This is a genomic window from Streptomyces dysideae (assembly GCF_001514305.1).
GTDB classification, from domain to species: Bacteria; Actinomycetota; Actinomycetes; order Streptomycetales; family Streptomycetaceae; genus Streptomyces; species Streptomyces dysideae.
Window position 1 is genome coordinate 115,344 of record NZ_KQ949097.1, and the last position, 50,604, is coordinate 165,947.

Sequence of the window (50,604 nt, forward strand, 5' to 3'; positions counted from 1 at the left end):
AGCTTTGCATCATCTATCTGAGGTTCGCCCGCACCAGCAGATAGACAAGGAAGGGGCCGCCGATCGCGGCGGTCACCACACCGACCGGAAGACTGATCGGCAGTGCCGTGCGCGCGACCAGGTCAGCGCCGATCAGCAGCAGGGCTCCCACCACGCCGGAGGCCACCAACGGCGGCGTCGGGCACCTCGCCAGACGCATCGCCACCTGCGGCGCCACCAGCGCGACGAACGGGACCGGACCCGCCGCGCTCACCGCCACCCCGGCCAGCAGGACCGCGCACAGCAGCAGCACCGCCCGCACCCTGGAGTACCGGACGCCCAGGCCCGCGGCGACCTCGTCGCCGAGGTGCATCGGCTTGAACTGGAAGGCGGTACCTGCCACGACGACCATCAGGGCGAGCGTGCCCCAGAGCGCGATCCGGACCTCGTCCCACGACCGGTTGTCCAGCGACCCGACCAGCCACGCCTGGGCCCGGGCCACGTCCCTGATGTCGGCCGTGACCAGCAGCCAGGTCGTGATCGCCTCCATCACGGCGCTCACCGAGATGCCGATGAGGATGAGCCGGAAGCCGTCGATGCCGCGCCGCCACGCCAGGAAGTACACCAGCAGACCCGTGCCGAGACCGCCCGCGAGCGCCGCCGCGGACAGGCCCACGGAGTCGACGACCGCCGCGGCGGTCCCACCCGACACCGTCACCCCGAACACCGCGACCGCGCTGGCGCCGCTGGTGATGCCCAGAATGTCCGGGCTGGCCAGCGGATTGCGCGCGATGGACTGTGTGATCGCCCCGGACACCCCCAGCGCGATCCCCACGACGAGCCCGGCCAGGGCCCGCGGCATCCGCAGGTCCATGATCACGAACTCGTCGACCTGCTCGCCCCGGCCGAGGATCGTGGCGATCACCTGGGGCAAGCTGACGGGGAAGTCCCCGACACCGATGGACAGGCAGAACACCAGGAAGGTGGCCGCCGCCAGCAGGAGCGTGACGCACACGAGCCAGGGTCGCCAGACGAACGACACATGCCCGAGCCGCACACCCGGCGCCACCGATGACTTCGTGTCCGTCCCGTTCATGCTTTCTTGAACTTTCCGCGCCACACCAGACCCGCGAAGAACGGGGCGCCGAGGAGAGCGACAAGGACACCCGCGTCCAACTCCCCCGGCCGCACCACCAGACGGCCCACGATGTCGCAGACCAGCAGGATGACGGCACCGAGCAGACCCGCGTACGGCACCAGCCAGCGATAGTCCGGCCCGGTCAGATACCGGGCCACATGGGCCACCATGAGCCCGAGAAACGCGATGGGGCCGCACGCCGCCGTCGCCGAGCCCGCCAGCAGGGTGATGGCGGCGATGCCGACGGTCCGGCTCAGCGCGATGTTCACGCCCAGCCCGCGCGCCACGTCGTCTCCCAGGTTGAGCAGGTTGATGGCGGGCAGCGTGATCAGTGCCGGCACCAGCCCGGCCGCGATGAACGCGGTCACCGGCCAGATGACGTCGAATCCGACACCGGCGACGGAGCCCGCGTTCCAGAACCGCAGCACGTTCAGCGACGCCTGGTCCGTCAGCGCGATGGCCGTGGTCATCGCCGCGAGGAACACCGTGACCCCCTGCCCGGCCAGGGCGAGCGTCAAGGGGTTGCCGGCTCCCCGGCCGATGCTGGCCAGTCCGAACACGACGACGCCGGCGACGGCCGCCCCCAGGAAGGCGAACCAGACGTACTGGAACGGGTCGGTGAACCCGAACACGGCGATCGCCGTCACCACGGCGAACGAGGCGCCGGAGTTCACGCCCAGCAGGCCGGTGTCGGCGATCGGGTTGCGCGTGTAGCCCTGGATCAACGCGCCGCCGACCCCCAGCGCGATGCCCGCCACGATGGCGAGCACCGTCCGGGGCACCCGCACGGTCTGCACGATGAGCCGGATCTCGGTGAGCCGCTGATCGGAGTCCGGCGCCGCGAACAGCCCGTGCCACACCTCGGCAGGACTCAACGCGCGCGCACCGACGGCCAACGACACCGCCCCAGCGGCCACAAGGATCGCCACCAGCATGCCCAAACCCACAACCCGCCGCCGCCGGGCCTCTGTTGTGCCCCTGGGCGCGGGGCGCTCCACTGCAGTCGTGCCCATGTCGACGTACGTCATCCCTTTGATTTCACGGGGTTGCACGGGCGGACTAGCGGGCGGTGCTGCCCGTTCCGTCGGCGACCGGACGGGCCTCGTCGGAAGCGGACTTGCGGCCCCGGTCGAGGAGCGAGTCCAGGATCTCGCCGACCCTGATGGCGGTGTTGGACAGCAGCGCCGACGTGATGCCGTGCGTGTGTTCCGTACCGCCCTGCAGATAGATGCCGCAGCGCAGGCCGGGATCCGTCGCGATGCGGTAGTCGCGCTCGACGCGCACGCGGCCCTCGTCGTCGCGGAGGCAGCGGTCGGCGACCTCGCCGAGGAGGCCCAGGGGGTCGGCGGGGCTGTAGCCGGTGGCGAAGACCACGACGTCCGCGTCCAGGAGCGTCTCCTCGCCGGTGACGAGCGACTGCACGGTGGCACGCACCGAGCCCTGCGTCTCCTTGACGTCGGTGAGCCGGGACACGTTGAGGAAGCGGAGCCGCTCGGTGCCGAGGACCTTCTCCTGGTACACCTGCCGGTACAGGTCGTCGATCAGGTCGATGTCCACCACGGAGTAGTTGGTGTTGCCGTGGTAGTCCATCAGCCGGCGTTTGACGGGGTCGGGCGCGGCGAAGTACTCGTCGACCGCCTCGGGATCGAAGATCCGGTTGGCGAAGCTGCTGTCGTCGGCGGGGCTGTAGCCGTATCGGGAGAAGACCGCGCAGACCTCGGCCTCGGGGAAACGGCGGTGCAGGTAGGCGACGTTCTCGGCAGCGCTCTGCCCGGCGCCCACGACGATGAACCGGGAGGGTGAGGTGCCCTCAAGTCCGTCGACTTTCGCGAGCAGTTCGGAGTTGTGCCAGACGCGGTCGCCGCGCTCCACGCCCTGGGGCATGAGGGGACGAAGCCCCGTACCGATGACGAGGTTGCGGGCCCGGTGGACCATCAGCCCCTCCCCCGAACGGACCGTCACTTCCAGGTACTCCACGGCCCCTTCGCGGACGACCGGCGCGACGCCGACGACCTCATGGCCGTAGGAGACCATGTCGTCGACCTTGGCCGCGGCCCACTCGAAGTAGTCGTGGAACTCCACCCGCAGCGGAAAGAGGTTCTTGTGGTTGATGAAGTCGATCAGCCGTCCCTTGCTCTTCAGGTAGCAGAGGAAGCTGAACTCGCTGGCCGGGTTCCGGAGCGTCACCAGGTCCTTCAGGAAGGACACCTGCATGGTCGCGTCGTCGATCAGCATGCCGCGGTGCCAACCGAAGAGGGGCTGCTGCTCGAAGAACAGCGCGGTGACCGCCTTCTGCCTGCCGACCCGTGCGTTGTGCTCGCTCAGCGCGATCGCCATGGCCACATTGGACGGTCCGAAGCCGATGCCAATGAGGTCGTGGACCGGTGTTGCGTCACCAGGAAGAACCTGTGACATGTCTCTCCCATCGTGCGGGGCAGTCGCCTGTCAGGCGTTGGGGAAAGTACGAAGGGTGGGCATGCCGACAAAGCGACACACCAGGAACTTAGGTGAGCCTAAGCTAATCCCGCGGAGCTGTCGATAGAGCGGAACGGGTAACCGGTACCGGCGCCCACCGCCCCAACTGGTGCACCATACAGGCCCGTTGCACACTAAGGTAAGCCTTGCTTTACTTGCCTCGGACAATCCCTGCTTCGAGGAGGAACCCCATGCGGGTCGTCATGTTCGGCTACCAGACCTGGGGGCACCGCACCCTGCAAGCCCTCCTGGACTCCGAACACGACGTGCTCCTGGTCGTGACGCATCCCAAGAGCGAGCACGCGTACGAGAAGATCTGGAGCGACTCCGTCGCCGACCTCGCCGAGGAGCACGGCGTCCCGGTCCTGATCCGCAACCGCCCTGACGACGACGAGCTGTTCGAGCGCCTCAAGGAGGCCGACCCGGACATCATCGTGGCCAACAACTGGCGTACGTGGATCCCCCCGCGCATCTTCGGCCTGCCACGCCACGGCACACTGAACGTCCACGACTCGCTGCTGCCGAAGTACGCGGGCTTCTCCCCGCTGATCTGGGCCCTGATCAACGGCGAGCCCGAAGTGGGCGTCACCGCGCACATGATGGACGACGAGCTCGACGCCGGCGACATCGTCCGGCAGGAGGCGGTGCCGGTCGGACCGACGGACACCGCCACCGACCTCTTCCACAAGACCGTCGACCTGATCGCCCCGGTCACCATCGGCGCGCTCGGCCTCATCGCCGCCGGCCAGACCGAGTTCACCAGGCAGGACCGGTCCCAGGCCAGCTTCTTCCACAAGCGGTCCCTGGAAGACAGCCGTATCGACTGGACCTGGCCGGCGGCGGACCTCGAACGCCTGGTCCGCGCCCAGTCCGAGCCGTACCCCAGCACCTTCACCTTCCACAAGGGCAAGCGACTCGAGATCCTCGCCGCCGTGGTCTCCGAGGGCCGCTACGGCGGTACGCCCGGCCGCATCTTCTACCGCGAGGGCGACGGCGTGGTGATCGTCGCCGGAGCCGACGCCCGCACCGGCCGCAACCACGGCCTGGCCATCACACGCGTACGGACGGAGGACGGCCGGGAGTTGGGGGCGATGGAGTACTTCACCTCCATGGGCGGCTATCTCACGAGCCGTCCCTGAGCACCGACGAAAGCGCCGCTGCGCGGATCTCGGTCCGCGCGGCGGCGCTCAGCGTCGGCCGTCGATCAGGACCTCGATCGCCGCACGCCCCGTCTCCGTGATCACCACGAACGCGCCGCGCCCGTCTTCAGGGCACTCCTCTCGCACCACCAGTCCCCGTCCGGCCACCGCGCGATGCGATGGGACATCCGGCTCTTCTCTCACTCAAGCGCGCGGGCCAGATCCTGATAGCGCTGCCGGCACGTCCGTCAGATTGACCAGCACGGCGAAGTCCGCAGTGGCCCCGCCGTCTCGTGGAGAGGGCGGAGCCACCGCCGCGGCCAGCAGGTCAGCAGGGCCCGGGACACCGTCGCCGGTACGCGTACGCAACCGGCGGGCCGGGTGGTGTCACTCCCGGTCTCATTCCGCGGTGTCACTCGGCGTCGCGGCGGCCCGGCCGCGGCGGCGGAACAGGAGGAGACGCTGGATCCTGCTGCCGGACGGCGCCGCCAACCGCTTCTACGGCGCCTACGAGCCGCTCCCGGATGCGGCGCCCCTGCGCCGCGCCCGCGGCTGGGCGGTGCTGCGCGCCCTCAGCGGCATCCTCATCGGGGAGGCCGGCATCCAGGGCCGCCCCGGGGGCAAGCCCAGTTGGGGCCCACCGGCACACACCTCACTCAGGTCCTTGTGGCGACGGCCCGCCGCGGGAACCGCCTCCAGCGACATGGTGTTCCTGCCGAAGTCGAGCGCCATCACGAGCCAGACGCTCACCCTGAACCCGAACGGCACCGACTTCCAGGGCCTGCGGCACGGCTCCCGCAACCTCGCGCAGGGCAGGGACCACACCGTCTCCGGCAAGCGGCTCACGCTGACGGCGGCCGCGCTCACCGCGCTGGCCGGCGACCGGGCGTACGGAGTCAACGCCACGCCGGAGGCCAGGTTCTCCCGCGGTGTCCCGTGGCGGATCGATGTGATCACCTACGACGCCCGGTGCTGTCGAACGTCTCCGGCAACACCAACGGCCTGACCATCCCCACCCAGTTCCGAGGCGACATGCCGGCGACGATGGAGGGCAAGTACGACGACGGCAGCAGCAACGCGGGCCCCTCCGCCTGGACCTCGTACCAGCAATGGGACACCGCCTTCTCGGCGTACACCGACGACTCCATCAAGCTGACCTCCGAGTTCGTCAACTCGCTGAAGGACGGCTCCCGGGTGACGCTCACCTTCCACTTCCGGAGCGGCGCCACGGCGACCTACCACGTCACCAGGGCGGGCAGCACGGTGAACGGCACAACCGCCTGACCGACGCGGTGGCACGGCCGGTACGCGGCCGCGCCCCGCAAGCCCCGTGCTCGGACACCACCGGCTGAGGCGGCCCGACCGCCTCGTCCTCGCCCCAGCGGCTCGTCTCACATGTTGATCATGTGGCCGGCCAGGCCGTGCACCGCCTCCTTCACCGCCTCGCCGAGGGTCGGGTGGGCGTGCACATTGCGGGCGACCTCGTGAACCGTCAGGTCCCACTGCTGGGCCAGGGTCAGTTCGGGCAACAGCTCGGTGACGTCCGGGCCGATGAGGTGGCCGCCGATGAGCTCGCCGTACTTCGCGTCGCTGATGAGCTTGACGAAGCCGGTGGTGTCGCCGAGGCCGTGGGACTTGCCGTTCGCGGTGAACGGGAACTTGGCCACCTTCACGTCGTAGCCGCGCTCGCGGGCCTGCGCCTCGGTGTAGCCGAAGCTGGCGACCTGCGGTTGGCAGTACGTGGCGCGCGGGATCATCACGTAGTCGAGTTCCATGGTCTCCGCGTCGGCGAGCGTCTCGGCGGCGATCACGCCCATCGCCTCGGCGGCGTGCGCGAGCATCAGCTTCGCGGTGACGTCGCCGATGGCGTAGATGTGCGGGACGGAGGTGCGGCAACGGCCGTCCACGTCGATCGCGCCGCGCTCGGTGACCGTCACGCCGGTCTTCTCCAGGCCGTAGCCGGTGACGTTCGGCGCGAAGCCGATCGCCTGGAGCACCTTGTCGGCCTCCAGTACCTGCTGGTTGCCGTCCTTGCCGGTGACCGTGACACGGGCCCGCGGACCGGACTCGTCGATGGACTCGACACGGGTGGAGGTGAGCACGTCGATGCCCAGCTTGCGGTACTGGCGGGCGAGTTCGGCGGAGACGTCGGCGTCCTCGAGCGGGGCGACGCGGTCCAGGAACTCGACGATCGTGACCTTGACGCCGTAGTTGTGCAGGACGTAGGCGAACTCGATGCCGATCGCGCCGGCGCCCGCGATGACGATCGACTGCGGGAGGTCCTCGGCGAGGATCTGCTCCTCGTACGTCACCACGCGCGCCGTGCGGCGGGTGCCGGGCAGCAGCTTGGGTGTGGCACCAGTGGCGATGATGCAGTGGTCGAAGCCGATGGTGCGGGTGTTGCCGTCGTAGCCGGCCACCTGGAGCGTGTGCGGGTCGAGGAACGTGCCGCGGCCGTCGATCTCCGTGATCTTGTTCTTCTTCATCAGGTAGTGGACGCCCTTGACGCGGCCGTCCGCCACCTTGCGACTGCGCCGGAACGCCTCGCCGTAGTCGAAGGAGACCTGCCCGTCGACCTTGATGCCGAAGGTCTTCGCCTCGCGGGTGAAGATGTGCGCCAGTTCGGCGTTGCGCAGCAGGGCCTTGGTGGGGATGCAGCCCACGTTCAGGCAGACGCCGCCCCAGTACTTCTCCTCCACCACCGCGACGCGTTTACCGAGCTGGGCGGCGCGGACGGCGGCGACGTAGCCGCCGGGGCCCGCACCGAGTACGACGACGTCGAAGCGCTCGTCCTGCTCGTCCATCGAGAGTCCTTTCTCACGGGGCGACCCGGCATCGGGCGTCAGTGGACCTGACCGGCCTCAACTGGATCATCCGCGCCCCGGGCCAGCTCCCGCAACCCGCCGCTGGCAGGAGTCCCCGCCCCTGCCCGGTCCGTGGACTCGCCCGACAGTCAGCAGACAGGGAGCGTCGAAGACCAGATCCGCGCCGGTGGAACAGTTGTGCGCGTCGAACAGCGCGGCCAGGTCGGCCCAGGCGTCGTCCCAGCGGCCGAGGGCCTGCAGGGCGGACCGGTGGGCCCGCAACGGGCCGGGCTTGTTCTCGATGACGGTGACGGCGTGCGCCACGGACGGGTAGGTGACCCGGACGTGCGCGATGCGGGTCCGTAGGGTCACGGGGAGCGGCGCGAACCAGGTCCGGACGTGTCGGGGGTCGCCCCAGCGGGTCGGGGGCGGTGCGGCTGACGGCCGGTCCAGGTGCCGGGTGACGGTCGGAGCGACCCGGCCCATCACGCCGTCGGGTGTCCAGGAGGCGACGGCCACGATCCCTCCGGGCCGGCAGACCCGGACCAGTTCGGCGGCGACCTGGCGGGCGTCGGGGGCGAACATCACGCCGAAGGTGGACAGGACCGTATCGAAGGAGCCGGGCGGGAACGGCAGTGCCAGCGCGTCCCCGACGACGAAACGCGCCGCAGCGGCGAGTCCTGCCCGCCGGGCGCGTTCCCCGGCCGTCCGCAGCAGTCCGGGCTCGCCGTCCAGGCCCACGGCCGCGGCCCCGGCGCGGGCGGCGGCGAGGGCCGCGGGTCCGGTGCCGGTGCCGGTGGCCACGTCGAGTACGCGCGGTGCGGGCCCGGCCGTGGTGGGGCCGAGTTCGGCCAGGGCCGTGGCGGTCACGTGGTCGGCGGCGTGGGCCCAGGCATCGCTGGCGGCGGCGTAATCGCCGCCGTTCCAGCCGCCGGTCACCGGTCGGGGTCTTCGTGGAGCGGGTGCAGCTCGACGCCGTGTTCGGCGGCCAGGGTCTCCGGCTGTCGGGCCAGGGTCGGCAGCTGTTCGATGTGGTGCACGCCGGTTGGCGGAGTGCCGGTGAGCAGTTCACGGGTGACGTACGCGGCGACCAGGCCGGTGACCCGGCTCTGTCCGTGTCCGGTGAGCGCGTAGGTCGCGTGGCGGTCGCCTTGCCGGGCGTCGGCGCGTATCGCGAAGCCGTCGTCCCCGAGGTGGACCCGGCGGAAGGCGCCGGTCAGCATCCGTCGTACGCCCGGCCGGCGGGCGGCGCGCAGCAGCCCGGTGCGGCGCAGGGCGAAGAGCGTGGCGGTCAGCGGCCGGGAGTCCAGGCACAGCCGGGTGGTCACCTCGGGGGCGCCGAGCGTACGCGGCAGGGTGTGCTGGTCGGAGAAGGGGAAGGGGTGGGCGGTCCGGGTGCCGTACCCGGGCAGTGCGGTCCGCCGCGGGCGGGCCGTGACCGGCTCGGCCAGCCCCTCCACGGTCCAGCGCACCGCGTCACCGCCGTGCCGCTCGCCGGAGCCGAGCAGCACGGTGAGGTCGAGGTGTTCGGCGCCTCCGACGGCCTCGTGGACGCGGCGGGCGAGCAGGCGCCCGAGCCGCCGACGGTGCCCGGCAGGAGCGTACGGCCCCGCGTGAAGTTGCTGCCGCAGAGCCTGCGCCCCAACCCAGGGGCGGGCCCGCGGCTGCGTCTGCGTCTGCGGGAACGCCACGGCGTCAGGGCCGCACACGACGCTCTGGTCCTCCTCGACATGGCCGCGCACGAACCGCCCCTGCCGCCGAAGGCGCTCGCGGAGCGGCCGAACTGACGGACGGCCGTCCTCCACGCACGCTTCAGCCCCTGACCACCGCTGTGTGCTGCTAGTCACAGGGCCATCACCTCCGGCAATTTACTAGGACGTCCTAGTATCTCTCTTGCCAGCGTTGCCCCTGCCCTGCCGGGAAGGCCCCCATGAGCGATCTGCACCGCCCTGTGCACCCCGTCCGTCTGGTCACCGCGTCGGCCCTGTTCGACGGGCATGACGCGTCGATCAACATCATGCGGCGGATCTTCCAGTCCCAGGGCGCCGAAGTGATCCACCTGGGACACAACCGGTCGGTGCAGGAGGTCGTGGACGCGGCGCTGGAGGAGGACGCCCACGGTGTGGCGGTCTCGTCCTACCAGGGCGGGCACGTCGAGTACTTCGAGTACCTGGTCGAGTCGCTGCACGCCCGGGGAGCGGGGCACGTCCGTGTGGTGGGCGGCGGAGGCGGCGTGATCGTGCCCGAGGAGATCGCCCGGCTGCGCACCAGCGGGGTGACCATCTTCTCCCCGGAGGACGGTCAGCGACTGGGCCTCGCCGGGATGGTCAACTCGGTTGTACGGGACTGCGACTTCGACCTCTGGGACGGCAAACCGGCCGACCCGGCCGCCGTGCTCGCCGGCGACCGGTTCGCGATCGCCCGCGCCATCACCGGCGCGGAACTCGGCAAGCTGCCCGCGGATTTCCTGGCGCAGCTCCGCGCCGCCGCGGGGGCGCGGAGCAGGCCGGTGCTCGGCATCACCGGCACCGGCGGGTCGGGGAAGTCGTCGCTGACCGACGAGCTGGTGCGCCGGTTCCGCATGGACCAGCAGGACAAGCTGCGGATCGCGGTGATCGCGGTCGATCCGACCCGCCGCCGCGGTGGCGGTGCGCTGCTGGGTGACCGGATCCGGATGAACTCCCTCGACGGGAACCGGGTGTTCTTCCGCAGCCTGGCCACCCGCGGCAGCCGCGAGCTGCCCGAGCACCTGTCCGACGTGATCGACGTGGTCAAGGCCGCCGGCTTCGACCTGGTGATCGTGGAGACGCCGGGGATCGGCCAGGGCGACGCGGCGATCGTGCCGTTCGTCGACACCTCGCTGTACGTGATGACGCCGGAGTTCGGCGCCGCCTCGCAGCTGGAGAAGATCGACATGCTCGACTTCGCCGACGTCGTGGCGATCAACAAGTTCGAGCGGCGCGGCGCCAAGGACGCGCTGCGCGACGTGGGCCGCCAACTGGTCCGCAACCGTGAGGCGTTCGGCATGCGGCCCGAGGAGATGCCGGTGTTCGGTACCTCGGCGGCCACGTTCAACGACGACGGGGTCACCGCGCTCCACCAGCACCTGAAGGCCGCGCTGACGGAGGAGGGGCTGCCGGTGTCCGAGGGCACGCTGGCGCCGGTCGACGTACGCCACTCCTCCGGCATCCGCCAGGTGGTCCCCGCCGACCGGGTCCGCTACCTCGCCGAGATCACCGGCACGATCCGCACGTACCACTCGGAGACCGAGCGGCTGGCCGAGGCGGCCCGGCGGGCCCAACGCCTGGAGCAGGTCAGGGGCGAGCTCGTGCAGGCCGGCTCCGACGCCGGGAACGTGGAGTCCCTGCTCTCCGACGCCGTCAAGCAGCTCCCGCACGACGTCACGGAGCAGATCGCCAACTGGCCCGCCGTCGTGGCCTCCTACTCCGGCGACGAGCAGGTCGTGAAGGTCCGCGACCGGGAGATCCGCACCAGGCTGACCCGCGAATCCCTCTCGGGCAACAGGATCCCCCGCGTCGCCCTGCCCCGGTTCACCGACCACGGGGAACTGGTGCGGTTCTGGCGCGGGGAGAACCTGCCCGGCTACTTCCCCTTCACCGCCGGGGTGTTCCCCTTCAAACGTGACGGTGAGGACCCGGCGCGGATGTTCGCCGGCGAGGGCGATCCGTTCCGCACCAACCGGCGCTTCAAGCTGCTGTCCGAGGGCCAGCCGGCCACCCGCCTGTCCACCGCCTTCGACTCCGTCACCCTCTACGGCCGTGACCCGGACGAGCGTCCCGACATCTACGGCAAGGTCGGCACCTCCGGCGTGTCGGTGGCCACGCTGGAGGATATGAAGGCCCTCTACGACGGCTTCGACCTGGTCGCGCCGACGACCTCGGTCTCCATGACGATCAACGGACCCGCGCCGACGATCCTGGCGTTCTTCCTCAACGCCGCGATCGACCAGCAGGTGGAGAGGTTCCGCGCCGTCGAGGGTCGCGACCCCTCGCAGGAGGAGGCCGCGGAGCTGCGCGCGCACGCGCTGGCGAGCGTACGCGGCACGGTGCAGGCCGACATCCTGAAGGAGGACCAGGGCCAGAACACGTGCCTGTTCTCCACCGAGTTCTCCCTGCGGATGATGGCGGACATCCAGGAGTGGTTCATCGCGCACAAGGTCCGCAACTTCTACTCGGTGTCCATCTCCGGTTACCACATCGCGGAAGCCGGCGCGAACCCGATCAGCCAGCTCGCCTTCACCCTCGCCAACGGCTTCACCTACGTCGAGGCCTACCTCGCCCGGGGCATGCACATCGACGACTTCGCCCCGAACCTGTCGTTCTTCTTCTCCAACGGCATGGATCCGGAGTACTCGGTGCTGGGCCGGGTCGCGCGCCGCGTCTGGGCGGTGGCGATGAAGGAGAGGTACGGCGCGGGCGAGCGAAGCCAGAAGCTCAAGTACCACGTCCAGACCTCGGGCCGCTCCCTGCACGCCCAGGAGATGGACTTCAACGACATCCGCACCACCCTCCAGGCCCTCATCGCCATCTACGACAACTGCAACAGCCTGCACACCAACGCCTACGACGAGGCGGTCACCACCCCCACCGAGGAATCCGTCCGCCGGGCCCTGGCCATCCAGCTGATCATCAACCGGGAATGGGGCCTGGCCATGAACGAGAACCCCCTCCAGGGATCGTTCGTCATCGACGAACTCACCGACCTGGTCGAGGAAGCGGTCCTCCAGGAGTTCGAGCGGATCAGCGAACGCGGCGGCGTCCTCGGCGCCATGGAGACCGGCTACCAACGCGGCCGTATCCAGGACGAGTCGATGCTCTACGAGCAGCGCAAGCACGACGGCACCCTGCCCCTCATCGGCGTCAACACCTTCCGCAACCCCGACGCTGACACCGCCGAACCCGGCGCCATCGAACTGGCCCGCGCCACGGAAGCGGAGAAGCAGTCCCAGCTGGAGCGGGTACGGGACTTCCAGGCCCGGCACCGCGACCCGGCCCACACCGCGCTGACCGCCCTCAAGGAGGCCGCGGTGAGCGGCGACAACGTCTTCGCCGTCCTCATGGACGCCGCCCGCGCCTGTTCGCTCCAGCAGATCACCGACGCCTTCTTCGAGGTCGGCGGCCAGTACCGACGCAACGTCTGACCAAAGGACCTCGCCCTCGCGCCACGAGAGCCAAAAAAACGGGCGGCGATGTCGAGAACCCGTGGCCTGCTCCGTCCCCGCTGTGAACGCGACCACAATGGGTCGCATCAGCACCGAGGAGTATCACGATGGCCAAGTACCTGCTGCTCAAGTACTACCGCGGCGCCCCGGCTGCAGTGAACGACGTGCCCATGGCCCAGTGGACGCCGGAGGAGATCTCGGCCCACGTGCAGTACATGAACGACTTCGCGGCCCGGCTGGAGAAGACAGGCGAGTTCGTCGACGGTCAGGCGCTCGCCCCCGAGGGAGCGTGGGTCCGCTACGACGGTGAGGGCGCCCGCCGGTCACCGACGGACCGTTCGCCGAGACCAAGGACCTCATCGCCGGCTGGATGATCATCGACGTCGACAGCTACGAGCGTGCCGTCGAGCTGGCCGGGGAGTTGTCGGCCGCCCCGGTGCCGGGCATCAAGCATCTTCGTTTGCGGCCAGGGAGACAGGCGGCGCCCCCTACGACGACGAGCGCACACAGGGGCCGCAACCACACCTCGAGATCCCAGGTCAGCAGGGATGCAGGTCAGGCCCAGGATGTCACCGGCACGAACGAACTGTCCTGCCGGAACAGATCCGTCCCGTCCGCCCGTTCCACCCGCAGCTGATAGCTGTAGTGCCGCAGGTAATAACCGGGGTAGTTGTACGACTCGAAGCGCATCGACCCGCTCGACGTCCCCGCACGGGCGACGTACGTCGCGTCCTTCGCGAACGTCGACGTGCCGTCGTTCGCGTCGAAGCGGGCGCGGAAGCCCCAGTGGCGGAGGTAGTTGCCGGACGCGTCGCGGAAGGAGTAGCCGTTGGCGTCGGCCAGGCCGGGGACCACCGTGAACGTGGCCGCCTGCTTCTCGGCGGTGCTGCTGGAGCCGCTCACCACCGGGAGGTTGAGGAGCGAGGACTGGGTCTGCCAGTAGCGCGTGGTGTAGTTGGCCGACTGGAAGGAGCGGGTGACGTTCTTGGCCAGGGCCGGGCCGCCCGAGACCGTCTCCTTGATGACGGTGAAGTGGCGTGCCGTGCCCGAGATCCCCGGCATGGCCCTCGGCGCGCTCCAGGTGGCGAAGGTGTCGTAGCTGTCGCTGTAGTAGTAGCTGCCGTCGCCGTAGCCGTCGAAGAAGAGACGCCAGGCGCCGTTGTCCAGCTGTACGAGCGCCGGGCCTTCGCGGTAGCTGCCCCAGCCCGCCCAGTTGCCGGTCCTCGAAATCGTGTAGGGGCCCGTGAGGTTCGACGCCGTCGCGTACTCGATGTACTTCGTCGTCTCGTTCTTGGTGAAGGCGTGATAGGTCGAGCCGATCTTCACGATGAACGTGTCGATATGGTTCGCGCCGATGCCGGACAGCGCCACGGGTGAACTCCACGCCGTCAGGCCGGAGTTCGTGGCCTTCAGCAGATACGGCGTGAAGATCCACTGGTCGTTGGTGGTCGAGCAGGACACGATGACGTTCACGCTGCCGTCGCTGTCGACGAACCACTCGGGCGCCCAGGCACGGGAGAGGTTGGCGATCGGGACCGTGTAGTCGTACAGGAACGTCCAGTTGACCCGGTCGGTGCTGCGGGCGAAGCCGATCGTGGTGCTGGTGTCCTGCCAGGTGTGCGTGGTGTAGGTGATGTAGTAGTAGCCGTCGGTGTGCCTGATGATGCTCGCGTCACGGATGCGGTTGCTGGGGGGCGTGTACGCGGAGGACCGCAGCAGTCTGAAGTCCGTGGCGTCGTCGGACTGGTAGACGTTCACCGTGCCGTCGGTGCTGTTGAGGAACGGCACGATGGTGTAGCGGGTGGCGGAGCCGCTCGGCGGGGCTGCGGCCGCGGCCGTGCCGAGCAGTCCCGGCACTTCACCGAGGACGAGCGCGGATGCGGGCAGGGCGGCCATCGCGCGCAGCAGGGTGCGGCGGGACGGCGTACGGGGTCTCGTGGTCACGGGCGGCTCTCCCTCGGACTTTCCTTCAGACTTCGATGTCCGAAATAACGAACTCGGTTCGGCAAATCGATCAGAAGGTAGGGCCGGGTCAGGATCACGTCAATGGTTTGCGCACGGCCCGATGAGTTCTGTGGGAAAGCTGTGCGGTGCACCGGACATCGGCTCCGGCCAGGGCTGTTCCGTCATCGGCCGCACAGACGTTACCGTTCGGTGGGCAACGTGTGACATACGCCCCGGAGGTGTCCCGCATGACGCTCGACCGTGCCACCGGCCTGGCGGAGTCCGCCCGTGCGCTGGCCGACGGAGAGGTGACGTCCCGGGCGCTCGTCGAAGCGGCTCTGGCGCGGATCGAGGCGACGCGGGGCTCGGTCAACGCCTTCCGGGTCGTCCGGGCCGAGGCCGCGCTCGCCGAGGCCGAGGAGGCGGACAAGGAGCTCGGTGCCGGGGTGCGCCGGCCGCTGCTCGGTGTGCCCGTCGCCGTGAAGGACGACATGGACGTGGCCGGTGCACCGACCGCGTTCGGCTGCCGGGGAGAGTTCCCGGCGGTCGCCGAGGACGGCGAGGCCGTACGGCGGCTGCGCGCGGCCGGGGCCTTGATCGTCGGCAAGACCAACACCTGCGAGCTCGGGCAGTGGCCGTTCACCGAGGGGCCCGCCTTCGGGGCGACCCGCAACCCGTGGCACCCGGAGCACACTCCCGGCGGCTCGTCCGGCGGCTCGGCGGCCGCGGTCGCCGCCGGTCTCGTGCCCGCCGCGCTCGGCTCGGACGGCGCCGGGTCGGTGCGGATCCCGGCCTCCTGGACCCATCTCATCGGCATCAAGCCGCAGCGCGGCCGCATCTCCACCTGGCCTCGCGGCGAGTCCTTCCAGGGCATCACGGTCAACGGCACCCTCGCCCGAACGGTGGCCGACGCGGCCCTCCTCCTGGACGCGGCGAGCGGCAACCACGAACTCGACCCGCACCGCCCGCCGGCCGTCGACGCCTCGGAAGCCGCACGCCGCGACCCGGGCCGGCTGCGCATCGCGCTCTCCCTCAAACCGCCGTTCACCGCCCTGCCCGCACGCCTGCATCCGGAAGTGCGCGCCCGGGTCGTCCAACTCGCCGAGAAACTCAGCACGTTGGGACACACCGTCGAGGAGGCCGATCCGCCGTACGGTCAGATCGGGCTGACCTTCGTACCGCGCGCGACCGTCGGTCTCGCGGAGTACGTCAGCGAGATCCCGTTCCCCGCACTCCTCGACCGGCGCACCCGGGACGCCGCCCGGCTGGGCCGGCTGCTCGGCGGGGCCCCGCTGCGGGCGGCGCGGCGTGCGGAGGCGGTTCTGCACCGCCGGCTCGGCCGGTTCCTCGAGTCGTACGACGTGATCCTCGCGCCGACAACGGCCGCTCCCCCACCGCGGATCGGCTCGATGCTGAACCTGAACGGCCTGGCCACCGACCGCGCGATGATCGCCGCCTGCCCCTACGCCTGGCCGTGGAACGTCCTGGGCTGGCCCGGCGTCAACGTCCCCGCCGGCTTCGCCCCGGGCGGCCTGCCCGTCGGCGCCCAGCTCCTCGGACCGGCCGACAGTGAGCCCCTGCTCATCTCACTCGCCGCGCAACTGGAGGCCGACCTGCGCTGGCACGAGGCATGGCCGCCGCTCGCGGTGGCCTCGGATTCCCCGGCGGCGTAAGGGAGTTCGGCAGGCCGCTGTCGGCAACTCGCCGGGAACCGGTCGGAGATCGTCCGGGTCGGCGCCTTCGGGAACGTCGACAACATGATGCACCAGGACGGGCAGAGCCCGAACCGGACCTCACCGCCGCCCGCCAGGAAGGTGCCGGTGGACGGCGACAAGGGGCGGCGTCGGCGGCCCGGCGCGCAGGCTCTAACGTGATCTCCGTGACTGCGATCGCCGATGAGAACGCCCCGGGCCGGCACGGCCCCACCGCCACCGTCGAGGCCGACCCGCGCAAGGTCGGCCGGGTGCGGACCGAGTACTCGCCCGCGCACGACGGGGACCCGGATCCCGGTGAGATCGTGTGGACCTGGGTTCCCTTCGAGGAAAATGACGGGCGTGGCAAGGACCGGCCCGTGCTCGTGGTCGCCCGGGAGGCGGCGGGCACCTTCCTCGCCGTCCAGTTGTCCAGCAAGCGGCACGACGGCGACCGGGAGTGGGTGCCGATCGGGAACGGGCCGTGGGACCGGTCGGGGCGGGACTCGTGGGTGGACGTGGACCGGGTGCTGCGGCTGCACGAGGAGGGCATGCGCCGGGAGGCGTGCGCGCTGGACCGGATGCGGTTCAACTCCGTGCGGCACCGGCTACGGGAGCGCTACGGCTGGAGCTGACGCACGCCGGAAGCGGCTGCTCCGAAGCCGCGCGGCCCCGGCTGCGGACACGGCCGCACGGCCCGCCCGCCCGTCACCGCTGCAACTCACGCTCCGCGAACGCCCGTACGAAGGCCGCACGGACCACCGCTCCCGGCGTACGGTCCAGGACGCCGAACACCACGTGCTCGAAGGTCCCGGCGAACCGTCCGCCGGGGCCCAGCAGCGCGCGGAACGCCGCCGCCACCTGCGCCGGGTCGTTCTGGAAGACCCCGCAGCCCCACGCGCCCAGCACCAGCCGCCGGTGTCCGTGCGCGGCGGCCGTCTCCAGCACCCGCTCGGCCCGGACGGCGAGCGCATGCGGCAGCTCGGCCGCGCGCTCCGGTGCCGTACGCCGGACGACGCCCGCGTTCGGTGCCGCGGCGGTCAGGAAACCGGCCGTGTACGGCTCGTCCAGCAGATGGCCGCGGTCGTCGCGGAAGACGGGCACGCCGGGTGAGTGAATGACACGGTCCGTGTAGAACGGGTCGCGGTGGGCGCGGTGGTGGTCGTAGAAGGCGCGGACCCTGATCTGGCACGTGTACAGCGCGGAGGCTCGGCACAGGGCCTCCTCCTGCGCCTGGGCGCCGTTGAGGTAGCCGCCGCCGGGATTGCGGGCCGAGGCGAAGTTCAGTACGGCGACGGAGCCGCCCAGTCGGCGCGCGGCCTCCAGGCTGCTTTCCCCCGTGACCTCGAAGAACGTGTCCACCGGGGCGGCCGACGGCACCGGGACGGGATCCGGGCCGTGCATCCGCGTGCCGGCCCGGGCCGTCTCGATCGCCGCCGCTATGGACACCTCGCGGCCGTCGGACGCGCGGTAGGTCCCGGCCGCCACGATCTGTTCGGTCTGCTGTGCGATCCCGCGCAGGCGCGCGCTCATGGCGCCACCCCCGTGCGCGCCATGACCGCGCTCCGCGCGATCTCCCCCGTCGTGCTCATGCACGCATCGTGAGCGATGCTGGTGATGCTGTGCAACAGAGTTTTCCGACCCCGCGAACGACCGGGAAAGTCCCTGGAAACGGCCGGAGGGCGAAGGTTACCGACCCGGAACGTGCCGGTACGCACCCTTGTGCGGAGCGGCGCGCTGGTCTTGGGTGGGACGGGTGTGCCGACCCGGGCCATCCGAATTCCGGGTCGGCGACATGGTGGAATCTCAGGAGGATCCCTACATGTCCGAATCGCTGAGTGACTGTACGGAGCCCCGCTCCGCGGTCACCGAAGCCGAGGTGGAGGCCCTGGTCCGGGGCATCTGCTTCAAGACCGGCCCGCCCCGCACGCTCGGGGTCGAAGTGGAATGGCTCGTCCACGAGCTGCGCGGTCCGCAGCTCCCCGTGACACCCGAACGACTCGAAGCGGCCTACGCCGCACTGCGTACCGTGCCCCTGGGGTCGGCGCTCACCGTCGAACCCGGCGGTCAGCTGGAGCTGAGCTCGCCGCCCGCCGCCTCGCTGATGGAGTGCATCGGTACCGTCTCCGCCGACCTCGACGCCGTCCGCGCGGCCCTGCGCGAGCACGATCTCGGCCTCGTCGGCATCGGCAACGATCCCTGGCACCTGCCACGCCGGTTCCTGCGCGAGCCGCGCTACGACGCCATGGAGACGTATCTCGACCGTGCCGGTCCGGCCGGCCGCGCCATGATGTGCACCTCGGCCTCCGTCCAGGTCTGTCTGGACGCCGGACACGAGGAGCCCGGCCCGCTCGGGCACGGGCGGCGCTGGTGGCTGGCGCACCAGTTGGGCGCGGTCCTGGTGGCGGCGTTCGCCAACTCGCCGCTGGCCGGGCAGGAGCCCACCGGCTGGCTCTCCACCCGGCAGCTGCTGTGGATGGAGATCGGCGCGGGCCGGGCGGGCGCTCCCCCGCTCGACGGCGACCCGCGCAGCACCTGGGCCCGGCACGTCCTGGACGCCCCGGTGATGTGCGTACGCCAGGACAGCGGCCCGTGGGACGTCCCGGACGGGCTGTCCTTCCGGGAGTGGACCCGGTCGGGATCGCCCCGGCCGCCGACCCACGCGGACCTCGACTACCACCTCACGACGCTGTTCCCGCCGGTCAGACCGCGGGGTCACCTGGAGCTGCGCATGATCGACGCGCAGCCCGGCGAGGACGGCTGGATCGTGCCGCTCGCCGTGACGGCCGCCCTGTTCGACGACCGCGAGGCCACCGAGACCGCCTACCGCGCCGTGAAGCCGCTGGCCGAGCGCGCCCTGGCGGTGCCGGCGCCGCACAACGCGCTGTGGATCGACGCGGCCAGGTCCGGTCTCGCCGACCCCGAGCTGCGCGAGGTGGCCGTCGCCTGTTTCGCGGCGGCCCTGGAGGCCCTGCCCCGGCTCGGGGCGACCCCACAGGTCACGGACGCAGTGGCGGCGTATCAGGACCGCTATGTCAGCGAGGGCCGCTGCCCGGCCGACGACCTGCTGGACCGGCTGTACGGCACGGACCTCCCCCGGTCTCGGCTTCTCCCCCCACTCTCGGCCTCGCTCGAGCGGGGGGACCCCATGACCGGGGGGACCCCCATCCCGCACGGGAAGGACATCCGCACGTGACCGACCCCGCCCTCGACGCCGAGACGCTCCGCAAGCGGGCGCTGACCACACTCACCACCGCCCGTGACCGTACGACCCTGCTCACCAGCTGCGTCGACGATCCCGACCTGACCGCCCAGCACTCTCCGCTGATGTCCCCGCTGGTGTGGGATCTCGCGCACATCGGCAACCAGGAGGAGATGTGGCTGCTGCGGGCGGTCGCCGGACGGGAGGCGATGCGGCCCGAGATCGACGGCCTCTACGACGCCTTCGAGCATCCGCGTTCCGAACGCCCGTCCCTGCCGCTGCTGCCGCCCGCCGAAGCCCGGACGTACGCGGCGGAGGTACGCGGCCGGGTCCTGGACCTGCTGGAGGGCACCGCGTTCCACGGGACGCGGCTGACGGAGGCGGGCTTCGCCTTCGGGATGATCGCCCAGCACGAACAGCAGCACGACGAGACGATGCTGATCACCCATCAGCTCAGGAAGGGGCCGCAGGCGCTCACCGCCCCGGACCCGGAACCGGCGCCGCTATTCACGGGTCCCTCCGAAGTCCTGCTCCCCGGCGGCCCGTTCACCATGGGCACGTCCACCGAGCCGTGGGCGCTGGACAACGAACGCCCGGCGCACCGGCGCGAGGTGGCGCCCTTCTACATCGACACGACGCCGGTGACGAACGCCGCGTTCCAGGCGTTCATCGAGGACGGCGGCTATGACGATCCCCGCTGGTGGACGCCCGACGGCTGGGAGCACATCCGCCGGCACGCGATCCACGCCCCGCTGTTCTGGCACCGCGACGGCAAGCAGTGGCTGCGGCGCCGGTTCGGTGTGACCGAGGTGGTGCCGCCCGACGAACCGGTGGTGCACGTGTGCTGGTACGAGGCCGACGCGTACGCCCGCTGGGACGGGCGCCGACTGCCCACCGAGGCCGAGTGGGAGAAGGCTGCCCGGCACGACCCCGCCGGGGACCGCCCGACGCGCTACCCGTGGGGCGACGCCGACCCCGCGCCCGAGCACGCCAACCTGGGCCAGCGGCATCTGCGTCCGGCTCCGGCCGGGAGCTATCCGGCGGGTGAATCGCCGCTCGGCGTACGGCAGTTGATCGGTGACGTGTGGGAGTGGACGGCGAGCGACTTCCTGCCGTACCCGGGGTTCGTGGCGTTCCCGTACAAGGAGTACTCGGAGGTGTTCTTCGGGTCCGAGTACAAGGTGCTGCGCGGCGGTTCCTTCGCCGTGGACCAGGTGGCCTGCCGGGGCACGTTCCGCAACTGGGACTATCCGATCCGGCGGCAGATCTTCTCCGGCTTCCGCACGGCCCGTTCCGCGGAGGGCGTCTGATGTGCCGTCATCTCGCCTACCTGGGGCCCGAGGAGCCGCTCGGCAGACTTCTCGTGGAGCCGCCGCACAGTCTGTACCGCCAGTCGTGGGCGCCGCGACGGCAGCGGTACGGGACGGTCAACGCCGATGGTTTCGGGGTGGGTTGGTACGCCACCGAGGATCCGGTGCCGGCGCGGTACCGCCGGGCCGGGCCCGTCTGGGCGGATCCGTCCTTCGCCGATCTGACCCGGGTCGTACGCACCACCGCGCTGCTCGCCGCCGTCCGGGACGCGACGGTGCCTGGCCCGGACGGGGAGGCCGCGGCGGCGCCGTTCGCCGCGGGCCCCTGGCTGTTCAGCCACAACGGCGCCGTGGCGGGCTGGCCGCGCTCCCTGGCGCCGCTCGTCCCGCGTCTGCCCGCCGTGGATCCGCTGTCGCTGGAGGCCCGCACCGACTCGGCGTTCGTGTGGGCTCTGGTCCTGGCGCGGCTGCGCGCCGGTGACGACGAGGGCCAGGCGCTGGCCGACACCGTCCTGGAGGTCACCGAGGCGGCCCCCGGCTCCCGGCTCAACCTGATGCTCACCAACGGCGAGGCCATCGCCGCTACCGCCTGGGGCGACACCCTCTGGTATCTGTCCCGGCCCGGCGGCGGCACCGTGGTGGCCTCCGAGCCCTACGACGACGACCCGCACTGGCGGGAGGTCCCCGACCGCACCCTGCTCGCGGCGAGCGGCACCGACGTACTGCTCACCCCGCTCAAGGACCCGAGCGACACCCTGGCATCCTCCCCCACTCTCGGCTCCGCTCGAGCGGGGGGACCCCCATCCTCGAAGGAGCCCCGTACGTGAGTCCGTTCCTTCTCACCCGCACCCTGCCCGAGGACGCCACCGAGGCCGCCCTGCGCGCCGACGTCCTGCAGGGCCTGACCCGCAGCCCCAGGACACTGCCGCCGAAGTGGTTCTACGACGCCCACGGAAGCGAGCTGTTCGAGCAGATCACCGAGCTGCCCGAGTACTACCCGACGCGTGCCGAACGGGAGATCCTCGTCGCCCGTGCCGGCGAGATCGCCGCCGCGACCGGCGCCCGCACCCTCGTGGAGCTGGGCTCCGGTTCCTCGGAGAAGACGCGGTACCTGATCGACGCGCTGACCGGCCTGCACACGTACGTCCCCGTCGACGTCAGCGAGAGCGCCCTCAGTCAGGCCGGGTACGCGCTCATCGCGGAGCGTCCCGGTCTCCAGGTGCATGCCCTGATCGCCGACTTCACCGCCCGGCTCGCGCTGCCGGACACGCCGGGTCCCCGGTTGCTGGCGTTCCTCGGCGGCACGATCGGCAACCTGCTGCCGGCGGAGCGCGCGGCCTTCCTGGCCTCGGTCCGCGCCCTGCTGTCGCCGGGTGACGCGCTGCTGCTCGGCACGGACCTGGTGAAGGACGAGAAGGTCCTGGTCGAGGCGTACGACGACGCGGCCGGGGTGACGGCCGCCTTCAACAAGAACGTCCTGACCGTGATCGACCGCGAGCTGGGCGCCGACTTCGATCCCGCTGCCTTCGACCACGTCGCCCTGTGGGACGCGGAGAACGAGTGGATCGAGATGCGGTTGCGCTCCCGCACGGCACAGACCGTGAAGGTGCCCGCGCTCGACCTCGCCGTCGACTTCGCGGCGGGCGAGGAGATGCGTACGGAGGTGTCGGCGAAGTTCCGGCAGGAGGGGGTGCGTACCGAGCTGTCCGCAGCGGGGCTGGAGCTGGCCCACTGGTGGACGGACGGCGAGGGCCGGTTCGCGCTGTCGCTGAGCGTGGTGCGGTGACCGACGGCTCGCGGACCGCGGCGGGCTGAGGCACGGTGGAGTGACGCGTGACACACCCATGGTCGCACGGAGAGGAGCACCCGCATGACGAACCACACCTACCGGGTCACGGAGATCGTCGGCACCTCGCCCGAGGGTGTCGACCAGGCCGTCCGCAACGGCATCGCCCGGGCCTCGCAGACCCTCCGCAAACTGGACTGGTTCGAGGTGACCCAGGTGCGGGGGCAGATCGAGGAGGGGCAGATCGCGCACTGGCAGGTGGGCCTGAAGGTCGGCTTCCGGCTCGAGGAGGACGACTGACGGGCCGCCGGGGCCTCAGGTCCGCCCCTCCCGCTCCTGCGCGACCTTCAGGGCGGCGGACCGGGCGGTCCAGCGGGCCCGTACGACGGTGAAGCCGGCCCACTCGGCGTCCTCGCACACCAGCTCGTCGTCGTCCACGAGGACCCGGATCTCCCGGGTCCTCGCGAGCCGGCGAAGGATCTCCAGCTTGGTGCGCCGGGCGGGCCGGCGGTCACCTCTTCCCCCACCCGCCCGCCCGGCGTCGCGCCGCATGTGGACCCGCCCCTCGGGCAGCCCCTGCGCGGCGAGCCAGTCGAGTGTGTCGCGCCGGCAGCGCTCGGGCCGCCCGGTCAGATAGACGACCTCGCACTCCTGCGCGCTCTCCAGCGCCAGCGCGATGCCCTCCGCGACGGGCGGGTCCTGCGGCGCGGCCGCGAAGAAGGCGTCCCAGTCGCGCGGTGTGGTCTCCAGGAACCGCTGCCGATGGGCCGTGTCGGCGAGTGTGTCGTCCAGGTCGAACACCGCGAGGGGCCGTCTGCTGCTGTCGGTCACATACTCACCCTAAGGGGTCCTTGCACTATGAGCGTCCGATCAGGTCGCGTGGTCTGGTGCCGTGCATCGCAAGGCGCCGGAGAGCCCTGGTAGGGGAGCTACCTGGGCTTTTCGGCAACGCGGCGAGGTGACAGACCACGCGACCCGGGCGGGCATAGTGCGAGGACCCCGGAACGGCCCCACCCCGGCAACCTTCCCGTCCCGGGCGCCCACTGCTCTGCGACATGGCAGTCAGGCGGAGGCGGGAGGCCCTCATGCGCAACACGGCGATCCGGACGGCGGCAGCGGTCGGCGCGACCCTGGTGACGGTGTTGGGCCCGGCGAGCGGGGCGGCCGCCGCACCGACGACCCTCATCGTGGCCACCAACGGCAACGACACTGCGCCCGGCACCCTCGCCCAGCCGCTGCGCACCATCCAGCGGGCGGTGGGCCTGGCCAAGCCCGGCGACACCATCGCCGTACGCGGCGGCAGGTACGCCCTCACCGACAACATCACCATCACCACGTCGGGCACCGCGTCCCAGCCCATCACCCTCGGCACCTACCAGGGCGAGCGCGTGATCGTGGACGGCGAGCAACTGCCCGCCAGCCACACGCCGGTCGGCGGCAGCATCCCGCGGGCCGAGCGCGGAGCGATCCACCAGGAGGCCTCGTACTGGCGGATCTCCGACCTGGAGATCGTCAACGGGCCGTACGGCATCTACTGCGACGGCTGCAACGGCAATGTGTTCGCCCGCTTGAAGACCCACGACAACTACGAGTCCGGCTTCCAGCTCCAGGGCGCCTCCGGCAACAACCAGATCCTGAACCTTGACAGTTACGGCAACCGCGATCCGCGCAAGAACGGCGAGAGCGCCGACGGCCTGGCTATCAAGGAAGGCAGCGGCACGGGCAATGTCGTGCGCGGCGCACGGCTGTGGAACAACGTCGACGACGGTTACGACGCCTGGAAGTTCACCTCCCCGATCCTGGTAGAGAACACGGTCGCGTACGGCAACGGGTTCAATCGCTGGGACTTCCCCGACTTCGCGGGCGACGGAAACGGCTTCAAACTCGGCGGCGGCAGCCCGGCCCCGGCGGTCGCACACACCCTGCGCAACACCATCTCGTTCAAGAACGCGGCGCACGGGGTCACGGACAACAGCAACGCGGGCGCCATGATCCTGAACCGCAACACCACCTACGGCAACGCCGGCACCGGCTTCGACGCCGACGTCTCCGGCGGGAAGGCCACCCTCACCGGCAACCTGTCCGTCGCCGACGCCCGCGCCGTCGCCGTCGGCTCGGGGACCGTGGCCAGCGGCAACTCATGGAACCTGGGCGGGACTTGGAACGCCGCGTCGGTCCTGAGCACGGACCCCGCCGCGATCACCGGCGCGCGTGGTGCCGACGGTTCGCTGCCGTCGGCGCCGTCATTCCTCGTGCCGCGCAACGGGGCCGCCGTCGGCGCCCGGTTCTAGAGCCGCCCGACCGGACCGTCTCCCATGCGATGCGTTTGAGACAGTCCGACCGAAAGAAATGGTACGGACTATTCACCGAAGAGCTCTTCTCTGCAGGCAGGGCAGCAGCGCGCACAAAGGACGGGGGTGTAAATGCGCCACGCAAGCACCCCACCTCACCTGGGCAGTTGATAGTTAAAAGACGCCACTGCCATACTCCGACCTCCGACGCAACCACGTGTTTTCGAAAACCGATCTCTTCGGATTCACGAGTCCCCCACAAAGCGCGCATGCGGAAGCCGAGTGCGCGGCATGACGCAGCAAAGAAGGTGCGCCTGTGCCCGAATTTTCACCATGGTCCGACAATTCGTTCACATACAACTCCCCGAATAACGAACCCGCACCGTCGCAACGCATATCCGACGATCCCGAATTCCGCTCCCTGCGCCGCGCCCAGCGCCACTTCGGCACCCGCGCGACGATCCTGTCCGTCGGCGGGTTCCTGCTCTACGTACTGCTGTCGCACTTCGCCCCCGGCCTGATGAACCAGCCCCTGCTCGGCCACCTGACACTCGGTCTCGCCCTGGGCCTCGGCCAGTTCGCCGTGATGGGCGTGACCGCCTGGTGCTACGTCCGGCACATGCGCACCCGGGTCGATCCGCTGGCCCGCGGCCTGCGGTCACGGCACCATCCGCACGACGCCCGACCACCGCGCGCCACCGTGCCGCGCCGCGGCACCGGCCAGGCCGTTCCGCACGGCTCGAGGGGGTACCGCACGTGGTGACCACCTCCGCCGGCATCGTCGACCGTTTCAGTCTCCAGCTGACCTTCGTGCTGTTCCTGTCCGTCGTCGTGGTCACCCTGTTCATGGCGCTGCTGACGGCCCCTCAGCGCGACGAGATCAGCGAGTTCTACCTCGGCAACCGCACCATGTCACCGCTGCGCAACGGCCTCGCCATGTGCGGTGACTACCTGTCGGCCGCGACCCTGCTGGGCAGCACCGGACTGGTCGCCCTCACCGGCTACGACGGGCTGATGTACCTGGGCGGCACCGTCGTCGCCTGGATGATGGTGCTGCTGCTGATCGCCGAACCCCTGCGCCGGGCGGGCAGGTTCACCCTCGGCGACACACTGGCCCTGCGCCTGTCCCGGCTGCACCGGCCGGCCCGGCTCGCCCTCGCCGTCTGCACACTGACCATCGCCACCCTCTACCTGGTGGCCCAACTCGTCGGCAGCATCGCCCTGTTGACCCAGTTCACCGGCGCACCCAGCGCCACCACCCGCACCTTGTGCGTGATCGTGATCGGCACGATCGTCATCGTGTACGCCGCCATCGGCGGCATGCCCGGCGCCACGGTCATCCAGATCATCAAGGCCGTGATGCTGGTGGCGGGCGTGACGGTCACCGCGGTGATGGTGCTCCACCGCTTCGACTGGAACCCCAACGCCCTGCTGGCCGCGGCCGCGAACCACAGCGGGACCGGCACCGCCTTCCTCGAACCCGGGCTGCGCTACGGTGCCAGCGCCACCAGCAAGCTCGACTTCTTCAGCCTGCAACTGGCCATCGTCCTCGGCCTGTCCGCGCTCCCCCATGTGCTGATGCGCCTGCTGGCCCCACGCAAGGTCGACGTACTGCGCTCCTCCGTCGTGTGGGCGGTGGGCCTGGTCGGCCTGGTCTGTCTGGCGGCCGGCATCCTCGGGCTCGGCGCCACCGCGGTGGTGGGCCGGGAGTCCATCGCCAACACGGACCACAAGGGCGACGCCGCCGTCCTGCTCCTCGCCAACGCGCTCGGCGGCGGCATCCTGACGGCCCTGCTGTCCTGCCTGGCCTTCGTCACCCTGCTCGCCGTCGCGGCCGGTCTCACGCTCGCCGCGGCCACGTCCCTCGCCCACGACCTGTACGGCGAGGTGATCCGCAAGGGCCGGGCCAGCGAGCGGGAGGAGCTGGCCGTCGCCCGCCTCTCCGCGGTCGTGGTGGGTGTCCTCGGCATGCTGCTCGCGCTCGTCTCCTGGGGGACCAACACCGCGACGCTGGCCTTCCTCGCCTTCGCCATCGCGGCGTCCGCGATCCTGCCGACGATCGTGTACACCCTCTTCTGGCGGCGCTTCACCGGCCAGGGGGCACTGCTCAGCCTCTGGGGCGGTCTGTTCTGCTCGGTCCTGCTGGTGCTGATCTCCCCCGTCGTGTCCGCCACGCCGAACTCGCTCTACCCGGACGCCGACTTCGCCTGGTTCCCGCTGCAGAACCCGGGCATCGTCTCCATCCCGGCGGGCTTCCTCCTCGGCTGGCTCGGCACCGTGCTGAGCCCCAGCCCGCGCCAGGAAGAGGCGTCGCCCTACGAGGAGTTCGAGGTGCGGATGCTGGTGGGCGCCAAGGAGTGAGGCACCGTACGCCCACCCCCGTGCCCGGCGCGCACCGCGTACACCGCATGCTTCTGTCATGCCTCCTCGTACGATCCTGACCGGCGCCGCCCGGCACCAACCGTGCACCCTCGTCGTCTGCCGGGGCTGCTGCTGCGGCAACGCCCGCAAGCTCCCCGGCGCCGACCACGCCTGGCAGTTGGAACGACTGCGGGCCGCCGCGGCAGAGGGCGGTTTCCAGGTCCGTACGACCGACTGTCTGGGCCCCTGCGACCAGGCGAACGTCATCGTCGTCCGCCCCTCGGCCGCCGGGCGCCGGGCCGGCGGGCGGGCCACCTGGATCGGGTTCGCCATGGACGACGCCAGCACCGAGGAGCTCGCGGAGTGGGCGGCGGCGGGCGGGCCGGGCGTCGCCGAGCCGCCGGTGACGCTGGAGTTGCAGTTCATCAGCCCGCCGCGGGAGGGAAAGGTCCGCTCCCGCCGCTGAGCACCTGCCGGACATCCCGGCCAATTGTTAATGGGATCCATTTTCATGTAGCGTCCTCGGTGTTCACCCACCGAGGAGGTTCGCCATGGCTGTCCCCAAGCGGAAGATGTCCCGCAGCAACACCCGCCACCGCCGCGCGCAGTGGAAGGCCAGCACGCCGCAACTGGTGCCCGTCACGATCGAGGGCGTCAGCCACCTGGTGCCGCAGAACCTGGTCAAGGCGTACGAGCGCGGGCTGCTGCGCCCCGAGGGCTGAGCCCCGATGCCGTACGACCGCCGCCTGCCCGTCACCGTCCTGTCCGGTTTCCTCGGGGCGGGCAAGACGGCCCTGCTCAACCATGTCCTCGCCAACCGCGAGGGCCTGCGGGTCGCCGTCATCGTCAACGACATGAGCGAGGTCAACATCGACGCCGCGCTGGTGCGCGGCGGCGAGGCCGCCCTGTCGCGGACCGAGGAACGTCTGGTCGAGATGACCAACGGCTGCATCTGCTGCACGCTCCGCGACGACCTGCTGGAGGAGGTCGACCGGCTCGCCCGCGAGGGCCGCTTCGACCATCTCCTCATCGAATCGTCGGGCATCTCCGAACCGATGCCAGTGGCAGCCACGTTCGCCTTCGCCCGCGACGACGGCGCCACCCTCGACGACGTCGCCCTGCTGGACACCATGGTCACGGTCGTGGACGCCGCCAACTTCCTGCCCGAGCTGGCGAACGGCGACGAACTGGCCGAGCGCGGCCTCGCGCCGTTCGAGGACGACGAACGCACGGTCAGCGACCTCCTCGTGGACCAGATCGAGTTCGCCGACGTCATCGTGCTCAACAAGCTGGACCTGGTGGACGCGGAGTCGGCGGCCCGGCTGCGGGCGGCCCTCGAACGCCTCAACCCCACCGCCCGGATCGTCGAGGCCATGCACGGCCGGATCCAGCTCCAGGAGGTGCTGGGCACGCGGCTGTTCGACCTGGAGCGGGCGCAGCAGGCGCCGGGCTGGGTGCGGGAGCTCAACGGCGACCATGTCCCGGAGACCGAGGAGTACGGCGTCTCCTCCACCGTCTTCCGCTCCGGACTCCCCTTCCACCCCGACCGGTTGTGGACGTTCGTCACCGAGGAGCTGGACGGCGGCGGACACGGCCGGATCCTGCGCTCGAAGGGCTTCTTCACCCTGGCCAGCCGCCCGCACGTGACGGGCCTGTGGTCGCAGGCCGGCTCGGTGGCCCGCTTCGAGCCGTCGGCCGCCCGCGACGACGACGCACCGTACGCGCAGGAACTGGTCTTCATCGGCACCCAGTTGGACGCGAAGGCACTCCAGGCCGCCCTCGCCGACTGCCTCATGGCACCCGGCGAGAGCCTCCCGCCGGGTGACCCGTTCCCCGCCTGGGACACCTACGGCATCGACGACACCTGCGACCACGAACACGCCGTGTCCGCGCACTGACGCCAGGTGACGCCGGGAATGCGACGAGCCTCCCGGCGTTGAACCCCGTGTGAGCTCCCTGATCGCCGAGACCCGCTTCTCCGTCCTCGACCGTTCCCGCACCCGCGAGGGGCACACGAACGCCGAGGCACTGCGCGACACCGTACGACTGGCGCAGCAGCTGGAGGGCCTCGGCTACCACCGCGTGTGGGTCTCGGAGCACCACGGGGTGCCCGGCGTCGCGGGCTCCGCGCCGACCGTGCTGGCCGCCGCCGTGGCCGCCGGGACGCGCACGATCCGCGTCGGCACGGGCGGCGTCATGCTGCCCAACCATCAACCTCTGGTAGTGGCCGAGCAGTTCGGGGTGCTGGAGTCCCTCTTCCCCGGGCGGATCGACATGGGCCTGGGGCGTTCGGTCGGCTTCACGGACGGGGTGCGCAAGGCCCTGGGCCGGGACAAGGACGACGCCGGCGACTTCGCGGGCCAGCTCGACGAGCTGCTCGGCTGGTTCCGCGGCACCTCCCCGACCGGCGTGCACGCCCGACCCGCCGAGGGCCTGACCGTGCCGCCCTTCGTCCTCGCGATGGGCGAGGGCGCGGCGATCGCGGCCCGCGCGGGCCTGCCGATGGTCATCGGCGACCTCCGGAACCGCGACCGGATGCGGCACGGCATCGACCACTACCGCGCCCACTTCCGCCCCTCCCCCTGGGCATCGGAGCCTTATGTCGTCATCTCCGGCAACATCGCCGTGGCCGCCACCCCCGACCGGGCCCGGCGGCTGCTGATCCCGGAGGCCTGGTCGATGGCGTACTCGCGCACACACGGCACCTTCCCGCCGCTCCCGCCGGCCGAGCGCATCGAGTCGCTCACGATGACCGGCAAGGAACTGGGCTTCTACGAGTCCGGCCTCACCGGCCACATCGCCGGCACCGAGGAACAGGTCGCGCACGAGCTGGAAACGGTGTTGAAGGAGACGGGCGCACAGGAGATCCTCGTCACCACCAGCACATACGACCGTGCGGCGCTGCTGGACTCCTACCGGCGGCTCGCCGGCATCGTGAACCGAGGGAAGGCCACTGAGTGACCGCTGCCGCCGCCACGCTGCTCACCGCGTACGAGACCCAGCTGCGCGGGCGCGTCCCAAAGGGGCTGCCTTACGCCTGGGCCCTGGTCGCCGAGGAGGACGGACCGCTCGTCCGCGTCCACTACGGCACACACGGGGTCGTGGACCACCGGGACCTCGCCGGCGTGGCGGATCTGGAGGGTCTGGTCCGGCGGCAGCAGGAGGTCTTCGCCGGGCGCACGGAGCCGGTGGAGTGGAAGGTGTACGCGCACGACACGCCGCGGCTCGCCGAGGCGCTGCGGGCCGCGGGGTTCACGCCGGGCCCGTCGCGTTCCCTGCTCCTCGCCCACGCCGCCGACGTACCTGCCCCACCGACGACGGACGACGACACGGAGGCGCGCACGCGCATACGGCCGTACTGGCTGGGCCTCGGACACGAGAAACGCGAGTCGTTCCACCAGCTCGCCGCGGCCGCCCCCGAGCAGCGCAGACCACTCCGGGAGCTGGCGGCCGACGGGATCGCGCGCGTCGAGGAGGCCGACATGAACGTCCTGGGCGTCGAGCGCGACGGGAACGTCGTGGACGCGGTCTGGCTGGAGCGGGTGTCCGGCACGGACTTCGCCTCGATCGGCGGGATCACCGCGCCGCACCCCGGGTTGCTGCGCGCGGCGGCGGCCTGGGCGTCCCGGGGGTGGTCCGGCAAGCCGCTCCTGGTGGCCGAGGCGAGCGGCGAGCTCGTACCGGTGCATCTCGCGGCCGGGTTCCAGGAGGCCGGCCGGGTCACCACGTACCGCTGGGCGCCACCCGGTGAACCGGCCCGGGAACGCCCGGCGAAGCAGCTGCTGGACGACCCGGAGCACGACGACGTCTGGAAGCGGTTCGAGGAACGGTTCCAGGTCACCTACGAGACGAAGGCACAGGGGATCGCCGAGCCGCCGGGCTCCGTCACCTGGCACACGATGGCCGTCGAGACCTCGCGCGACCCCGTGCTCGCGCGGGTGAACGACGTGATCGCGCGCGGGATACGCGCCTGTGCCCGGCCCGGTGACCGGCTGTACTGCCTGAAGTGGTTCATCAGCGGCTCGCGCAGCGAGCCCCTGCGCGTCGGCGGGCCGGGCCAGCCGCCCTGGACAGGGTGGCCCTACCTCGTCGACGAGCACATCATCCAGGTCACCGGCGACCTCCGCATGGGCACCTTCGGCAACTGGCAGGAGGACTCCTTCTGCGTCTTCGGCACGGACCTCGTGGCCGAGGTCGAGGAGGAGCTCACCGACCTGCTCGGCACGGTGCTGCGGCGCGACGGGCGTCCGGTCGGCAATGTGTGGACCTTCGGTCCCTGACGGCCTCCGGCGAGGCACGCTCGCATAGGATTGCGGGGTTTGTCCCGAAGATCTCCCTGGAGCTCGCTCTCATGCACGATCCCCACGATCCGTACGTCCGTGTCCGTGGCGCCCGCGAGCACAATCTCAAGGGTGTGGACGTCGACATCCCGCGGGACGTGTTGACCGTGTTCACAGGGGTCTCGGGGTCCGGGAAGTCGTCGCTGGCGTTCGGGACGATCTACGCGGAGGCGCAGCGGCGGTACTTCGAGTCGGTCGCGCCGTATGCGCGCAGGCTGATCCATCAGGTCGGGGCGCCGAAGGTCGGCGAGATCACCGGTCTGCCCCCTGCGGTGTCGTTGCAGCAGCGCCGGTCGGCGCCGACGTCCCGGTCGTCCGTCGGCACGGTCACCAACCTCTCGAACTCCCTGCGGATGCTGTTCTCGCGGGTCGGCGACTATCCGCCGGGCGCCGAGCGGCTCGACTCGGACGCGTTCTCCCCCAACACGGCGGCCGGGGCCTGCCCCGAGTGCCACGGGCTGGGCCAAGTTCACCGTACGACCGAGGAGTTGCTGGTCCCCGACCCGGCGCTGTCGATCCGTGAGGGCGCGATCGCCGCGTGGCCGGGGGCCTGGCAGGGCAAGAACCTGCGCGACATCCTCGACACACTCGGGTACGACGTGGACCGGCCCTGGCGCGAACTGCCCCCCGGGCAGCGGGAGTGGATCCTCTTCACCGACGAGCAGCCGGTCGTCACCGTGCACCCGGTGCGGGACGCCGACCGTATCCAACGGCCGTACCGGGGCACGTACATGAGCGCCCACCGGTACGTGATGAAGACCTTCTCGGACTCCAAGAGCCAGACCCTGCGGGCCAAGGCGGAGCGCTTCCTGGCCGCGGCGCCCTGCCCGGCGTGCGGCGGCAGCAGGCTGCGGCCCGAGGCGCTGGCGGTGACCGTCGGGGGCCGGACGATCGCGGAACTGGCGGCACTCCCCCTGCTGGAGCTGGCCGCCACGCTCCACGGCACCTCGGAGGCGGCCCGTGTCCTCACCGACGACCTGAGGTCCCGTATCGCCCCGGTCGTCGAGCTCGGCCTCGGCTATCTGAGCCTGGACCGCGCGACCCCCACCCTCTCGGCGGGCGAACTGCAACGCCTGCGGCTCGCGACCCAGTTGCGTTCCGGGCTCTTCGGGGTGGTGTACGTCCTCGACGAGCCGTCCGCCGGGCTGCACCCGGCGGACACGGAGGCCCTGCTCACGGTGCTGGCGCGGTTGAAGGCGGCGGGGAACACGGTGTTCGTCGTCGAGCACCACCTCGACGTCGTGCGCGGCGCCGACTGGCTGGTGGATGTGGGTCCGCGGGCCGGCGAGCACGGCGGGCGGGTGCTGCACAGCGGCCCGGTGGCGGAACTGGCCACCGTCGCGGAGTCGGCGACGGCCCGCTTCCTCTTCGACCACTCCCCCACACCCGTACGCCACGTCCGCACGCCCCGGGGCCAGTTGAAGGTCGGCCCGGTCACCCGGCACAACCTGCGGGGCGTGACCGCCGAGTTCCCGCTCGGCTTGTTCACCACGGTCACCGGCGTCTCGGGCTCCGGGAAGTCCACGCTCATCGGTGAGATCACGGAGGACCTGGACGGCGTGGGCCGCCTGGTCTCCGTCGACCAGAAACCGATCGGCCGCACCCCACGCTCGAACCTGGCCACCTACACCGGTCTCTTCGACGTCGTACGCAAGGTGTTCGCGGCCACCGACGAGGCACGCGCACGCGGTTACGGTGTCGGCCGGTTCTCCTTCAATGTCGCCGGCGGGCGCTGCGAGACCTGCCAGGGCGAGGGTTTCGTCAGCGTCGAGCTCCTCTTCCTGCCGAGCACGTACGCGCCGTGCCCGGACTGCGGCGGCGCCCGCTACCACCCAGACACCCTCCAAGTGACGTACCGGGGGCGGAACATCGCGCAGGTCCTCGACCTCACGGTGGCAGCGGCGGCGGACTTCTTCGCGGACACCCCGCCCGTCGCCCGCAGCCTCGGCACGCTCATGGACGTGGGCCTCGGCTACCTCCGCCTCGGCCAGCCCGCGACCGAGCTGTCCGGCGGCGAGGCCCAGCGCATCAAACTGGCGAGCGAACTCCAGCGCGCCCGCCGCGGCCACACCCTCTACCTCCTCGACGAGCCCACGACCGGCCTCCACCCGGCCGACACCGAGGTCCTGATGCGCCAGCTGCACGGCCTGGTCGACGCCGGGCACACCGTCATCGTCGTCGAGCACGACATGGCGGTCGTGGCGGGCGCGGACTGGGTGATCGACCTGGGCCCGGGCGGCGGCGACGCGGGCGGACGGATCGTGGCGGCGGGACCGCCGGGGGAGGTGGCCCGGGTCGGGGGGAGCGTTACGGCGCCGTATCTGGCACGAGCACTGCCCGACGACCCTTCTTCGTAGACGCCGCCCCGGCAGGCATGCCCACGGCCCTTCCACCGGAGATCACACCATGACCGCACAGCAACACCCCCTCACCTATGACGCGTTCGTCGCACACGCGTCCGCCGATCCCGCCGTCGTCGGTCTCGTCCTCAAGGGCTCGCGGGCCCACGACGGCATGACCACCGAGCACTCCGACCACGACCTGTACGTCGTCCTCGCGGACGGTGCCGAGACGGATCTGCGACGCTTCGGCGGCCATCGCACGCCACAGCTGGACCTGGTGATCGTCTCGCTCGCCGGGTTCCGGGCCGCCGGGATGCCGGGCTTCGAGCGGTACGCCCTGGCCAGGGCGCGGGTCGTGCTGGACCGGCTCGAGGGCGGGATCGGCGAGATCCTGGCCGCCAAGGCGCGGCTGGGTGCCGACGAGGCGTTCCGGGCCGTCGGCGGGTGGCTCGACGCCTACGCCAACTCCCTCTACCGGTCCCTGAAGAACGACCGTGACGGAGAGGCGCTCGCCGCCCGGCTCGACGCCGCCGACAGCATGGGCCACCTCCTCGAGGTGCTCTTCGCCCTGGATCGCCGACCTCGTCCGTACAACAAGTACCTACGCTGGGAGCTCGCCCGGTATCCGCTGCCCGGCTGGGACAGCGACACCCTGCTGCGGGCCGTGGACCGGATCTCGGCGAGCGGCGAGGTCGAGGTCCAGCGCGGGCTGTTCGCCCGGGTGGAGGCGGCGGCCCGTGCGGCCGGGCACGGTGCGGTGCTGGACGACTGGGGCGAGGATCTGCTCCTGATGCGTCCTCGGTAGCGCGGACGTCTCGGCGGCCCGGGCGAGGGAACGGCGGTCGCAGTGGCGGCCCGGCGGGACCGGGTCCCGGACCTCGATCTCGGCGACCAGGTCGCGGGCCGTCGCCACCCGCCACAGCGAGGCGAACAGCGTGTCCTCGCCGACGAAGGCGGGCGCCGTGCTGGGCGCTCCCCCGGCGATGCGGTACCGCAGGCGCACCGGTTGCACGGGGACCCCGGCGTCCAGTGCGGCCTGGAAGACCGCCCGGCGGAAACGCCCCTGGGCACGGCCGCACCAGGTACTGCCCTCGGGGAACACAGCCACCGCCTGCCCGGCGCGCAGCGCCCCCGCGACACGGGCGACCGTGCCGGGGAGCGCGCGCAGCCGGTCCCGCTCGATGAACAGGACACCGCCGCGCTCGGCCAGCGCCCCGGCGACCGGCCACTGCCGGATCTCGGTCTTGGCCAGCATCCGGGCGGGGCGTACGGCGCCGAGCAGGGGTATGTCCAGCCACGAGATGTGGTTGGCGACGAGGAGCAGCCCCCCGCTGGGCACCGCGGCGGCACCGGTCATCCGGACCCGCACCCCCGCGGCCCGCACGATCCACCGGCACCACCACCGCACCACGCCCGCCGGGATCCACGCACTGAACGGCGCCAGCACGACCCCGGCGAGCACCAGCGCCACGACGGCCACGAGCCGCAGCACCGCACGCGGGGCGGCCGTGACGGACCCCGCCGCCTCCACACATACCCCCGGCGTGCAGGGCGCGCTGGGCAGCCAGACGCTCATCGGGCCGGGATGAGGGAGAGGAAGTGCCGCAGATAGCGCTGGTTGACCCGGCTCATAGGCAGCAGCACATACAGGTCGGCGACCCCGAACTCCGGGTCGTGCGCGGGCTCGCCGCACACCATCGCCCCGAGCCGGAGGTACCCGCGGAGCAGGGCGGGCAGCCCGGTACGCGTCGCGGCGGCGGGCTCCCCCGGCGTCCACGGCAGCAGCGGGCGTACGCGGTACTCCTCCGGCGCCAGGTACGTGCCCCGCACCCGCTCCCAGGTCGCGGACGCGAGCGCGCCGCCGTCACCGAGCGGGATGGAGCAGCAGCCGGCCAGCCACTCGTGGCCCCGGTCGACCATGTAGCGGGCGATGCCGGCCCAGATGAGGCCGATGACGGCGCCGTCCCGGTGGCCGGGGTGGACGCAGGAACGGCCGACCTCGACGAGGCTCGGACGCAGCGCGTCGATCCGGGTGAGGTCGAACTCGCCCTCCGAGTACAGCCGCCCGGCGACCGCGGCGCGCTCCGGCGGCAGCAGGCGGTACGTGCCGACGACCTGCCCGGTCGTCGTGTCGTGCACGAGCAGGTGGTCGCAGTAGGCGTCGAAGGCGTCGATGTCGTACCCCGGCTGCGGGGTCGGCAGCAGGGCGCCCATCTCCCCCGCGAACACGTCGTGCCGCAGCCGCTGCGCGGCACGCACGTCGGCCTCGTCGCGGGCGAGGGAGACGGTGTAGCGGGTGGGAGCGGCGGACTGCGGGGGACGGTCGAGGGTGGTTACGCCGGTCATGGCTCTCTCCTGGAAACGGGCCGGGTGCGGCGAAGGCGGCGGACAGCGTGGGGACGTAAGCGCTGTCGCCCCTGTTCTTCCGAGGCCGGCTGACCGCCGAGTAACCAGTGCCAGGAGAGCGGATGTGGGGATGCTGAATGCCAGGGGCGGACAACGCGAGACGGGACCGGGAAAGAGCACCACTCCCGGCCCCGCCCGTCCGCACCGACCGGCGAACGTTCACTGAAGCGCGGCGCTACCGCTGCTTGGCGACCTTCCGAGTAGCCCGCAGCCACTCCTTGTTCATGCTGGTGATGGACACCAACGGAATCCCCTTAGGACAGGCAGTGGCACACTCCCCCGCCAACGTGCACCCACCGAACCCCTCCTCATCCATCTGGGCCACCATGTCCAGCACCCGCGTCTCCCGCTCAGGCGCCCCCTGCGGCAGCACATTCAAGTGATTCACCTTGGCCGACGTGAACAGCATCGCCGCCCCGTTCGGACAGGCCGCCACACACGCCCCGCACCCGATGCACTCGGCGTGCTCGAAGGCGAGGTCGGCATCAGGCTTCGGCACCGGCGTGGCATGCGCCTCCGGCGCGGCTCCCGTCGGCGCCGTGATGTACCCACCGGCCTGGATGATCCGGTCGAACGCCGTCCGGTCCACCACCAGGTCCTTGATCACCGGGAACGCGGACGCCCTCCACGGCTCGACATCAATCGTGTCGCCGTCCTTGAAGGACCGCATGTGCAGCTGACAGGTGGTCGTGCGCTCGGGCCCGTGCGCATCGCCGTTGATGACGAGCGAACACGCACCGCAGATGCCCTCACGGCAGTCGTGGTCGAAGGCGACCGGGTCCTCACCGCGCAGGATGAGTTCCTCGTTGAGAGTGTCGAGCATCTCCAGGAACGACATGTCGGAGGAGATCCCGTCCACCTCGTACGTGGACATGGCGCCGTCGGCGTCGGCGTTCTGCTGCCGCCAGACGCGCAGGGTGAGCTTCATGCGTAGCTCCGCTGAGTGGGGTGGACGTACTCGAAGACCAGGTCTTCCCTGTGCAGGGTCGGCGCCTCGCCGGTGCCGGTGAACTCCCAGGCGGCCGCGTACGCGAACTCGTCGTCCCGGCGCGCGGCTTCACCGTCGGGCGTCTGGGACTCCTCCCGGAAGTGGCCGCCGCAGGACTCGGCGCGGTGCAGTGCGTCGAGGCACATGAGCTCGGCGAGCTCCAGGTAGTCGACCATGCGGTTGGCCTTCTCCAGGGACTGGTTGAACTCCTCGCCGGTGCCCGGGACTTTGATGCGCCGCCAGAACTCCTCGCGGATCTGCGGAATCCGCTCCAGCGCCTTGCGCAGTCCGGCGTCGGTGCGGGCCATGCCGCAGAACTCCCACATCAGTTCGCCGAGTTCACGGTGGAAGGAGTCGGGCGTACGGTCCCCGTCGACGGCGAGAAGCAGGCTCAGCCGGTCCTCGGTCTCCGCCAGCACGTCCTGTACGACGGGGTGTTCGGCGGTGACCGCCTCGTGGTGCGGGTTGCGGGCCAGGTAGTCGTTGATCGTCGCCGGCAGTACGAAGTACCCGTCGGCCAGCCCCTGCATCAGCGCCGACGCGCCGAGCCGGTTGGCGCCGTGGTCGGAGAAGTTGGCCTCGCCGATCGCGAACAGGCCGGGGACGGTGGTCTGGAGGTCGTAGTCGACCCACAGCCCGCCCATCGTGTAGTGCACGGCCGGGTAGATCCGCATCGGCACCTCGTACGGATCCTCGTCGGTGATCCGCTGGTACATGTCGAAGAGGTTGCCGTACTTGGCCTCGACGGGCTTGCGGCCCATGCGCTTGATCGCGTCGGCGAAGTCCAGGTAGACGCCCTGCCCGCCGGGCCCGACGCCCCTGCCCTCGTCGCAGACGTTCTTCGCGGCGCGGGAGGCGATGTCACGCGGGACCAGGTTGCCGAAGGACGGGTAGATGCGCTCCAGGTAGTAGTCGCGCTCGTCCTCGGGGATCCGGTTCGCCGGCCGGTCGTCGCCCTTCGCCTTGGGTACCCAGATCCGGCCGTCGTTGCGCAGCGACTCGCTCATCAGCGTGAGCTTGGACTGGTGGTCGCCGGTGCGCGGAATGCAGGTCGGGTGGATCTGGGTGAAGCAGGGGTTGGCGAAGTGGGCGCCGCGCCGGTGGGCTCGCCAGATGGCGGTGGCGTTGGAGTTCATGGCGTTCGTCGACAGGTAGAAGACGTTGCCGTAGCCGCCGCTCGCCAGTACGACGGCGTCCGCGAAGTACGTGTCGATCGTGCCGGTGATCAGGTCCCGGGCGACGATTCCGCGGGCCCGCCCGTCGATGACGATCAGGTCGAGCATCTCGGTACGGGGATGCATCTCCACGTTTCCGGCGGCGATCTGCCGGGACAGCGCCTGGTACGCGCCGAGCAGCAGCTGCTGACCCGTCTGGCCCCGGGCGTAGAAGGTCCGCGAGACCTGGACACCGCCGAAGGACCTGGTGTCGAGCAGCCCGCCGTACTCCCGTGCGAAGGGCACGCCCTGTGCCACGCACTGGTCGATGATCTCGACCGAGATCTGCGCGAGCCGGTGGACGTTGGACTCCCGTGCCCGGAAGTCGCCGCCCTTGACGGTGTCGTAGAACAGCCGGTGGATGGAGTCGCCGTCGTTGCGGTAGTTCTTCGCGGCGTTGATGCCGCCCTGCGCGGCGATCGAGTGGGCCCGCCGGGGCGAGTCCTGGTAGCAGAACTGGACGACGTGGTAGCCCTGTTCGGCGAGGGTGGCGCCCGCGGAGCCGCCCGCGAGGCCGGTGCCGACGACGATGACGGTGTGCTTGCGCCGGTTGGCCGGGTTGACCAGCTTGGCCTCGAAACGGCGCTTGTCCCAGCGCTCGTTGACGGGGCCGGACGGGGCCTTGGTGTCGACGACGGGTTCGCCGGTCGAGTAGTCGGTGTACGAGGTCATGTCAGCTCACCACTCCGGTCATGACGCCCACGGGTACGGCGATGAAACCGGCCGTGAGCAGCAGCGCGAGGACGCCTGCGACGGTCTTCAGGGCGCGGTCGCGGGTGCGGCTGCCGACGCCGAGGGTCTGGGCGGCGCTCCAGAAGCCGTGCCGGATGTGCAGGCCGAGGGCGAGCATCGCGACGATGTAGATGACGTTGCCGTACCAGGTGGAGAAGGTGTCGACCACGTTCTGGTACGGGTGGCCCTCCTGGAAGCCGCCCGGGTGCACGGTGCCGGTCGTCAGGTCGAGGACGTGCCAGACGATGAACAGGCCGAGGATGATCCCGCCCCAGCGCATGGTGCGCGTCGCGTAACTGGCCCGCGGCTTCTTGTGCACGTACTTGCTGGGCCGTGCCCTGATGTCGCGGCGGCTGAGCTGGTACGCCGAGACCGCGTGGGCGACGACGGCGACGACCAGCACGACGCGGATGAGCCAGAGCGTCCACTCGTAGTGCATGAACGGCTCGCCGACCGTGCGCAGCCAGTGGCCGTAGGCGTTGAACTCGCCCGCGCCGAAGTAGATCTTCAGGTTGCCGATCATGTGGGCGACCAGATACAGCAGCATGATCACGCCGCTGACCGCCATCACGGTCTTCTTGCCGACGGAGCTGTCCCACACGGTGCGTGCGATGGACGGCCGTCGGTCCGTCCGCGTTGCCAGAGCCATGTACATGGACGCTAGGGCCGAACGGCCCCATCGGTCCAAGACATGGTCCGGCTCGTTTCGATAGGAAACCCCTATGAGACCCCTATGATGGCTGGGTGCAGTTCCAGCAGCTCCAGTACTTCGTGGCGGTCGCGGAGACCCGGCACTTCACCCGGGCCGCGGATCTCGTGCATGTCGCGCAGCCGTCGTTGTCGCAGCAGATCAAGGCGCTGGAGCGGGAGTTGGGCGCCGATCTGTTCCTGCGGGCGCGCGGCAACATCACGCTCACCGACGCGGGCGAGGCCCTGCTGCCGCTGGCCCGCCGTATCCTCGCCGACGCGGACACGGCGCGGCACGAGGTGCAGGAGCTGGTGCAGCTGCGCAGCGGCCGGATCCGGCTGGGCGCGACCCCGAGTCTGTGCACGGGTCTGCTGCCGGACGTGCTGCGCGCCTTCCACGACCGCTATCCCGGCATCCAGCTGCTCATCGAGGAGAGCGGCTCGCACGATCTCGTACGGGAACTGGCGCGCGGCGCCCTCGACCTGGCCCTCGTCGTCCTGCCGCTGCCCACGCCGTCCCCGGCGCTGACCACGGTCGAGCTGCTGCGGGAGGACCTGGTCGTGGTGTCGTCCCCGGACTCCCCCAGGCCGGGCCGGGGGCAGCGCGGGATCCGCATCGCCGACCTGGAGGGCGAACGCCTGGTGATGTTCCGGCACGGCTACGACCTGCGGGAACTGACCGTCGCCGCGTGCCGCTCCGCCGGGTTCGAGCCGGATTTCGCGGTGGAGGGCGGGGAGATGGACGCGGTGCTGGGGTTCGTGCGGGCGGGGCTGGGCGTGGCCGTCGTACCGAGGATGGTGGCCGCGCGGTCGGGACGCGGCCTACGGGTGACGCCGCTGGCCCGGCCGGGCCTGCACCGGACGATCGCACTGGCACACCGCAGCGATGTGGCTCCGCCGCGGGCGGCCCGGGAACTCCAGCGGATGCTGCTGGAACGCTGAGCCGCCGTCCGGTCACCGGCCCGGGGCGCGGTAACGGTTCGCGCGCCGGACGGTCGCGATATGCACCGCCGTTCCGCTCCCGAATGGTGAGCACGAGGGCCGCCCACCAGGGCAGCGTGAGGGTCGTCACCACCAGCATGATCGCCGCCACCGTGAGGGGTTCTTCACCCCGGGATCGCGAGCGGGACGACGGAGCGGACGAGGCAGCACGCACCCGCCGGGGCGGCTCCGGACGTCGGGACCTGGCGGGGTTCAGCCAGCCGGGACGGACCGGCGCCGCGGAGCCCGGGTCCGAGGACGCCGGCCGGCGGGAAGCCGCCGCACCAGGAACCGAGGACGCCGACCGGCCGGAGGTCCGAGACCGGTGATCAGCTTGTCGGCGCCTCGTGGCGCAGCCGCTCGTCGTGGGCGCGCCACACCTCCCCCATCCCCCCGGCACCGATCCGGTCGGCCAGTAGGTAACGCTGTTGGCGCGATGTTTGTACCAGGCCCCCTCCGTTCGAAAGGACGCGGGCTAGCCGCCGGCCCTGCGTCAGCCCGTCGCGTCCACCAGTGCCAGCTCGTGCAGGCGGTCCGGCGGGCCGGGGCGGGCGTAGTACCAGCCCTGGGCCGTGTCGCAGCCGAGTATCCGGAGCTGTTCGGCCTGGGCGCCCGTTTCCACGCCCTCCACCGTCACCGTGAGGTTCAGGCTGTGGGCCAGTGAAACGATACCCTCCACGATCTTGAGGTCGACGGGGTCCGCCGGGAACTGCTGCATGCTCTGGGTGAAGGAGCGGTCCAGCTTGAGGATGCTCACCGGGAGGCGGCGCAGGTTGGCGAGGTTGGAGTAGCCGGTGCCGAAGTCGTCCAGGGCGATGTCGACACCCATCTCGGCGAGCCGGCGCAGCGGCTTGAGCAGGTCGTCGTCCGCGCCGATCAACGCCGACTCGGTGACCTCCAGGCAGAGCGCGTCGGGTTCGATGCCCGTGCGCTCCAGGATGTCGACGGTGTCCTGGACCAGACCGGGGTGGGTGAGCTGGCAGGGAGAGAGATTGACGTTGATCCTCAACGGGCCCGCGTCGGCGTGCCGTTCGCGCCAGTCACGGGCCTGCCGTACCGACTGCTCGAGGACCCAGCGGCCCAGCGGGACGATCAGGCCGGTGTGCTCGGCGAGCGGGATGAAGCGGTCCGGGCCGAGGACGCCGTGCTGCGGGTGCAGCCAGCGCACCAGGGCCTCGGCGCCGCGGACGCTGCCGTCGCCGAGGTGGACCAGCGGCTGGTACTCGATGAAGAACTCGCCCCGGTCCAGGGCCGTCGGGAGCGCCGTGGTCAGCCCGTGCCGGGTGATGGCGCGGGCGTCGGCCTCCGGGTCGGCGAGCTCGAAGCGGTTGCCGCCCGCCGACTTGGCCCGGTACATGGTGATGTCGGCGCTGCGCAGCACCTCCGCCGGGCTGCGTTCCCCGGCCGGGCCCTCGACGATGCCGATGCTGCCGCGCACGGTCAGCTCCCGGCCGTCGACGCTGATGGGGGCGACCAGCGCGTTCATGATGCGGGCGGCGAGTTCGTCGACCTCGCGCTCGGTCTCGGGGCCGGTGGTCAGCGCCACGAACTCGTCGCCGCCCAGGCGCGCGACCATCTCGCCGGGTGCGGTGGTGCAGGACTGCAGCCGGTCGGCGACCTCGACGAGCAGCCGGTCGCCGGCCGCGTGACCGAGGCTGTCGTTGATCGTCTTGAACCCGTCCAGGTCGAGGTAGCACAGACCGAACCGCTGGCCCTGGCCGGCGCCCAGCGCCTTCTCCAGGCGTTCGAAGAAGAAGGTGCGGTTGGGCAGCCCGGTCAGGGCGTCGTGCGTGGCCTCGTAGCGCAGGCGGAGGTTGAGCAGCCGGCGCTCGGTGGTGTCCTCCATGAGGGCCAGCTGGTACTGCGGGTTGCCGTCCGCGTCGCGCAGCAGGGAGACCGTGAGGTTGGTCCACAGGACCGTTCCGTCGGGGCGGGAGAATGCCTTTTCGACGTGGTAGTGCTCGCGCTCGCCGCAGACGAGTTCGTCGTAGAGCCGCCAGGTCTGGGGCGCGTCCTCGGGATGCGTCCACTCCATGACGTTGCGGCTGCGCATGGCCTGCTCGGAGAGACCGAACATGCGCTGCAGCGCGCCGTTGACCTGGAGGATGTTGCCTTCGAGGTCGGCGATGCCGATTCCTATGGCCGCGCCCTCGAAGACCGCGCGGAAGCGGGCCTCGGTCGCGTGCAGGGCCTGCGCCACCACGCCCTGCGCCTTCAGGGCGGCCGCGGAGATCGCCTCCTGCTCGGCCAGCGTCCGCTCACGCAGCGCCTGTGCGAACCCGGCGGCCATGGCGTGCTGCAGCCGCGACGCGCGGACCCGCAGGTCCTGTTGGTCCCCGGAGCCGCCGCAGTACAGCACGAGGTAGGCGTCGACGCAGTCCAGCGAGCGGCTGAGCGCCTCCGGGTCGGTGCAGTGCGCGGTGACGAGGGCGGCGCCCACCGCCCGGCCCTCGTCCGCGTCGAAGGTCCTGGCCCGCAGCGCGTCACTCAACCGCCCGGCGAGCGGCAGCAGTTGCTCCTCGAACTCCGGCCGGGTCGACGACGTCGAGGTCACCGGGAACACGGCCCGGCTCCAGATCGTCGCGAACCGCCGCAGTCTGTCCTCCGGCCCGTCCGGCTCCGCGCTCACGCCGTACGCCCCACGCCCGCGAAACCGGAGAAGGCATGGGGATCCTCGTCCTCCGGTGCGGTGTCGGGGCGCCAGGCCGCCATCGGCACCAGTCCGGGTTCCACCATGTCGTACCCCTCGAAGAACCGCGCGATCTCCTCGCGCGAGCGCATGATCAGCGGGTTGCGAATGTCCTTGTATACGGCCACCGTGCCCTCCGCCCGCTCGGGTGGCAGCGGGATTCCCTCGTACGAGGCATGCGTGAGCACGAGAAGGCTGCCGGGCGCGAGCGCGTCGCGCAGCTCGGCCACCGCACCGTACGGGTCGTCCGCGTCTTCCACGAAGTGCAGTACGGCAACGAGGAGCAGCGCCACTGGCCGGTTCAGGTCGATGAGCCGCTGGACCTGAGGGCTCGCCAGGATCTCCTGCGGCTTGCGGAGGTCGGCGGCGACGACGTCCGCGGCGTCGTTGCCCGCCAGCACCGCCTGGCTGTGCGCCACCGCCACCGGGTCGTGGTCGACGTACACCACGTGCGCGCCGGGGCTGGCCTCCTGGGCGACCTCGTGGACGTTTCCGAAGGTGGGGATGCCGGAGCCGATGTCCAGGAACTGTGTGATGCCCTCGTCCACCGCGAAGCGCACGGCGCGGCGCATGACGGCCCGGTTCGCCTGCATGATCTTGGGAAGTCCCGGCAGGAACTCCATGGCCTTGCGGGCCGCTTCCCGGTCCACCTCGAAGTTGTGCGAACCGCCCAGGTAGTAGTCGTAGATCCGCGAAACGCTAGGCACCGAGATGTCGATGCTTCGTGGGGCCCAGGCGGGACGCTCCATCTATCTCTCCAAGGCGTAGGCGATCCGGTGTTCGAGCTGAGGCTACTGATCGCCTGCCAAACGGGCGAGCCAAAACGGAAATTGACCATCCGTTCCCGGTCACTGCCAGGGGCACGTGCCGGATCGCCGGGGGAGAAACACGGCAAACCGGCCCGCCCCCTCCGTGCGGTGCGGAGGGGGCGGACCGGTGGTCGCGCGCGCTGTGGGGTGGGTGCGGCTCTTTCGCTTGCTCTCGGCCCTCCCTTCCGCGGTGCGTTGCCACTGGGCGAGGCGATCAGCCTTGGGGAGGTGATCTCTTACTCTTCGTCCGGCGCGCCGACCGGCTTTCCGTCGGGTGCCACGGCGAACCAAGTCCCGCCGACGCCCTGACCGTTGGTGTCACCGGGCTTCTTGTCGCCCGCGAAGGTGTAGATCGGTACGCAGTCGATGCTCTGCTGCTTGATGCCGTCAGGGCGGTCGAAGACGACGTAGCCCCGGTTGGGGGTGGAGCCCTGCAGGTCGATGCCCTTGGTGTCCTTCGCGTCGACCGGCGCGACGACGGGCCACTTGTCCAGGCAGTCACCGGTGCACGCCGTGGACATCGGCCACTGCGTGTCCTTCATGAAGCGGTAGACCGTGTGGCCGTTCTTGTCGACGACGATCTCGCCCAGCTTGGGGTCGTTGCGGGTGGACAGACCCGGCAGATCGGCCGCCTCCGCCCCGGCCGCCTCCGACTTGGCCTTCTTGCCGTCGGGGGCGAGCGCGTACCAGGTGCCCTTCACGCCCTGGCCCTTGGCGTCACCGGCGTTGACGTCCTTCACATAGCGGTACGCCGGCCAGCCGCCGATCGTCAGCTGCTTGGTGCCGTCGGTACGGGTGACCTCGCCGAGCAGCGACTTCTCGATGCCCGCACCGGCACTCGCGTCGTCCGCGGGAACCGGCGGCCAGGTCTTGGCGCAGTCGCCGTCACAGTTCGACTTCGCCGGTTCCGCGGTGTCCTTGTCGAAGCGGTACAGCGTGAGACCGAGGCTGTCGGTCAGCACCTCGCCGATTTCCGCGTTCGTGGAGATGGACAACTCGCCCGCGGAGGCGGACTGGGTCGCGGAACTCTGTCCATTGGCCGACGAGTCGTTGCCCGTCCCGGTCCCGGTTCCGAGGCCCGTACCGGCACTTCCGTAATCCCCGGCCGCGGCCGTGGCACCGACGTTCTGGCTGCTCGCCGGCGGGGTGGTCTCCTGGCCGCACGCCGTGGTCAGCGCCAGCATGGCCACGGCGCTCACCACGAGCGAGGCGCTCCGCCACGAGGTATTCATCGTCAACTCCCCATAATCGCAAGGGTGTTGCAGCGCCCTGCTGCGCCGCCGCACGACAAGAGGTACGCACGAAAGCCGCGGTCTTGTTCAACCGGCGCACAAATTTCTTTCCGGAACCTGTGACACCGCCCGCCACTCAAACCTTCGAACGCCACGTTCCCCCGTTCGGGGCAATCTCCCGCGCTCCGGCATACGGCGACGTGAACAGGGCTCATGATCTTCGTCGTGCATGGACCCGAACCGACTCGATCCGCCCTCACCACAAGGGTGTTGGCGCTGGTCACGTTGACGTGGCTGCTGATGGGCGTACCGGCCGGCACGGCGGCGGCGGACGCCTGTGCCTACGCGTCGACCGGTCCGGACGGCACGGAGGCGGTGGCGGTCGCCGGAAGCTTCACCTGGCCGACGCCGACTCCCCCGTCGTGCCCGACACCGTCACCGACCCCCACCCAGACGCCCACGCCCGAGCCACCGGAGCCGTCGCCCCCGCCGGACCCCACCCCACCACCGCCGAAACCGAGCCCCACCGCGAAACCCGAACCGCCGCCCGCGCCACCACCCCGGCCCCCGGCACCCCGCCCACGCCCGACCCCACCCCCCCCACCCACTCCACCCCCGACACCGACCCCCACCCCGACACCGACCCCCACCCCGTCGGCCACGCCCACCCCGAGTCCCTCCGCGACCCCGGTGAGCTACCCGCGCCACCACTCCCCGCCGCGCAAGCGGCAAACGCACGGCGGGCAGTCGCCGGTCACCTACGTCCTGCTCATCACGGTGCCCGCGGTGATCGCCGTCGCCGCGCTGCGCCCGCGCTGATCCCTGGAGGCTTCTCTTGCCGGAATGGCTTGTTCTGACCCTCGCCATGCTGGCCGCCTGTGTCGTGGTGGTCATCATCACCCTCGTACGGCACCGCACGGCCCCCGAGAACGAGGACCCCTCCGACACTCCCGACGTCATCGAGTACATGACGATGTGGATCGGGGTGGTGTACGCCATCGTCCTGGGCCTGGCCATTGCGGGGGTCTGGGAGGCGCGCAGCGCGGCGCAGGACCATGTACAGGCGGAGGCCGTCGCGCTGCACGAGATCTCGGAGCGGGTGCGGGTCTATCCGGCCGACGCCCGCGACCGCATTCGGGATGATGTCAACGCCTATGTCGGACACGTCGTCACCACGGAGTGGAAGACGATGGCCGACGACGGCGACCTCACCGACCGCGGCGCCGAGTTGCTGCAGCGGGTCCGTGAGGACGTCACTGACTACGAACCGCGCACCGACTTCGAGGCCCAGGCGTACCAGCCGCTGATCGACCAGGTGACAGCGGCGGACCAGGCGCGTAACGCCCGCGCGAACTCGACCGGGGAGACCATGCCGGGCGTGGTGTGGTTCGGGCTGCTCACCGGCGGCGTCATCACCATCGGGATGGTGTTCGCGCTGCAGATCCGGCGCACGGCGCGCGAACTGGTCCTCGCCGGGCTGTTCTCCGCGCTGATCGCCTTCCTGCTCTTCCTGATCTGGGACTTCGACGCGCCCTACAGCCGGGGCATCACGGCGTCCGCGGAGCCGTTCCTGATGCTCTTCCCGGACGTCAAGGGCTGACCGGCCCGGGGGACGGCTGTGCCACGCCGGCGCCGTCCCCCGGTCGCGGGAACGCCGTCCCCTGAGTGGCCCACACGCTTACCCCGTTCGCCCGACAGCGTTCGCGCAGGTGTGCGCACCTTCCTAGCGTTTCGATCATCGAGGTGCATTTCTGGCGCGAGCGGAACAGGTCCGCAGCTGCTCCTCGGGGACCCGGAGGATCCACCATGCGCGCGATACGCGTAGCTTCGGCCGCACTGCTGGGCGTCACCCCCCTCGCCTGCTCCGCGCCGACCGCCGTCGCCGGCAACATCACGCCGTTCGACTTCAGCGTCCAGCCCTCGACCATCCCGGCGGGCGGTCAGGTCACGCTACGGCTGGACCGCAACGACGGCGGCTGCAAGGGGCCGGCGACCGTCACCTCGGCGGTCTTCGACACGGTCACCATCCCGCCGGGGCGGTCCCGGGCCAGGGCCGTGGTCGACTGGGACGCCAAGCCCGCCGCGACGTACCAGGTGACGTTCAGCTGCGACGGCGCGAGCGGATCCACGGATCTGACCATCGCGGGCGGCCGACCCACGAGTCGGCCTGTTCCCCAGCCCCTGCACTCCCGGGGCGTGCACGCCGGTGAGGGCGGCACTGCCGCAGGCTTCGACCTCAAGGAGATCGGTCTGGGTGCCGCGCTGATCGCGGGCTCGGTCGGGGCGGCGTACCACTTCTCCCGGCGCCGCCAGGGCGAGGACAGCAGCTGACACACAACGCACCGCACAGGCCTTCGCCCCGGATTCCCGCAAGAGGGCCGGGGCCAAGGCCTGTCGACGTGCGATGCGCTCTGTCTGGGGATGTGCCGTCAGATCCGCTTCTCGGACCGGCGCCGCATCCAGAAGAGCCCGCCGCCGATGACGGCAGCCGCCACGAGGCCGCCGCCGATCGCCATGTCGGTCGGCGTCGCCCCGGTCGAGCTGCTGCCGCCGAGGCCGCCGCGGACACCGCCGATGACGGTGAAGGCGGCCGGACGGGTCAGCGTCCTGCCGGAGCAGTTGACGGTGATGTCGTGGGAGCCAGGCTGGGCGTCGTTGTTGATCGTCGCGGTGCCCTTCGCCGTGTCGGTGCCGTGAACCCTGGTCAGCGTCGTGCGCTGGAACGCGTTCGAGGTCGCGGTGCCGCCGCCCGGGCAGTTGTCGACGGTGATGGTCAGCTGCCCGCCGCGGGCGATGACGCTCGGCAGGGCGACGATGTTGCTCGGACTGACGGGCATGCCGTCCCGAGCGACGGCCGCCGGGGCGGCGACCCCCAGAGTGGCGACCACGGCGGCCGACGCCACCAGGGCACGAGTAGTACGCATGTGATCCTCCGCGGAAGACGCCCCGGGAACCGTCCCCGGTCGATCGGCGAGAAAGCGCCTCCCAGAAAGACCCTCAGATGCCGTGCACGCGCCCGCATTTCGGCAATGGTCCGTCCTGGTGAGAGGACACGCCGGGCGATCAGCGCACAATCGGATATTGCCGCAGGTCACGGACCGTCAGAAATTTCCTGCGGGCGGCAACTCGGATGGCGCACCGAAGGGGGCCGGGGTCACCCGTTCGCGTCTGAGCCGTCGCCGCTTTCGCGCGCGGGACTTAGCGTTCTCGTATGCGCGAATGACGGGGCGACGGCCGCGTCGAGAGGGGAAGTCGGATGTCTGCGTTCGAGCTGGCCGAAGAAGAGGAGGAGCAGCGGAAGAAGCGCGCTCCTTGGGGCGTGATAGCGCTTGTTCTGCTGACCGGCCTCGCGCTCATTCGGAATGGTTCGGGGGAGTTCGACGTGGGGCCGCCGCAGCCCGAGTCGGCGGCCGCGGCCGACAGCCGGGTGGCCGACGGCACGTTCGCCGGGGCCCCGCAGCCGCTGCCGTACTCCGTGCCGGACCGGATCAGGATCCCGGCGATCCAGATGGACGCGCCGATGATGGCGGTCGGTCTGGACGCGGTGGGCTGGGTCGACGCGCCGCCGCCGGAGGACCCCAATCTGGCGGGCTGGTTCACCGGCGCCGTCTCCCCCGGGGAAAAGGGCACCGCGGTCGTCGTCGGCCATGTCGACAACAACCAGGGCCCCGCCGTGTTCTACGGACTCGGGGCCCTGAAGAAGGGAAATCGCGTCGACGTCGCCCGCAAGGACGGAAAGACGGCCGTATTCGAGATCTACGGCATCGAGGTGTTCGAGAAGAACAACTTCCCCGGCGACCGGGTCTACGGATCGAAAGGGCAGGCCGAATTGCGGGTCATCACCTGCGGCGGCGGATTCTCCAAGCAGAACGGCTACGCCGGGAACGTCGTCGTCTTCGCCCGCCTGGTCGAGGTCCGCTGAGCGTTCCCCGGCCGGGCGGGCGAAGGCGGCCCGTCAGATGTGCTGCCGTCGGGGAACGGTGACGTGATAGCCGGAGTCGAGCAGTTGCGGCAGATAGTCGCGCAGGGCCCGGACACTCTGGGAACGGTCGCCCCCGGCGTCGTGCGAGAGCACCACGACGCCGGGGGCGGCGCCGTTCTCGACCCGGCTGACGATGGTGCGGGTGCCGGGGGTGGTCCAGTCGAGGGTGTCGACGGTCCAGGCCAGTGGCTCCATCCCGAGTTCGGCGCCGAGCTGGAAGGCGGCGCGGTTCCAGGCGCCGTAGGGGGCGCGGAACCACTGGGGGCGCTCGCCGTAGGCCTCCTCGACGACGTCGCTGGTGCGTTCCATCTGGGAGTGGATCTGGGCGCGGCTCAGGCGGGTCAGCAGCGGGTGGGACCAGGTGTGGTTGCCGACGACGTGGCCCTCCTCGGCCATCCGGGCCAGCAGTTCCCTGTGGTCGGCGGCCATCTCCCCGCACACGAAGAACATCGCGCGGACGTCGTACTCGGCCAGGGTGTCCAGGATGGCCGGGGTGTAGCGGGGGTCGGGTCCGTCGTCAAAGGTCAGCACCATGGTGCGGCCGCGGCCGGAGATGCGCAGGAACGGCTCACGCCGTACGAGGGGCCGGGCGGGCACGGTACGGGGCGGGCCGTATCCGGTCAGGGGCTGGAGGCGGTAGGCGGAGGGCTTGAGCGGCCGACGTGCCAGGGGGCCCGCGGCGGGGGCGGCGGGCGGCCGGACCGGCTCCTCGCCGGTGACCGCTGCGAGCAGTGCGGCGGTACCGGCGGCCCCGACCGCGGCGGTACCGGCGAGCATCGCCCGGCGGCGGGTGAGCAGCCGTGTGAGCAACTGATCCTTCGTCATGACTCATCAGTCGCCCGGCGAGGGGCCGACGCACCACAGCAACACCGGTGCGGCGGCACGATTCCACCCGCCCGG

47 protein-coding genes and 2 pseudogenes are annotated in these 50,604 nt (G+C 71.0%); 29 read left to right on the top strand and 20 right to left on the bottom strand.

The window, feature by feature from the left end; genetic code table 11:
- Positions 1-13: 13 nt before the first annotated feature.
- From AQJ91_RS30565 to AQJ91_RS30575, 3 genes are read right to left on the bottom strand one after another with little or no spacing between them, the layout of a single operon-like run.
- Positions 14-1,075: a FecCD family ABC transporter permease gene (locus AQJ91_RS30565; protein ID WP_067027956.1), complete on the bottom strand. Its 1,062-nt coding sequence runs from the start codon at positions 1,073-1,075 to the stop codon at positions 14-16.
- On the bottom strand, positions 1,072-2,145 hold the full coding sequence (locus AQJ91_RS30570) for a FecCD family ABC transporter permease (RefSeq protein WP_234383089.1): 1,074 nt from the start codon (positions 2,143-2,145) through the stop codon (positions 1,072-1,074). Before AQJ91_RS30570 ends, AQJ91_RS30565 begins: the two co-directional genes overlap by 4 nt.
- A gap of 31 nt (positions 2,146-2,176) precedes the next feature.
- Entirely contained in the window at positions 2,177-3,532 is a 1,356-nt protein-coding gene (locus tag AQJ91_RS30575; RefSeq protein WP_067027959.1) for a lysine N(6)-hydroxylase/L-ornithine N(5)-oxygenase family protein, read from the bottom strand.
- A 251-nt stretch (positions 3,533-3,783) separates the two neighbouring features.
- Between AQJ91_RS30575 and AQJ91_RS30580 the strand changes: the two genes are divergently transcribed.
- The 3 genes from AQJ91_RS30580 (at position 3,784) to AQJ91_RS57500 (ending at position 6,015) form a co-directional block, all read left to right on the top strand.
- A complete protein-coding gene (locus tag AQJ91_RS30580) occupies positions 3,784-4,731 on the top strand; it encodes a methionyl-tRNA formyltransferase (protein WP_067027960.1) in 948 nt (315 codons plus the stop codon).
- Between the two features lie 409 nt (positions 4,732-5,140).
- Positions 5,141-5,737: a X2-like carbohydrate binding domain-containing protein gene (locus AQJ91_RS58440; protein ID WP_407696950.1), complete on the top strand. Its 597-nt coding sequence runs from the start codon at positions 5,141-5,143 to the stop codon at positions 5,735-5,737.
- Positions 5,701-6,015: a hypothetical protein gene (locus AQJ91_RS57500; protein WP_079085292.1), complete on the top strand. Its 315-nt coding sequence runs from the start codon at positions 5,701-5,703 to the stop codon at positions 6,013-6,015. Before AQJ91_RS58440 ends, AQJ91_RS57500 begins: the two co-directional genes overlap by 37 nt.
- 107 nt (positions 6,016-6,122) lie before the next feature.
- Here the strand turns inward: AQJ91_RS57500 and lpdA are convergent, their stop codons facing one another.
- The 3 genes from lpdA to AQJ91_RS30605 all read right to left on the bottom strand — a co-directional run bounded on the left by lpdA (position 6,123) and on the right by AQJ91_RS30605 (position 9,046).
- A complete protein-coding gene (gene lpdA, locus AQJ91_RS30595) occupies positions 6,123-7,535 on the bottom strand; it encodes a dihydrolipoyl dehydrogenase (protein ID WP_067027962.1) in 1,413 nt (470 codons plus the stop codon).
- A gap of 66 nt (positions 7,536-7,601) precedes the next feature.
- Positions 7,602-8,474 (bottom strand): class I SAM-dependent methyltransferase, encoded by an 873-nt coding sequence (locus AQJ91_RS30600; RefSeq protein WP_067027964.1) that lies wholly within the window; start codon positions 8,472-8,474, stop codon positions 7,602-7,604.
- Positions 8,471-9,046 (bottom strand): hypothetical protein, encoded by a 576-nt coding sequence (locus tag AQJ91_RS30605; protein WP_234383091.1) that lies wholly within the window; start codon positions 9,044-9,046, stop codon positions 8,471-8,473. The genes AQJ91_RS30600 and AQJ91_RS30605 overlap by 4 nt, the downstream gene beginning before the upstream one ends.
- On the opposite strand from AQJ91_RS30605, the gene AQJ91_RS54640 reads away from it, so the two are divergent.
- The 3 genes and pseudogenes from AQJ91_RS54640 to AQJ91_RS52560 form a co-directional block, all read left to right on the top strand.
- Positions 9,020-9,322 (top strand): hypothetical protein, encoded by a 303-nt coding sequence (locus AQJ91_RS54640; RefSeq protein ID WP_199848063.1) that lies wholly within the window; start codon positions 9,020-9,022, stop codon positions 9,320-9,322. The two genes, AQJ91_RS30605 and AQJ91_RS54640, sit on opposite strands and share 27 nt — an antisense overlap.
- 143 nt (positions 9,323-9,465) lie before the next feature.
- A complete protein-coding gene (gene icmF / locus AQJ91_RS30610; protein WP_067027966.1) occupies positions 9,466-12,696 on the top strand; it encodes a fused isobutyryl-CoA mutase/GTPase IcmF in 3,231 nt (1,076 codons plus the stop codon).
- 128 nt (positions 12,697-12,824) lie between these two features.
- A pseudogene (locus AQJ91_RS52560) lies at positions 12,825-13,216 on the top strand (YciI family protein); the annotation flags it as partial.
- Between the two features lie 56 nt (positions 13,217-13,272).
- Here AQJ91_RS52560 and AQJ91_RS30620 read toward each other — a convergent pair.
- Positions 13,273-14,661, bottom strand: a complete 1,389-nt coding sequence (locus AQJ91_RS30620) for a glycoside hydrolase family 43 protein (protein WP_067027968.1) — start codon at positions 14,659-14,661, stop codon at positions 13,273-13,275.
- Between the two features lie 248 nt (positions 14,662-14,909).
- Here AQJ91_RS30620 and AQJ91_RS30625 point away from each other — a divergent pair, with 248 nt between their 5' ends.
- Together AQJ91_RS30625 and AQJ91_RS30630 are read left to right on the top strand one after the other, a co-directional pair.
- Positions 14,910-16,334 (top strand): amidase, encoded by a 1,425-nt coding sequence (locus AQJ91_RS30625; protein ID WP_067027970.1) that lies wholly within the window; start codon positions 14,910-14,912, stop codon positions 16,332-16,334.
- A gap of 206 nt (positions 16,335-16,540) precedes the next feature.
- A complete protein-coding gene (locus AQJ91_RS30630; RefSeq protein ID WP_067028043.1) occupies positions 16,541-16,987 on the top strand; it encodes a type II toxin-antitoxin system PemK/MazF family toxin in 447 nt (148 codons plus the stop codon).
- A gap of 73 nt (positions 16,988-17,060) precedes the next feature.
- On the opposite strand, the gene AQJ91_RS30635 is transcribed toward AQJ91_RS30630, so the two are convergent.
- A complete protein-coding gene (locus tag AQJ91_RS30635) occupies positions 17,061-17,885 on the bottom strand; it encodes a TIGR02452 family protein (protein ID WP_067027972.1) in 825 nt (274 codons plus the stop codon).
- Positions 17,886-18,174: 289 nt separating this feature from the next.
- On the opposite strand from AQJ91_RS30635, the gene egtA reads away from it, so the two are divergent.
- The 5 genes from egtA to AQJ91_RS30660 all read left to right on the top strand — a co-directional run bounded on the left by egtA (position 18,175) and on the right by AQJ91_RS30660 (position 22,950).
- Positions 18,175-19,548 carry an ergothioneine biosynthesis glutamate--cysteine ligase EgtA gene (egtA, locus tag AQJ91_RS30640; RefSeq protein WP_079085294.1) on the top strand — a complete coding sequence of 458 codons (1,374 nt, stop codon included), beginning with the start codon at positions 18,175-18,177 and terminating at the stop codon, positions 19,546-19,548.
- The gene (gene egtB, locus AQJ91_RS30645) at positions 19,545-20,864 is read left to right on the top strand and encodes an ergothioneine biosynthesis protein EgtB (protein WP_067027974.1); all 1,320 of its coding nucleotides are present in this window, start codon (positions 19,545-19,547) and stop codon (positions 20,862-20,864) included. The genes egtA and egtB overlap by 4 nt, the downstream gene beginning before the upstream one ends.
- The gene (gene egtC / locus AQJ91_RS30650; protein WP_067027976.1) at positions 20,864-21,691 is read left to right on the top strand and encodes an ergothioneine biosynthesis protein EgtC; all 828 of its coding nucleotides are present in this window, start codon (positions 20,864-20,866) and stop codon (positions 21,689-21,691) included. Before egtB ends, egtC begins: the two co-directional genes overlap by 1 nt.
- A complete protein-coding gene (egtD, locus tag AQJ91_RS30655; protein ID WP_067027978.1) occupies positions 21,688-22,650 on the top strand; it encodes an L-histidine N(alpha)-methyltransferase in 963 nt (320 codons plus the stop codon). The genes egtC and egtD overlap by 4 nt, the downstream gene beginning before the upstream one ends.
- 84 nt (positions 22,651-22,734) lie before the next feature.
- A complete protein-coding gene (locus tag AQJ91_RS30660) occupies positions 22,735-22,950 on the top strand; it encodes a dodecin (RefSeq protein WP_067027980.1) in 216 nt (71 codons plus the stop codon).
- Positions 22,951-22,965: 15 nt separating this feature from the next.
- Here the strand turns inward: AQJ91_RS30660 and AQJ91_RS30665 are convergent, their stop codons facing one another.
- Entirely contained in the window at positions 22,966-23,481 is a 516-nt protein-coding gene (locus AQJ91_RS30665; protein ID WP_067027981.1) for a phosphatase domain-containing protein, read from the bottom strand.
- Positions 23,482-23,735: 254 nt separating this feature from the next.
- Here AQJ91_RS30665 and AQJ91_RS30670 point away from each other — a divergent pair, with 254 nt between their 5' ends.
- From AQJ91_RS30670 to AQJ91_RS57860, 10 genes are all read left to right on the top strand, one after another.
- A complete protein-coding gene (locus AQJ91_RS30670; protein ID WP_067027982.1) occupies positions 23,736-24,941 on the top strand; it encodes a right-handed parallel beta-helix repeat-containing protein in 1,206 nt (401 codons plus the stop codon).
- Positions 24,942-25,257: 316 nt separating this feature from the next.
- The gene (locus tag AQJ91_RS30675; protein ID WP_067027983.1) at positions 25,258-25,704 is read left to right on the top strand and encodes a DUF485 domain-containing protein; all 447 of its coding nucleotides are present in this window, start codon (positions 25,258-25,260) and stop codon (positions 25,702-25,704) included.
- Positions 25,698-27,302 carry a sodium/solute symporter gene (locus AQJ91_RS30680; RefSeq protein ID WP_067027984.1) on the top strand — a complete coding sequence of 535 codons (1,605 nt, stop codon included), beginning with the start codon at positions 25,698-25,700 and terminating at the stop codon, positions 27,300-27,302. The genes AQJ91_RS30675 and AQJ91_RS30680 overlap by 7 nt, the downstream gene beginning before the upstream one ends.
- A gap of 58 nt (positions 27,303-27,360) precedes the next feature.
- On the top strand, positions 27,361-27,768 hold the full coding sequence (locus AQJ91_RS30685; RefSeq protein ID WP_067027985.1) for a (2Fe-2S) ferredoxin domain-containing protein: 408 nt from the start codon (positions 27,361-27,363) through the stop codon (positions 27,766-27,768).
- A gap of 85 nt (positions 27,769-27,853) precedes the next feature.
- Positions 27,854-28,024 carry a 50S ribosomal protein L32 gene (rpmF, locus tag AQJ91_RS30690; RefSeq protein ID WP_067027990.1) on the top strand — a complete coding sequence of 57 codons (171 nt, stop codon included), beginning with the start codon at positions 27,854-27,856 and terminating at the stop codon, positions 28,022-28,024.
- A gap of 6 nt (positions 28,025-28,030) precedes the next feature.
- Complete coding sequence (locus tag AQJ91_RS30695) at positions 28,031-29,200, top strand: GTP-binding protein (protein WP_067027992.1); 1,170 nt, start codon at positions 28,031-28,033, stop codon at positions 29,198-29,200.
- A 49-nt stretch (positions 29,201-29,249) separates the two neighbouring features.
- Entirely contained in the window at positions 29,250-30,263 is a 1,014-nt protein-coding gene (locus tag AQJ91_RS30700) for an LLM class flavin-dependent oxidoreductase (protein ID WP_067027994.1), read from the top strand.
- Complete coding sequence (locus tag AQJ91_RS30705) at positions 30,260-31,582, top strand: DUF2716 domain-containing protein (RefSeq protein WP_079085296.1); 1,323 nt, start codon at positions 30,260-30,262, stop codon at positions 31,580-31,582. Before AQJ91_RS30700 ends, AQJ91_RS30705 begins: the two co-directional genes overlap by 4 nt.
- 71 nt (positions 31,583-31,653) lie before the next feature.
- Complete coding sequence (locus AQJ91_RS30710; protein WP_067027996.1) at positions 31,654-33,999, top strand: ATP-binding cassette domain-containing protein; 2,346 nt, start codon at positions 31,654-31,656, stop codon at positions 33,997-33,999.
- 49 nt (positions 34,000-34,048) lie between these two features.
- A complete protein-coding gene (locus tag AQJ91_RS57860) occupies positions 34,049-34,789 on the top strand; it encodes a hypothetical protein (RefSeq protein ID WP_067027998.1) in 741 nt (246 codons plus the stop codon).
- Positions 34,790-35,038: 249 nt separating this feature from the next.
- Here the strand turns inward: AQJ91_RS57860 and AQJ91_RS57865 are convergent.
- The 5 genes and pseudogenes from AQJ91_RS57865 to AQJ91_RS30740 all read right to left on the bottom strand — a co-directional run.
- A pseudogene (locus AQJ91_RS57865) lies at positions 35,039-35,560 on the bottom strand (lysophospholipid acyltransferase family protein); the annotation flags it as partial.
- Positions 35,557-36,330 carry a GNAT family N-acetyltransferase gene (locus AQJ91_RS30725; protein WP_067028002.1) on the bottom strand — a complete coding sequence of 258 codons (774 nt, stop codon included), beginning with the start codon at positions 36,328-36,330 and terminating at the stop codon, positions 35,557-35,559. The gene AQJ91_RS30725 and the pseudogene AQJ91_RS57865, both read right to left, overlap by 4 nt.
- Before the next feature lie 235 nt (positions 36,331-36,565).
- Positions 36,566-37,318: a succinate dehydrogenase/fumarate reductase iron-sulfur subunit gene (locus tag AQJ91_RS30730; protein WP_067028004.1), complete on the bottom strand. Its 753-nt coding sequence runs from the start codon at positions 37,316-37,318 to the stop codon at positions 36,566-36,568.
- Complete coding sequence (locus tag AQJ91_RS30735; RefSeq protein ID WP_067028006.1) at positions 37,315-39,264, bottom strand: fumarate reductase/succinate dehydrogenase flavoprotein subunit; 1,950 nt, start codon at positions 39,262-39,264, stop codon at positions 37,315-37,317. The genes AQJ91_RS30730 and AQJ91_RS30735 overlap by 4 nt, the downstream gene beginning before the upstream one ends.
- Before the next feature lies 1 nt (position 39,265).
- A complete protein-coding gene (locus AQJ91_RS30740; RefSeq protein ID WP_067028047.1) occupies positions 39,266-39,937 on the bottom strand; it encodes a succinate dehydrogenase in 672 nt (223 codons plus the stop codon).
- Between the two features lie 131 nt (positions 39,938-40,068).
- Between AQJ91_RS30740 and AQJ91_RS30745 the strand changes: the two genes are divergently transcribed.
- Both AQJ91_RS30745 and AQJ91_RS30750 read left to right on the top strand, forming a co-directional pair.
- Positions 40,069-40,953, top strand: coding sequence for a LysR family transcriptional regulator (locus tag AQJ91_RS30745; protein WP_067028008.1), 885 nt, complete (start codon positions 40,069-40,071; stop codon positions 40,951-40,953).
- Positions 40,954-41,036: 83 nt separating this feature from the next.
- Positions 41,037-41,321, top strand: a complete 285-nt coding sequence (locus tag AQJ91_RS30750) for a hypothetical protein (RefSeq protein ID WP_067028010.1) — start codon at positions 41,037-41,039, stop codon at positions 41,319-41,321.
- A gap of 164 nt (positions 41,322-41,485) precedes the next feature.
- Here the strand turns inward: AQJ91_RS30750 and AQJ91_RS30755 are convergent, their stop codons facing one another.
- From AQJ91_RS30755 to AQJ91_RS54645, 4 genes are all read right to left on the bottom strand, one after another.
- Complete coding sequence (locus tag AQJ91_RS30755; protein ID WP_067028013.1) at positions 41,486-43,621, bottom strand: putative bifunctional diguanylate cyclase/phosphodiesterase; 2,136 nt, start codon at positions 43,619-43,621, stop codon at positions 41,486-41,488.
- Positions 43,618-44,430, bottom strand: coding sequence for an SAM-dependent methyltransferase (locus AQJ91_RS30760; RefSeq protein WP_067028015.1), 813 nt, complete (start codon positions 44,428-44,430; stop codon positions 43,618-43,620). Before AQJ91_RS30760 ends, AQJ91_RS30755 begins: the two co-directional genes overlap by 4 nt.
- A gap of 296 nt (positions 44,431-44,726) precedes the next feature.
- Positions 44,727-45,722 (bottom strand): SCO0930 family lipoprotein, encoded by a 996-nt coding sequence (locus tag AQJ91_RS30765; protein ID WP_067028017.1) that lies wholly within the window; start codon positions 45,720-45,722, stop codon positions 44,727-44,729.
- Between the two features lie 341 nt (positions 45,723-46,063).
- Positions 46,064-46,249, bottom strand: a complete 186-nt coding sequence (locus tag AQJ91_RS54645) for a hypothetical protein (protein WP_199848060.1) — start codon at positions 46,247-46,249, stop codon at positions 46,064-46,066.
- Between the two features lie 163 nt (positions 46,250-46,412).
- Between AQJ91_RS54645 and AQJ91_RS57505 the strand changes: the two genes are divergently transcribed.
- The 3 genes from AQJ91_RS57505 (at position 46,413) to AQJ91_RS30775 (ending at position 48,053) form a co-directional block, all read left to right on the top strand.
- The gene (locus tag AQJ91_RS57505) at positions 46,413-46,541 is read left to right on the top strand and encodes a hypothetical protein (RefSeq protein WP_267891249.1); all 129 of its coding nucleotides are present in this window, start codon (positions 46,413-46,415) and stop codon (positions 46,539-46,541) included.
- 16 nt (positions 46,542-46,557) lie between these two features.
- The gene (locus tag AQJ91_RS30770; RefSeq protein WP_067028019.1) at positions 46,558-47,322 is read left to right on the top strand and encodes a bestrophin-like domain; all 765 of its coding nucleotides are present in this window, start codon (positions 46,558-46,560) and stop codon (positions 47,320-47,322) included.
- A 206-nt stretch (positions 47,323-47,528) separates the two neighbouring features.
- On the top strand, positions 47,529-48,053 hold the full coding sequence (locus tag AQJ91_RS30775; protein WP_067028022.1) for a cupredoxin domain-containing protein: 525 nt from the start codon (positions 47,529-47,531) through the stop codon (positions 48,051-48,053).
- A 98-nt stretch (positions 48,054-48,151) separates the two neighbouring features.
- On the opposite strand, the gene AQJ91_RS30780 is transcribed toward AQJ91_RS30775, so the two are convergent.
- Positions 48,152-48,646 (bottom strand): hypothetical protein, encoded by a 495-nt coding sequence (locus tag AQJ91_RS30780; RefSeq protein WP_067028023.1) that lies wholly within the window; start codon positions 48,644-48,646, stop codon positions 48,152-48,154.
- Between the two features lie 332 nt (positions 48,647-48,978).
- Between AQJ91_RS30780 and AQJ91_RS30785 the strand changes: the two genes are divergently transcribed.
- On the top strand, positions 48,979-49,644 hold the full coding sequence (locus AQJ91_RS30785) for a class F sortase (protein ID WP_067028025.1): 666 nt from the start codon (positions 48,979-48,981) through the stop codon (positions 49,642-49,644).
- Between the two features lie 33 nt (positions 49,645-49,677).
- Here the strand turns inward: AQJ91_RS30785 and AQJ91_RS30790 are convergent, their stop codons facing one another.
- Positions 49,678-50,529: a polysaccharide deacetylase family protein gene (locus tag AQJ91_RS30790; protein WP_067028027.1), complete on the bottom strand. Its 852-nt coding sequence runs from the start codon at positions 50,527-50,529 to the stop codon at positions 49,678-49,680.
- Positions 50,530-50,604 lie beyond the last annotated feature (75 nt).

Bases quoted from the DNA above. Each gene is read 5' to 3' on its own strand.
- AQJ91_RS30565 (WP_067027956.1), bottom strand. From the start codon at position 1,075: ATGAACGGGACGGACACGAAGTCATCGGTGGCGCCGGGTGTGCGGCTC.
- AQJ91_RS30570 (WP_234383089.1), bottom strand. From the start codon at position 2,145: ATGACGTACGTCGACATGGGCACGACTGCAGTGGAGCGCCCCGCGCCC.
- AQJ91_RS30575 (WP_067027959.1), bottom strand. From the start codon at position 3,532: ATGTCACAGGTTCTTCCTGGTGACGCAACACCGGTCCACGACCTCATT.
- AQJ91_RS30580 (WP_067027960.1), top strand. From the start codon at position 3,784: ATGCGGGTCGTCATGTTCGGCTACCAGACCTGGGGGCACCGCACCCTG.
- lpdA (WP_067027962.1), bottom strand. From the start codon at position 7,535: ATGGACGAGCAGGACGAGCGCTTCGACGTCGTCGTACTCGGTGCGGGC.
- icmF (WP_067027966.1), top strand. From the start codon at position 9,466: ATGAGCGATCTGCACCGCCCTGTGCACCCCGTCCGTCTGGTCACCGCG.
- AQJ91_RS30625 (WP_067027970.1), top strand. From the start codon at position 14,910: ATGACGCTCGACCGTGCCACCGGCCTGGCGGAGTCCGCCCGTGCGCTG.
- AQJ91_RS30635 (WP_067027972.1), bottom strand. From the start codon at position 17,885: ATGAGCGCGCGCCTGCGCGGGATCGCACAGCAGACCGAACAGATCGTG.
- egtA (WP_079085294.1), top strand. From the start codon at position 18,175: ATGTCCGAATCGCTGAGTGACTGTACGGAGCCCCGCTCCGCGGTCACC.
- egtC (WP_067027976.1), top strand. From the start codon at position 20,864: ATGTGCCGTCATCTCGCCTACCTGGGGCCCGAGGAGCCGCTCGGCAGA.
- AQJ91_RS30660 (WP_067027980.1), top strand. From the start codon at position 22,735: ATGACGAACCACACCTACCGGGTCACGGAGATCGTCGGCACCTCGCCC.
- AQJ91_RS30670 (WP_067027982.1), top strand. From the start codon at position 23,736: ATGCGCAACACGGCGATCCGGACGGCGGCAGCGGTCGGCGCGACCCTG.
- AQJ91_RS30685 (WP_067027985.1), top strand. From the start codon at position 27,361: ATGCCTCCTCGTACGATCCTGACCGGCGCCGCCCGGCACCAACCGTGC.
- rpmF (WP_067027990.1), top strand. From the start codon at position 27,854: ATGGCTGTCCCCAAGCGGAAGATGTCCCGCAGCAACACCCGCCACCGC.
- AQJ91_RS30695 (WP_067027992.1), top strand. From the start codon at position 28,031: ATGCCGTACGACCGCCGCCTGCCCGTCACCGTCCTGTCCGGTTTCCTC.
- AQJ91_RS30710 (WP_067027996.1), top strand. From the start codon at position 31,654: ATGCACGATCCCCACGATCCGTACGTCCGTGTCCGTGGCGCCCGCGAG.
- AQJ91_RS57860 (WP_067027998.1), top strand. From the start codon at position 34,049: ATGACCGCACAGCAACACCCCCTCACCTATGACGCGTTCGTCGCACAC.
- AQJ91_RS30725 (WP_067028002.1), bottom strand. From the start codon at position 36,330: ATGACCGGCGTAACCACCCTCGACCGTCCCCCGCAGTCCGCCGCTCCC.
- AQJ91_RS30730 (WP_067028004.1), bottom strand. From the start codon at position 37,318: ATGAAGCTCACCCTGCGCGTCTGGCGGCAGCAGAACGCCGACGCCGAC.
- AQJ91_RS30735 (WP_067028006.1), bottom strand. From the start codon at position 39,264: ATGACCTCGTACACCGACTACTCGACCGGCGAACCCGTCGTCGACACC.
- AQJ91_RS30750 (WP_067028010.1), top strand. From the start codon at position 41,037: ATGGTGAGCACGAGGGCCGCCCACCAGGGCAGCGTGAGGGTCGTCACC.
- AQJ91_RS30760 (WP_067028015.1), bottom strand. From the start codon at position 44,430: ATGGAGCGTCCCGCCTGGGCCCCACGAAGCATCGACATCTCGGTGCCT.
- AQJ91_RS30765 (WP_067028017.1), bottom strand. From the start codon at position 45,722: ATGAATACCTCGTGGCGGAGCGCCTCGCTCGTGGTGAGCGCCGTGGCC.
- AQJ91_RS30775 (WP_067028022.1), top strand. From the start codon at position 47,529: ATGCGCGCGATACGCGTAGCTTCGGCCGCACTGCTGGGCGTCACCCCC.
- AQJ91_RS30780 (WP_067028023.1), bottom strand. From the start codon at position 48,646: ATGCGTACTACTCGTGCCCTGGTGGCGTCGGCCGCCGTGGTCGCCACT.
- AQJ91_RS30785 (WP_067028025.1), top strand. From the start codon at position 48,979: ATGTCTGCGTTCGAGCTGGCCGAAGAAGAGGAGGAGCAGCGGAAGAAG.
- AQJ91_RS30790 (WP_067028027.1), bottom strand. From the start codon at position 50,529: ATGACGAAGGATCAGTTGCTCACACGGCTGCTCACCCGCCGCCGGGCG.